At 60.0% G+C, this 57,671-nt stretch carries 47 protein-coding genes (2 of these 47 only partly in view); 29 read left to right on the top strand and 18 right to left on the bottom strand.

Features of this window, described 5'->3' with window-relative positions:
* Positions 1–181: the 3' end of an arginyltransferase gene (locus tag HKK53_RS31845; protein WP_169374037.1), read on the top strand. 527 nt of this gene lie to the left of the window's left edge; only the last 181 of its 708 coding nucleotides appear in the window; its start codon lies off the left edge, out of view; its stop codon occupies positions 179–181.
* Positions 182–292: 111 nt separating this feature from the next.
* Entirely contained in the window at positions 293–511 is a 219-nt protein-coding gene (gene infA / locus HKK53_RS31840) for a translation initiation factor IF-1 (RefSeq protein WP_002553999.1), read from the top strand.
* 157 nt (positions 512–668) lie between these two features.
* Here infA and clpA read toward each other — a convergent pair whose 3' ends face one another.
* Entirely contained in the window at positions 669–2,939 is a 2,271-nt protein-coding gene (gene clpA / locus HKK53_RS31835) for an ATP-dependent Clp protease ATP-binding subunit ClpA (RefSeq protein WP_054053653.1), read from the bottom strand.
* Between the two features lie 30 nt (positions 2,940–2,969).
* Positions 2,970–3,353 (bottom strand): ATP-dependent Clp protease adapter ClpS, encoded by a 384-nt coding sequence (gene clpS / locus HKK53_RS31830; protein ID WP_020799529.1) that lies wholly within the window; start codon positions 3,351–3,353, stop codon positions 2,970–2,972.
* Positions 3,354–3,578: 225 nt separating this feature from the next.
* Here clpS and HKK53_RS31825 point away from each other — a divergent pair, with 225 nt between their 5' ends.
* Positions 3,579–3,860 carry a cold shock domain-containing protein gene (locus HKK53_RS31825; protein ID WP_169374036.1) on the top strand — a complete coding sequence of 94 codons (282 nt, stop codon included), beginning with the start codon at positions 3,579–3,581 and terminating at the stop codon, positions 3,858–3,860.
* A gap of 65 nt (positions 3,861–3,925) precedes the next feature.
* Here the strand turns inward: HKK53_RS31825 and icd are convergent, their stop codons facing one another.
* Positions 3,926–5,182, bottom strand: coding sequence for an NADP-dependent isocitrate dehydrogenase (gene icd / locus HKK53_RS31820; RefSeq protein ID WP_010458895.1), 1,257 nt, complete (start codon positions 5,180–5,182; stop codon positions 3,926–3,928).
* 493 nt (positions 5,183–5,675) lie between these two features.
* On the opposite strand from icd, the gene HKK53_RS31815 reads away from it, so the two are divergent.
* From HKK53_RS31815 to nuoN, 22 genes are all read left to right on the top strand, one after another.
* On the top strand, positions 5,676–7,901 hold the full coding sequence (locus tag HKK53_RS31815) for an NADP-dependent isocitrate dehydrogenase (protein WP_169374035.1): 2,226 nt from the start codon (positions 5,676–5,678) through the stop codon (positions 7,899–7,901).
* A 231-nt stretch (positions 7,902–8,132) separates the two neighbouring features.
* Entirely contained in the window at positions 8,133–8,579 is a 447-nt protein-coding gene (locus HKK53_RS31810) for an NUDIX hydrolase (RefSeq protein WP_169374034.1), read from the top strand.
* Between the two features lie 59 nt (positions 8,580–8,638).
* The gene (gene mnmA / locus HKK53_RS31805) at positions 8,639–9,784 is read left to right on the top strand and encodes a tRNA 2-thiouridine(34) synthase MnmA (RefSeq protein ID WP_169374033.1); all 1,146 of its coding nucleotides are present in this window, start codon (positions 8,639–8,641) and stop codon (positions 9,782–9,784) included.
* Positions 9,781–10,404, top strand: a complete 624-nt coding sequence (gene hflD / locus HKK53_RS31800; protein WP_169374032.1) for a high frequency lysogenization protein HflD — start codon at positions 9,781–9,783, stop codon at positions 10,402–10,404. The genes mnmA and hflD overlap by 4 nt, the downstream gene beginning before the upstream one ends.
* 126 nt (positions 10,405–10,530) lie before the next feature.
* Positions 10,531–11,901 (top strand): adenylosuccinate lyase, encoded by a 1,371-nt coding sequence (gene purB / locus HKK53_RS31795; RefSeq protein WP_054614119.1) that lies wholly within the window; start codon positions 10,531–10,533, stop codon positions 11,899–11,901.
* An 86-nt stretch (positions 11,902–11,987) separates the two neighbouring features.
* Positions 11,988–13,157 (top strand): ribosomal protein uL16 3-hydroxylase, encoded by a 1,170-nt coding sequence (locus tag HKK53_RS31790; RefSeq protein WP_095128996.1) that lies wholly within the window; start codon positions 11,988–11,990, stop codon positions 13,155–13,157.
* Positions 13,150–13,575, top strand: coding sequence for a GNAT family N-acetyltransferase (locus HKK53_RS31785; protein WP_169374031.1), 426 nt, complete (start codon positions 13,150–13,152; stop codon positions 13,573–13,575). Before HKK53_RS31790 ends, HKK53_RS31785 begins: the two co-directional genes overlap by 8 nt.
* Before the next feature lie 160 nt (positions 13,576–13,735).
* Positions 13,736–14,497, top strand: a complete 762-nt coding sequence (locus HKK53_RS31780) for a secretin N-terminal domain-containing protein (protein ID WP_169374030.1) — start codon at positions 13,736–13,738, stop codon at positions 14,495–14,497.
* Positions 14,498–14,993: 496 nt separating this feature from the next.
* Positions 14,994–16,319, top strand: coding sequence for an isocitrate lyase (gene aceA, locus HKK53_RS31775; protein WP_008032724.1), 1,326 nt, complete (start codon positions 14,994–14,996; stop codon positions 16,317–16,319).
* A 706-nt stretch (positions 16,320–17,025) separates the two neighbouring features.
* On the top strand, positions 17,026–17,439 hold the full coding sequence (locus HKK53_RS31770; protein ID WP_003223812.1) for an NADH-quinone oxidoreductase subunit A: 414 nt from the start codon (positions 17,026–17,028) through the stop codon (positions 17,437–17,439).
* Between the two features lie 10 nt (positions 17,440–17,449).
* Positions 17,450–18,124, top strand: coding sequence for a NuoB/complex I 20 kDa subunit family protein (locus HKK53_RS31765; RefSeq protein WP_008146035.1), 675 nt, complete (start codon positions 17,450–17,452; stop codon positions 18,122–18,124).
* A 72-nt stretch (positions 18,125–18,196) separates the two neighbouring features.
* Positions 18,197–19,981 (top strand): NADH-quinone oxidoreductase subunit C/D, encoded by a 1,785-nt coding sequence (gene nuoC, locus HKK53_RS31760; RefSeq protein ID WP_054053672.1) that lies wholly within the window; start codon positions 18,197–18,199, stop codon positions 19,979–19,981.
* 2 nt (positions 19,982–19,983) lie between these two features.
* Positions 19,984–20,481, top strand: a complete 498-nt coding sequence (nuoE, locus tag HKK53_RS31755; RefSeq protein WP_046037843.1) for an NADH-quinone oxidoreductase subunit NuoE — start codon at positions 19,984–19,986, stop codon at positions 20,479–20,481.
* Positions 20,478–21,833, top strand: a complete 1,356-nt coding sequence (gene nuoF / locus HKK53_RS31750) for an NADH-quinone oxidoreductase subunit NuoF (protein ID WP_169374029.1) — start codon at positions 20,478–20,480, stop codon at positions 21,831–21,833. Before nuoE ends, nuoF begins: the two co-directional genes overlap by 4 nt.
* Before the next feature lie 137 nt (positions 21,834–21,970).
* Entirely contained in the window at positions 21,971–24,685 is a 2,715-nt protein-coding gene (nuoG, locus tag HKK53_RS31745) for an NADH-quinone oxidoreductase subunit NuoG (protein ID WP_169374028.1), read from the top strand.
* A complete protein-coding gene (gene nuoH, locus HKK53_RS31740) occupies positions 24,682–25,689 on the top strand; it encodes an NADH-quinone oxidoreductase subunit NuoH (protein ID WP_028623953.1) in 1,008 nt (335 codons plus the stop codon). Before nuoG ends, nuoH begins: the two co-directional genes overlap by 4 nt.
* 12 nt (positions 25,690–25,701) lie before the next feature.
* Positions 25,702–26,247: an NADH-quinone oxidoreductase subunit NuoI gene (nuoI, locus tag HKK53_RS31735; protein ID WP_177331423.1), complete on the top strand. Its 546-nt coding sequence runs from the start codon at positions 25,702–25,704 to the stop codon at positions 26,245–26,247.
* A 9-nt stretch (positions 26,248–26,256) separates the two neighbouring features.
* The gene (nuoJ, locus tag HKK53_RS31730; RefSeq protein WP_169374027.1) at positions 26,257–26,757 is read left to right on the top strand and encodes an NADH-quinone oxidoreductase subunit J; all 501 of its coding nucleotides are present in this window, start codon (positions 26,257–26,259) and stop codon (positions 26,755–26,757) included.
* 3 nt (positions 26,758–26,760) lie between these two features.
* Positions 26,761–27,069, top strand: a complete 309-nt coding sequence (gene nuoK, locus HKK53_RS31725; RefSeq protein WP_133838688.1) for an NADH-quinone oxidoreductase subunit NuoK — start codon at positions 26,761–26,763, stop codon at positions 27,067–27,069.
* Entirely contained in the window at positions 27,066–28,919 is a 1,854-nt protein-coding gene (gene nuoL / locus HKK53_RS31720; RefSeq protein WP_149659923.1) for an NADH-quinone oxidoreductase subunit L, read from the top strand. The genes nuoK and nuoL overlap by 4 nt, the downstream gene beginning before the upstream one ends.
* Before the next feature lie 40 nt (positions 28,920–28,959).
* Positions 28,960–30,492, top strand: a complete 1,533-nt coding sequence (gene nuoM, locus HKK53_RS31715) for an NADH-quinone oxidoreductase subunit M (RefSeq protein ID WP_123403083.1) — start codon at positions 28,960–28,962, stop codon at positions 30,490–30,492.
* A 7-nt stretch (positions 30,493–30,499) separates the two neighbouring features.
* Positions 30,500–31,963, top strand: coding sequence for an NADH-quinone oxidoreductase subunit NuoN (gene nuoN, locus HKK53_RS31710; protein ID WP_123403085.1), 1,464 nt, complete (start codon positions 30,500–30,502; stop codon positions 31,961–31,963).
* 561 nt (positions 31,964–32,524) lie between these two features.
* Here nuoN and HKK53_RS31705 read toward each other — a convergent pair.
* The 6 genes from HKK53_RS31705 to HKK53_RS31680 are packed head-to-tail and all read right to left on the bottom strand — an operon-like array spanning position 32,525 to position 38,461.
* Positions 32,525–34,267 (bottom strand): ABC transporter substrate-binding protein, encoded by a 1,743-nt coding sequence (locus tag HKK53_RS31705; protein WP_169374026.1) that lies wholly within the window; start codon positions 34,265–34,267, stop codon positions 32,525–32,527.
* A 47-nt stretch (positions 34,268–34,314) separates the two neighbouring features.
* Positions 34,315–34,587, bottom strand: coding sequence for a DUF2160 domain-containing protein (locus HKK53_RS31700; RefSeq protein ID WP_033049407.1), 273 nt, complete (start codon positions 34,585–34,587; stop codon positions 34,315–34,317).
* A 10-nt stretch (positions 34,588–34,597) separates the two neighbouring features.
* Positions 34,598–35,398: a carbohydrate ABC transporter permease gene (locus tag HKK53_RS31695; protein ID WP_169374025.1), complete on the bottom strand. Its 801-nt coding sequence runs from the start codon at positions 35,396–35,398 to the stop codon at positions 34,598–34,600.
* Between the two features lie 8 nt (positions 35,399–35,406).
* On the bottom strand, positions 35,407–36,273 hold the full coding sequence (locus HKK53_RS31690; RefSeq protein WP_169374024.1) for a carbohydrate ABC transporter permease: 867 nt from the start codon (positions 36,271–36,273) through the stop codon (positions 35,407–35,409).
* Positions 36,270–37,367 carry an ABC transporter ATP-binding protein gene (locus HKK53_RS31685; protein ID WP_169374023.1) on the bottom strand — a complete coding sequence of 366 codons (1,098 nt, stop codon included), beginning with the start codon at positions 37,365–37,367 and terminating at the stop codon, positions 36,270–36,272. The genes HKK53_RS31690 and HKK53_RS31685 overlap by 4 nt, the downstream gene beginning before the upstream one ends.
* Positions 37,367–38,461, bottom strand: a complete 1,095-nt coding sequence (locus HKK53_RS31680) for an ABC transporter ATP-binding protein (RefSeq protein ID WP_169374022.1) — start codon at positions 38,459–38,461, stop codon at positions 37,367–37,369. The genes HKK53_RS31685 and HKK53_RS31680 overlap by 1 nt, the downstream gene beginning before the upstream one ends.
* Before the next feature lie 470 nt (positions 38,462–38,931).
* Between HKK53_RS31680 and HKK53_RS31675 the strand changes: the two genes are divergently transcribed.
* Positions 38,932–40,758 (top strand): sigma-54-dependent Fis family transcriptional regulator, encoded by a 1,827-nt coding sequence (locus HKK53_RS31675; RefSeq protein ID WP_169374021.1) that lies wholly within the window; start codon positions 38,932–38,934, stop codon positions 40,756–40,758.
* Positions 40,759–40,886: 128 nt separating this feature from the next.
* On the opposite strand, the gene cysS is transcribed toward HKK53_RS31675, so the two are convergent.
* Positions 40,887–42,269, bottom strand: coding sequence for a cysteine--tRNA ligase (gene cysS, locus HKK53_RS31670; RefSeq protein WP_169374020.1), 1,383 nt, complete (start codon positions 42,267–42,269; stop codon positions 40,887–40,889).
* Between the two features lie 18 nt (positions 42,270–42,287).
* The gene (locus HKK53_RS31665; RefSeq protein WP_123508903.1) at positions 42,288–43,988 is read right to left on the bottom strand and encodes a glutamine--tRNA ligase/YqeY domain fusion protein; all 1,701 of its coding nucleotides are present in this window, start codon (positions 43,986–43,988) and stop codon (positions 42,288–42,290) included.
* Between the two features lie 251 nt (positions 43,989–44,239).
* Between HKK53_RS31665 and HKK53_RS31660 the strand changes: the two genes are divergently transcribed.
* Positions 44,240–44,746: a peptidylprolyl isomerase gene (locus HKK53_RS31660; protein WP_169374019.1), complete on the top strand. Its 507-nt coding sequence runs from the start codon at positions 44,240–44,242 to the stop codon at positions 44,744–44,746.
* Positions 44,743–45,495 (top strand): UDP-2,3-diacylglucosamine diphosphatase, encoded by a 753-nt coding sequence (lpxH, locus tag HKK53_RS31655; RefSeq protein ID WP_169374018.1) that lies wholly within the window; start codon positions 44,743–44,745, stop codon positions 45,493–45,495. Before HKK53_RS31660 ends, lpxH begins: the two co-directional genes overlap by 4 nt.
* A gap of 126 nt (positions 45,496–45,621) precedes the next feature.
* Here lpxH and HKK53_RS31650 read toward each other — a convergent pair whose 3' ends face one another.
* From HKK53_RS31650 to HKK53_RS31620, 7 genes are all read right to left on the bottom strand, one after another.
* On the bottom strand, positions 45,622–47,151 hold the full coding sequence (locus HKK53_RS31650; protein WP_169374017.1) for a DHA2 family efflux MFS transporter permease subunit: 1,530 nt from the start codon (positions 47,149–47,151) through the stop codon (positions 45,622–45,624).
* 201 nt (positions 47,152–47,352) lie between these two features.
* Positions 47,353–48,555: an HlyD family secretion protein gene (locus HKK53_RS31645; protein ID WP_169374016.1), complete on the bottom strand. Its 1,203-nt coding sequence runs from the start codon at positions 48,553–48,555 to the stop codon at positions 47,353–47,355.
* A gap of 15 nt (positions 48,556–48,570) precedes the next feature.
* Entirely contained in the window at positions 48,571–50,040 is a 1,470-nt protein-coding gene (locus tag HKK53_RS31640; RefSeq protein WP_169374015.1) for an efflux transporter outer membrane subunit, read from the bottom strand.
* Entirely contained in the window at positions 50,037–50,510 is a 474-nt protein-coding gene (locus tag HKK53_RS31635; RefSeq protein ID WP_169374014.1) for a MarR family winged helix-turn-helix transcriptional regulator, read from the bottom strand. The genes HKK53_RS31640 and HKK53_RS31635 overlap by 4 nt, the downstream gene beginning before the upstream one ends.
* A gap of 243 nt (positions 50,511–50,753) precedes the next feature.
* Positions 50,754–54,422 carry a translocation/assembly module TamB domain-containing protein gene (locus HKK53_RS31630; protein WP_169374013.1) on the bottom strand — a complete coding sequence of 1,223 codons (3,669 nt, stop codon included), beginning with the start codon at positions 54,420–54,422 and terminating at the stop codon, positions 50,754–50,756.
* Positions 54,419–56,146: an autotransporter assembly complex protein TamA gene (locus HKK53_RS31625; RefSeq protein WP_169374012.1), complete on the bottom strand. Its 1,728-nt coding sequence runs from the start codon at positions 56,144–56,146 to the stop codon at positions 54,419–54,421. Before HKK53_RS31625 ends, HKK53_RS31630 begins: the two co-directional genes overlap by 4 nt.
* Before the next feature lie 65 nt (positions 56,147–56,211).
* Entirely contained in the window at positions 56,212–56,862 is a 651-nt protein-coding gene (locus HKK53_RS31620; protein WP_169374011.1) for a GNAT family N-acetyltransferase, read from the bottom strand.
* A gap of 229 nt (positions 56,863–57,091) precedes the next feature.
* Between HKK53_RS31620 and xthA the strand changes: the two genes are divergently transcribed.
* Positions 57,092–57,671, top strand: the 5' portion of a protein-coding gene (xthA, locus tag HKK53_RS31615) for an exodeoxyribonuclease III (RefSeq protein WP_169374010.1). The gene runs 233 nt beyond the window's last position; only the first 580 of its 813 coding nucleotides appear in the window; its start codon is at positions 57,092–57,094; its stop codon lies beyond the right edge, outside the window.

Raw genomic sequence — 57,671 nt, 5'->3', positions numbered from 1 at the left:
CGAGGACCATCGCAGCCTCGGGCGCTACGCCATCCTCTGGCAAATCGCCGAGGCCCAGCGGTTGGGACTGGAAGCGGTTTACCTCGGCTACTGGATAAAAAACTGCAAAAAGATGAACTACAAGACCCAGTATCGCCCCATCGAACTGCTGATTAATCAGCGCTGGGTTGTCTTGAACTAAGGCAATCCGTAAACCGCTTGGCGTAAACCCCATTTTTCGGGCACAATGCACGCCGCTTTTGCCTGGCGCAGTTGCACCGGGCCATTCATTGGATACCGAGGGCTTTACTGCATGTCGAAAGAAGACAGCTTCGAAATGGAAGGCACTGTCGTCGACACCCTGCCCAACACCATGTTTCGTGTGGAGTTGGAAAATGGGCACGTCGTAACCGCGCATATTTCCGGCAAGATGCGCAAGAACTACATTCGTATTCTTACCGGCGACAAAGTGCGCGTCGAGCTGACGCCCTATGACTTGAGCAAAGGGCGCATCACTTACCGCGCTCGTTAATCAAGTCAATACAAAACGCCCGGTTATGCCGGGCGTTTTTGTGTGCGCGGGATTTACCATCCGCCGCGATTGATCGTTCCCACGCTCTGCGTGGGAACGATCACACCAGACAGCAAAAAGGCGCCTTTCGGCGCCTTTTGCTTTGTTACGATTAACGTCAGGCCATTTCTGCCGTGGTCTCGAACTCGAAGGTCAGCTCGCCGTCCTTCAGGTCGATGTGAACCACACCACCATGGTCGGCCAGTTCGCCAAAGAGGATCTCTTCGGCCAGTGGACGCTTGATCTTGTCCTGGATCAAACGCGCCATTGGTCGAGCGCCCATGGCCGAGTCGTAGCCACCCGCCGCCAGCCAGCTGCGCGCGGCGTCGGTCACTTCCAGCTGCACGCGCTTGTCTTCCAGCTGCGCCTGAAGCTCGGTAAGGAACTTGTCCACCACGCTTTTGATGACCTCATGACTGAGGCGACCAAACTGGATAATGGTGTCCAGACGGTTGCGGAACTCGGGCGTGAAGCTCTTCTTGATCACTTCCATCGCATCGGACGAGTGGTCCTGATGGGTGAAACCGATCGAAGCGCGGGCTGCGGTTTCGGCACCGGCGTTGGTCGTCATGATGACGATCACGTTACGGAAGTCCGCCTTGCGCCCGTTGTTATCGGTCAGCGTACCGTGGTCCATGACCTGCAGCAGCAGGTTGAAGACTTCCGGATGCGCCTTCTCGATTTCATCGAGCAACAGCACGCAGTGAGGCTGCTTGGTGATGGCTTCGGTCAGCAGACCGCCCTGATCGAACCCGACGTAGCCTGGAGGCGCACCGATCAGACGCGATACGGTGTGGCGCTCCATGTACTCGGACATGTCGAAACGAACCAGCTCGATGCCCAACGCCTTCGCCAACTGACGCGCCGCTTCGGTTTTACCGACACCGGTAGGACCGGCGAACAGGAACGAACCGACAGGCTTGTCAGGCGACTTGAGGCCGGCACGGGACAGTTTGATCGCAGTCGACAACGAGTCGATTGCGGCATCCTGGCCAAATACCGTCAGCTTCAGGTCGCGCTCAAGGTTACGCAGCAGCTCCTTGTCGGAACTGGTGACGTGCTTAGGCGGAATCCGCGCGATTTTCGCCACGATGTCCTCGACCTGAGGCACTTCGATGCGTTTCACGCGTTTCTCGATCGGTTGCAGGCGCTGGTAGGCACCCGCCTCGTCGATAACGTCGATGGCCTTGTCCGGCATGTGCCGGTCATTGATGTAGCGTGAGGCCAGCTCAGCCGCCGCACGCAACGCTTCATCGCTGTACTCGATGCCGTGGTGGGTCTCGAAACGCCCTTTCAGGCCGCGCAGGATGCTGATGGTGTCTTCGACCGAAGGCTCGGACACATCGACCTTCTGGAAGCGCCGTGCCAGGGCACGATCCTTCTCGAAGATTCCGCGGAACTCCTGGAACGTGGTCGAGCCGATGCAGCGGATATCGCCGGACGACAGCAATGGCTTGAGCAGGTTCGAGGCATCCATGACGCCACCGGACGCGGCACCCGCACCAATGATGGTGTGGATTTCGTCGATGAACAGGATCGCCTGCGGACGTTTTTTCAGTTCATTGAGCAACGCCTTGAAGCGCTTCTCGAAATCACCACGGTATTTGGTCCCGGCCAGCAAGGCGCCGAGGTCAAGGGAGTAAACGACACTATTGGCCAACAGGTCCGGCACCTGGTTGTCGACAATGCGCTTGGCCAGGCCTTCGGCAATCGCGGTTTTACCCACGCCCGCCTCGCCCACCAGCAGCGGATTGTTTTTGCGACGACGCGCCAGGATCTGCGCGACACGCTCGACTTCCATCTCACGGCCTACCAGCGGATCGATGCGACCCTGGCGCGCGAGTTCGTTGAGGTTGCTGGCATAAGCATCCAGAGGATTGCCTGAAGAAGAAGACTCACCGCCCTCGTCGTCCTGCATATCTTGCTCACCTTCAGAGTGATCGCCGTGCCCCGGTACTTTGGAAATGCCATGGGCGATGTAGTTGACGACATCAATGCGTGCAACGCTCTGCTGTTTCAGCAGGAACACTGCCTGGCTTTCTTGCTCACTGAAGATGGCGACCAGCACGTTAGCGCCAGTCACTTCGCGTTTGCCCGAGCTCTGTACGTGAAAGACAGCACGCTGCAGAACACGCTGGAAGCCCAGGGTGGGTTGGGTCTCGCGATCCTCGTCATGCACGGGGATCAGCGGCGTGGTGGAGTCGATGAACTCCTGCAGGTCATGCTTGAGTTTGTCGAGGTTTGCGCCGCAGGCACGCAAAACGGTGGCGGCAGCCTCATTGTCCAATAGGGCCAACAGGAGATGTTCGACGGTCATGAATTCATGACGTTTCGAACGAGCCTCCTTGAAGGCTAAATTGAGGGTGACTTCGAGCTCGCGGTTTAACATAGCTTCACCTCATACCCAAGTGGTCGGCGATTAACCGTCCTTCTCGATTTCACAGAGTAGCGGATGCTGGCTTTCCCTGGCGTACTGGTTGACCTGCATGGCCTTCGTCTCGGCGATGTCGCGGGTAAACACTCCACATACTGCCCGTCCTTCTGTGTGGACGGCCAGCATGACCTTGGTCGCCAGCTCGCGATTCAGGTTAAAAAACACCTCGAGCACTTCGACGACGAAATCCATCGGTGTGTAGTCATCATTAAACAAAACCACCTTGTACATCGGCGGCGCCTGTAAAGCAGGCTTGGCCTCCTGAACAGCAATGCCTGCGGAATCGTCGTCGTGTTCCTCCGGGCGATCCTTTTGGAGAGTCGGGCGATCCTGATTGAATGTTAGTCGAATCTGGCTGATTGCATGCATGGAAAGAAAGGTTCGTCAGTTGTGCAAATACAGTGGTGGGGGCGGCTATCAACGATTTCAACTCCGACTGCCCGGTCACCTTGACTATCGGGAAAACGGTGTTACAACCAATAGAGCCCACAGTGGGTAAAAAAGGTCCGCGGAGTCAATCTTATTTGTGAGATCCGACTGCGGATGTACTGGATGATACTCCAGTGATGGAGTCTGTTGCAGAGGGATATGAGCATGGCAGTCGGCAAGGTCAAGTGGTTCAACAATGCCAAGGGGTTCGGCTTCATCAACACCGACGCCCGTGAAGGCAAGGACGAGGACGGCAAATTTATCGACTTTTTTGCCCACTATTCGGCCATCGAAATGGACGGATACAAGACCCTCAAGGCCGGGCAAGCCGTCAACTTCGATATCGTCCAGGGCCCCAAAGGCCTGCACGCGGTGAAGATTACGTCTGCAGCTGTTGAGACCGCACCGGCCACGCCCACTGCTCAATCAGAAACGGTTTCGAGCTGACGAAACCGGTCATCCAGTTATTAAAAAACCGCCCGAAGGCGGTTTTTTTAATGCTGGCTCGCTTCTTACATATGCGAGATCAGCGCATCACCAAACGCCGAAGAAGACAGCAGTTTCGCGCCTTCCATCAAGCGGTGGAAGTCATAGGTGACGGTCTTGGCGGAAATCGCGCCGTTGGTGCCCTTGATGATCAGGTCAGCCGCTTCGGTCCAGCCCATGTGACGCAGCATCATCTCGGCGGACAGAATCAAGGAACCCGGATTGACCTGGTCCTTGCCGGCGTATTTCGGCGCAGTCCCGTGGGTCGCTTCAAACATGGCGATGGTGTCGGACAGGTTGGCACCCGGCGCGATACCGATACCGCCCACTTCGGCCGCCAGGGCGTCGGAGAGGTAGTCGCCGTTCAGGTTAAGGGTCGCGATCACATCGTACTCGGCCGGACGCAGCAGGATCTGCTGGAGCATGGCGTCGGCGATGGCATCCTTGACGATGACGTTCTTGCCGGTTTTCGGGTTCTTGAACTGCATCCACGGACCGCCGTCGAGCAGGGTCGCGCCGAACTCTTCAGCCGCCACTTCGTAGGCCCATTCCTTGAAGGCACCTTCGGTGAACTTCATGATGTTGCCTTTGTGCACGATGGTCAGCGAATCGCGATCGTTGTCGACCACATACTGCAGAGCCTTGCGTGCCAGACGCTTGGTGCCTTGCAGCGAAACCGGCTTGATGCCGATACCGCAGTTTTCGTCGAAACGGATCTTGGTAACGCCCATTTCATCTTTAAGGAACTTGATGACCTTGGTCGCTTCCGGCGAACCGGCCTTCCACTCGATGCCGGCGTAGATGTCTTCCGAGTTCTCACGGAAGATCGTCATGTCGACGTCGCCTGGCTTCTTGACCGGGCTCGGCACGCCTTCGAACCAGCGCACCGGGCGCAGGCAGACGTAAAGATCGAGTTGTTGACGCAGGGCCACGTTCAGCGAACGGATGCCGCCGCCGACCGGGGTGGTCAGAGGGCCCTTGATGGAAACCACGTAATCCTTGACTGCGTCCAGGGTTTCCTGAGGTAGCCAGGTGTCCTGGTCGTAAACCTGAGTCGCTTTTTCCCCGGCGTAGACTTCCATCCAGGAAATTTTGCGCTCGCCGCCGTAAGCCTTCTTAACAGCAGCATCGACAACCTTGATCATGACCGGGCTGATATCAACGCCAATACCATCGCCTTCGATGAAGGGGATGATCGGGTTGTTAGGAACATTGAGAGAATGGTCCGCGTTGACGGTGATTTTGTCGCCGACTGCTGGAACCTGAATCTTCTTGTATCCCATGCTGAACTCCATTGTTTGGATTGAACATCTGGCTTCGTTCGAGCGTACCCCAGTTAAATCGGCGCGCAAACCCTATGTTCCACCCATCTGCCGCAAAGCTGTGCAGTTCGCGATCTACAAGCCTGAAAGCAAAGGGAAAAGCGCCAAACTCAAGCACGGTGCAAGACTCTACGCCGCCCACTGCCCTGCGACCTTTAGACCAATGGACGAGAATCGTTGCATATGAACCATCGGCAGATTGCCAGCTACCTATGTATAATGCCGCCGCTGACCGAAGGGTCACAAAGGCCAAGCTCTCTATTACGAGACTTTCAGCCAGATTGAAGCCGGGCTGTTACCGCAGCCCACCCGCTTGACGCTCGACTGATGCACCCAACATCACCGCGAAGAAACCTCGACATTCGGCTCATGGATGACTTTGAACGAACGCGCTTACCCGGCGCCCCTCGAGTTTTCTGCGCACGCTTTAGCAAAGAAGAGAGTTAATCCGAATATGCCCACCCGCTCGAAGATCATCTATACCTTCACCGACGAAGCCCCAGCCCTCGCCACCTATTCACTGTTGCCTATCGTAGAGGCCTTCACCGCCTCCGCTGATATCGCCGTGGAAACCCGCGATATCTCTCTTGCAGGGCGCATCCTGGCCAGCTTCCCCGAGCAATTGGGTGACAAAGCCGTAGCCGACCACCTCGCCGAACTGGGCGACCTGGCCGTTACGCCTGAAGCCAACATCATCAAGCTGCCGAACATCAGCGCCTCGGTTCCTCAGTTGCAAGCAGCCATCAAAGAGCTGCAAGCCCAGGGCTTCGCGCTGCCGGACTACCCGGAAACCGTGACCACTGACGCCGACAAAGAAGCCAAGTCGCGTTACGACAAGATCAAGGGCAGCGCCGTGAACCCGGTCCTGCGCGAAGGCAACTCCGATCGCCGCGCCCCGCTGTCGGTCAAGAACTACGCACGCAAGCACCCGCACAAAATGGGCGCCTGGGCTGCGGACTCCAAGTCCCACGTCGCGCACATGAGCACCGGCGATTTCTACGGCAGCGAAAAAGCTGCCCTGATCGACGCCGCTGACGCCGTTAAAATCGAACTGATCGCCCAAGACGGCACCACCACCGTCCTGAAAGCAAAGACCACCGTGCAAGCCGGTGAGATCCTCGATTGCGCGGTACTGAGCAAAAACGCCCTGCGCAGCTTCATCGCTGCCGAGATCGAAGACGCCAAAGCCAAAGGCGTGCTGCTGTCGGTTCACTTGAAAGCCACCATGATGAAGGTCTCCGACCCGATCATGTTCGGCCAGATCGTTGCCGAGTTCTATAAAGACGCACTGGCCAAGCACGCTGACGTGCTGGCGCAGATCGGCTTCAACCTGAACAACGGCATCGGCGACCTGTACGCTCGCATCAAGGCTTTGCCGGCCGAGCAACAAGCGCAGATCGAAGCGGACATCCAGGCGGTCTACGCCGTTCGTCCGTCGTTGGCCATGGTCAACTCCGACAAAGGCATCACCAACCTGCACGTGCCGAGCGACGTTATCGTCGACGCCTCGATGCCGGCGATGATCCGTGACTCCGGCAAGATGTGGGGCACTGACGGTCAGTTGCACGACACCAAGGCTGTGATCCCGGATCGCTGCTACGCCACCATCTACCAAGCGGTCATCGAAGACTGCAAGGTCAACGGCGCTTTCGATCCAACCACCATGGGCAGCGTGCCAAACGTTGGCCTGATGGCGAAGAAAGCCGAAGAGTACGGCTCCCACGACAAGACCTTCCAGATCAAGAGCAACGGCGTGGTTCGGGTTTCCGATGGCGCAGGTCGCACCCTGCTGGAACAGAACGTTGAAGCCGGCGACATCTTCCGCATGTGCCAGACCAAAGACGCGCCGATCCAGGACTGGGTCAAACTGGCCGTCAACCGTGCTCGCGCAAGCGCCACGCCAGCGATCTTCTGGCTGGACCCGATGCGCGCCCACGACGGCGTAGTGATCGAGAAAGTTCAGGCTTACCTGAAGGATCACGACACGTCCGGCCTGGATATCCGCATCATGTCGCCTGTCGACGCGATGAAGTTCACCCTGGACCGCACTCGCGAAGGCAAGGACACCATCTCGGTGACCGGCAACGTACTGCGCGACTACCTGACCGACCTGTTCCCGATCATGGAACTGGGTACCAGCGCCAAGATGCTGTCGATCGTGCCGCTGATGAATGGCGGTGGTCTGTTCGAAACCGGCGCCGGCGGTTCGGCACCGAAGCACGTTCAGCAGTTGCTGGAAGAAAACTTCCTGCGCTGGGATTCCCTGGGCGAATTCCTGGCCCTGGCCGCCTCCCTTGAGCATCTGGGTGTTACTTACAACAACCCTAAAGCGCTGGTTCTGGCCAAGACCCTGGACCAGGCCACCGGCCAGTTCCTGGACAACAACAAATCGCCATCGCGTAAAGTCGGCAACATCGACAACCGCGGCAGCCACTTCTACCTGGCGCTGTACTGGGCTCAAGCCCTGGCCGCCCAGAGCGAAGATACTGCACTGCAAGCGCAGTTTGGCCAGTTGGCAAAAACCCTGACCGAGAACGAAGCAACCATCGTTGCCGAGCTCAACGCCGTTCAGGGCAAGCCAGTGGACATCGGCGGTTACTACCACGCCAATGCCGAGCTGATCAGCAAGGCCATGCGCCCGAGCAACACCTTCAACGCGGCGATTGCTGCGTTGGTTTAAGGTTGTAAGGATGCAAAGAAGCCCCGGCCTTGCGCCGGGGTTTCTGTTTGTGCCATGCGCACTCTCGTAGCAGCTGCCGAGCCTGCGAGGCTGCGTTCGGCGGCGAAGCCGTCGTAGAATCAGGCCCTGCGGTGTTTCAGACTGACCGCGAGCATAGGGTTTACGACTGCTTCGCAGCCGAACGCAGCCTCGCAGGTTCGGCAGCTGCTACAGACCACACGAGGTATTTTCATGACCTGGCTACCCCACATCACCGTCGCCACCATCGTCGAAGACAATGGCCGCTTCCTGATGGTCGAAGAATCCAAGGGCGGACGAGCGGTGCTCAATCAGCCCGCCGGTCATCTCGACCCGGATGAAACCCTGATCGAAGCCGCCGTGCGCGAAACCCTCGAGGAGACCGGCTGGGACGTCGAGCCGACCGGCGTGGTGGGGATTTACCTCTACACCGCCCCGAGCAACGGCGTGACCTATCAACGGGTCTGCTTCATCGCCAAGGCAATCAAACACCACCCCGGCTATCAACTGGACGACGGCATCCTCGGCGCCAAATGGCTGACCCGTGGCGAACTCATGGAACAGCGCGCAAACTGGCGCAGTGAGCTGATCATCCGCTGCATCGATGATTATCTGGACGGTAAACACTTCGGTCTCGAACTGATCCGCCCTTCTCTTTAGCCTTGCGGGCTTCGGCCTGTTAGAATCGCGTCCTTTTTCAAGACACACATTGAATCCCTATGCGTGATCCAGCCCCTTCTGACATACAAAAGAAGCGCGTCATTGTCGGCATGTCCGGCGGCGTGGACTCTTCCGTTTCCGCTCTCCTGCTGATCGAGCAGGGTTATGAGGTGGAAGGCCTGTTCATGAAGAACTGGGAAGAAGACGATGGAACGGAATATTGCACCGCCATGGATGACTTGGCGGATGCGCAGGCCGTGTGCGACAAAATTGGCATCAAGTTGCACACCGCCAACTTCGCCGCCGAGTACTGGGACAACGTGTTCGAGCACTTCCTGGCCGAATACAAGGCCGGTCGCACGCCGAACCCGGACATCCTGTGCAACCGCGAGATCAAGTTCAAGGCCTTCCTCGACTACGCGATGATGCTCGGTGCCGACCTGATCGCCACCGGCCACTACGTGCGTCGTCGCGACGTCGATGGTCGTACCGAACTGCTCAAGGGCCTGGACCCGAACAAGGACCAGAGCTACTTCCTGCACGCCGTCGGCGGTGAACAGATCGCCAAGACCCTGTTCCCGGTCGGCGAGCTGGAAAAGCCCGAAGTGCGCGCGATTGCCGAGAAACACGAACTGGCGACCGCGAAGAAAAAGGATTCCACCGGGATCTGCTTTATCGGCGAGCGCCGCTTCAGCGACTTCCTCAAGCAATACCTGCCAGCGCAACCGGGCGAGATCAAGACCACCGAAGGCGAAGTCATTGGCCGTCACCACGGCTTGATGTACCACACCATCGGCCAGCGCCAGGGCCTGGGCATCGGCGGTTTGAAAGACGCCAGTGACGAGCCGTGGTACGTGCTGATCAAGGATCTGGTCAACAACGAGCTGATCGTTGGCCAGGGCAATGACCACCCTTACCTGTTCTCCCGCGCCCTGCTCGCTTCGGACATCTATTGGGTCAACCCGATTGACCTGAGCCAGCCGCGCCGCTTGACCGCCAAGGTCCGTTATCGCCAAGGCGACCAGCCGTGCACGCTGGAGAAAACCGCCACCGGCTACCGCGCTACCTTCGATGACCCGCAACGCGCGGTCACCCCAGGCCAATCCGTGGTGTTTTATGACGGTGAAATCTGCCTCGGCGGCGGCGTGATCGAAATCGCCGAGCCATGGACCAGCAAAGGCACTGCTCAAGGCGAGCCACAATGAGCCCGACTCAGGAGCAACTGACGGCACTGGGCGGCGTGTTTCTCGCCGCGGTGCTGGTGGACAAGATTGCCAAGAGCGGCCAGACCAGCGAAGCCGGCCTGACCTGCATGCTCGGCAGCCTGCTGATCCGCGATCCCAAGGACACCCTGGAAGTCTACGGCGGCGACGACATCAACCTGCGCGAAGGCTATCGCGCATTGATCGGCGCCCTGGAACGCGATCCGAGCACTTTGCAGCGCGAACCGTTGCGTTATGCCCTGGCGATGCTGGGTCTGGAACGGCAACTGGCCAAGCGCGACGACATGCTCGACGTGATCGGCAAGCGCCTGCCGCAGATTCAGTCCCAGGTCGAGCACTTTGGCCCGGCCCACGAAAACGTGATCGCCGCTTGCGGTGCGCTATATCAGGACACCCTGAGCACCCTGCGCCAACGGATTCAGGTCCACGGCGACATGCGCAACCTGCAGCAACCGAGCAACGCTTCGAAGATCCGCGCGCTGCTGCTGGCCGGGATTCGTTCGGCGCGGCTGTGGCGGCAGTTGGGCGGTCATCGCTGGCAGTTGGTGATCAGTCGTCGCAAATTGCTGAAAGAGCTTTACCCGCTGATGCGCAGCAGCTGAACCGCGCCCGCAACACTGTTTTAGATCTGTAACGCGTAATACGCCGGTCAGTTGGCAACGGACCGGCGGATTTTTTCATGTATGATACGCGCCCCATTTCGTTGCCCGACTGTCCGAGAACACCCCATGCAGCTTTCTTCGCTCACTGCGGTTTCCCCTGTTGACGGCCGCTACGCCGGCAAAACCCAGGCCCTGCGCCCAATTTTCAGCGAATACGGCCTTATCCGTGCTCGCGTTCTGGTTGAAGTGCGCTGGCTCCAGCGCCTGGCCGCTCACCCAGGCATCAGCGAAGTGCCGGCGTTCTCCGCCGAAGCCAACGCGGTGCTCAACACCCTGGCGGACAACTTCGCTCTGGAGCACGCCGAGCGTGTCAAAGAGATCGAGCGCACCACCAACCACGACGTCAAAGCCATTGAGTACCTGCTCAAAGAGCAGGCGGCCAAGCTGCCGGAGCTGGCCAAGGTCAGCGAGTTCATCCACTTTGCCTGCACCAGCGAGGACATCAACAACCTGTCCCACGCCCTGATGCTGCGTGAAGGCCGTGATGATGTGATGCTGCCGCTGATGCGCCAGACTGCCGAAGCTATTCGTGAACTGGCGATCCGTTTCGCTGACGTGCCAATGCTGTCGCGCACCCACGGTCAACCGGCCTCCCCGACCACCCTAGGCAAAGAGCTGGCGAACGTGGTTTACCGTCTGGAGCGTCAAATCGCCCAGGTCGCTGCCGTGCCGCTGCTGGGCAAGATCAACGGTGCCGTCGGCAACTACAACGCGCACATCTCTGCCTACCCGGAAATCGACTGGGAAGAAAACGCCCGCGCCTTCATCGAAGACGAACTGGGCCTGGGCTTCAACCCGTACACCACGCAGATCGAACCGCACGACTACATTGCCGAGCTGTTCGACGCGATCGCGCGTTTCAACACCATCCTGATCGACTTCGACCGTGACATCTGGGGCTACATCTCCCTGGGTTATTTCAAGCAGCGCACCATCGCTGGCGAAATCGGCTCGTCGACCATGCCGCACAAGGTCAACCCGATCGACTTCGAAAACTCCGAAGGCAACCTGGGCATCGCCAACGCATTGTTCCAGCACCTGGCGAGCAAACTGCCGATCTCCCGCTGGCAGCGCGACCTGACCGACTCCACCGTTCTGCGTAACCTCGGTGTCGGCTTTGCCCACAGCGTGATCGCGTACGAAGCCAGCCTCAAAGGCATCAGCAAGCTTGAGCTCAACGCGCAGAAGATCGCTGCTGACCTCGACGCGTGCTGGGAAGTGTTGGCCGAGCCAATCCAGACCGTGATGCGCCGCTACAACATCGAAAACCCGTACGAAAAGCTGAAAGAGTTGACCCGTGGCAAGGGCATCAGCCCTGAAGCACTGCAAACTTTCATCGACGGCCTGGACATGCCAGCCGCGGCCAAGGCCGAGCTGAAATTGCTCACCCCGGCGAACTACATCGGCAACGCTGTAGAGCAAGCCAAACGCATCTGATCGATCGCTTGACCCTTTTGAGACGCCCGGCAGCGCCGGGCGTTTTTATTCCCGTCTGAAAAGTGCATTTTTTCAATAGGTTACACATGAATCCTGATATTCCTCTTCAACTTCTGGGTGGCATCACGGCGCGCGAATTCCTGCGTGACTACTGGCAGAAAAAACCGCTGCTGATCCGCCAGGCGATCCCTGATTTCGAAAGCCCGATCGATCCAGACGAACTGGCCGGCCTGGCGCTGGAAGAAGAAGTTGAATCGCGCCTGGTGATCGAACATGGCGAGCGTCCTTGGGAAATGCGCCGTGGCCCGTTCGCCGAAGACGAATTCAGCAAGCTGCCGGAAACCGAGTGGACCCTGCTGGTGCAAGCGGTTGACCAGTTCGTGCCAGAAGTCAGCGAACTGCTGGAGAACTTCCGTTTCCTGCCGAGCTGGCGCGTCGACGACGTGATGATCAGCTTCGCCGCCCCGGGTGGCAGCGTTGGTCCGCATTTCGATAACTACGATGTGTTCCTGCTGCAAGGCCACGGTAAGCGCAACTGGAAGATCGGCCAGATGTGCGACTCCGAGAGCAAGCTGCTGCCGCACGCGGACCTGCGCATCCTCGCCGACTTCGAAGCCACCGACGAGTGGGTCCTGGAGCCGGGCGACATGCTCTACCTGCCGCCACGCCTGGCCCACTGCGGCGTTGCGGTGGATGACTGCATGACCTACTCGGTCGGCTTCCGCGCGCCAAGCGCCTCTGAAGTGCTGACTCACTTCACTGACTTCCTCAGCCAGTTCCTGACCGATGAAGAGCGCTACACCGATGCCGATGCCCTGCCGGCCGTCGATCCGCACCAGATTCAGCACGACGCCCTTGATCGCCTGAAAGCCTTGCTGGCCGAGCACATGAGCGACGAGCGCCTGCTACTGACCTGGTTCGGCCAGTACATGACCGAGCCGCGCTACCCGGAACTGGTGGTCGGCCCGGAAGAAGTCGAAGAAGAAGACTTCCTCGCCAGCCTGGAACAAGGCGCAGTACTGATCCGCAACCCGAGCGCGCGCATGGCCTGGTCCGAAGTCGATGACGACCTGCTGCTGTTCGCCAGCGGCCAGAGCCGTTACCTGCCGGGCAAACTGCGCGAACTGCTGAAATTGATCTGCGCCGCCGACGCCCTGCACACCGATAACCTCGGTGACTGGCTGAACGACGAAGACGGCCGCGGTCTGCTGTGCGAGCTGGTCAAGCAAGGCAGCCTGGGGTTTGCTGATGAATAAAATCCACGTTCGTGTCGCAGACTGGCAGAAGGACATCGCCGAGATCCGGCGCATTCGTGAGACGGTGTTCATTGCCGAGCAATGCGTTCCACCTGAACTGGAATGGGATGCTGATGACGCGACCGCCGTGCATTTCCTTGCTTTCGAAGGCGACTTTCCGATTGGCACCGCCCGCCTGCTGCCTGATGGGCACATCGGCCGGGTGTCAGTGCTCAAGGACTGGCGTGGCTTGAAAGTTGGCGATGCGCTGATGCAAGCGGTGATCGGTGAAGCCGAGAAGCGCGGGCTGAAGCAGCAGAAGCTGAGCGCGCAGGTGCAGGCCACGGCGTTCTATGAGCGCTTGGGTTTCAGCCTGGTCAGTGAGGAGTTCCTGGAAGCCGGGATTCCGCATGTGGACATGGTGCGGCACTCCGCCTGAGACACTGCACTGATCATTCCCACGCTCCGCGTGGGAATACCTCTCGGGACGCCCCGCCCTCTTCGGATGCCGGGGCGTTTTGCTGTCTACGATTCAACTTGCCCCACCCCGGGCCGACAAACTGGCAATATCAAGCCTTTAGAAAGCGGAGATAACGGACATGTCCCTACGCACCCTGCTCACCACGCTGCTGCTGACCTGCAGTTTTTCGGTCATGGCGGCCACCGAGATCGTGCCCCTGAATTACCGCACCGGCGCTGACATGCTGCCGGTGGCGCAGAATTTCATCGGCAAGGATGGCCAGGTCAGCGCCTATGGCAATCAGCTGATCGTCAATGCAGAACCCGACAAGATCGACGAACTTAAGACATTTCTTGCCCAACTCGACACCGCACCCAAGCGCCTGTTGATCACTGTCGACACCAACGAAAACAACTTCCAGGGCGACCAGGGTTACTCGGTAAACGGTGCCAAGCCGAGCCAGACCCGCATCATCAATCGCAGCACCGACAGCCGTGACGGCGGCATCCAGCAAGTGCAGGCAAGCGAAGGCGCACCGGCGCTGATCCAGGTCGGCCAGAGCGTGCCGCTGACCAGCACGCAGACCGACACTTACGGCCGACTGCAAAGCCAGACCGAGTATCGCAACGTCACCCAGGGGTTCTACGTCACCGCCAGCGTCACCGGCGACATCGTTCACCTGGCGATCAGTACCAATCGTGACCGCATGAGCCAGGAACGTCCCGATGTAGTGAATGTGCAAAGTACCGACACAACTGTCACGGGGCGCTTGGGCGAATGGATCACCCTGGCCGGCGTGAATCGCCAGACTCAGGCCGATAAACAAGGCGTAACCCGCAGCTACTCTACTCAGGGCCGGGATGACATGACCTTGCGGGTGAAAGTCGATACGCTGGACTAAAGCACCAAAAACTGACTGATGAGTCGTATTAGACTAAAGATGTAGTGCTTGAAAAAAAGCACTACAAAACGTTTGACGAGGCAAAAAAGCAAGGGCATGATGGCCTCGCTCCCGCTAATCAGGGGCCCTGGCAAGGGCCTTCGAGGCGCCGCTCGCATCTATCCCGCGAGACGCTTCGTGTCTGTACCGCCCACAAGGTGTGTTTGACGAGGTTGCCGACTGGAACGAAGTTGTCCCGAGGGACGGAAGCGTAATTAGGTAACCCGGCACCACTCTGATGTTCGCACCAAGGCCCACGATGCCCGAATGCGCCCGCCAGTCCGCCCTTACCTGCTCACTTCCCCTCGAGCCCATCGTTCATCCCGTCGCCATCCCCGCCGAAACCGACTTGACCGCCTAAGCTTCTGGTCAGCGAGCAGCCTTTTACGCCTCTTTGGACGTATCTGGCAGGAGCAGGAATTTTCCACCCCAGACCTATGCGACGAGGTTTATCTCCATGGCACTGACACGCGAACAGCAAATTGCAGCCCTCGAAAAAGATTGGGCTGAAAACCCACGCTGGAAAGGCGTGACACGCGCTTACTCCGCTGCTGACGTCGTCCGCCTGCGCGGCTCGGTTCAACCTGAGCACACCTTTGCAAAACTGGGCGCCGAGAAGCTGTGGAACCTGGTTACCCAGGGCGCCAAGCCGTCCTTCCGCCCTGAGAAAGATTTCGTCAACTGCATGGGCGCCCTGACCGGCGGCCAGGCTGTGCAACAAGTCAAAGCCGGTATCCAGGCGATTTACCTGTCGGGCTGGCAAGTGGCTGCGGACAACAACTCCGCCGAATCGATGTACCCGGACCAATCGCTGTACCCGGTGGACTCGGTTCCAACCGTGGTCAAGCGCATCAACAACTCGTTCCGTCGTGCTGACCAGATCCAGTGGAAAGCCGGTAAAGGTCCGGGCGACGAAGGCTACATCGACTACTTCGCGCCGATCGTGGCTGACGCCGAAGCCGGTTTCGGCGGCGTACTGAACGCTTACGAGCTGATGAAAAGCATGATCGAAGCAGGCGCCGCCGGCGTTCACTTCGAAGACCAGCTGGCTTCCGTGAAAAAATGCGGCCACATGGGCGGCAAGGTACTGGTTCCAACCCAGGAAGCCGTGCAGAAGCTGACCGCTGCTCGCCTGGCTGCTGACGTTGCCGGTACTCCGACCATCATCCTGGCCCGTACCGACGCTAACGCTGCTGACCTGCTGACGTCCGATTGCGACCCGTACGACCAGCCATTCGTGACTGGCGAACGTACTCAGGAAGGCTTCTACAAAGTGCGCGCCGGTCTCGACCAGGCCATCGCTCGCGGCCTGGCCTACGCGCCGTACGCCGACCTGATCTGGTGCGAAACCGCCAAGCCGGATCTGGACGAAGCTCGTCGCTTCGCCGAAGCGATCAAAAAGGAATACCCGGACCAACTGCTGTCGTACAACTGCTCGCCTTCCTTCAACTGGAAGAAAAACCTGGACGACGCGACCATCGCCAAGTTCCAGCGCGAACTGTCCGCCATGGGCTACAAGCACCAGTTCATCACCCTGGCCGGCATTCACAACATGTGGCACAGCATGTTCAACCTGGCGCACGACTACGCCCGCAACGACATGACTGCCTACGTGAAGCTGCAAGAGCAAGAGTTCGCTGACGCTGCCAAGGGTTACACCTTCGTGGCTCACCAGCAGGAAGTGGGCACCGGCTACTTCGACGACATGACCACCGTGATCCAGGGTGGCTCGTCTTCGGTGACCGCACTGACCGGTTCGACTGAAGAAGAACAGTTCCACTGATCTGCTTCACCTGAGCAAACGGCCGTTGCGGACCGAATAGAAAGCTAACCGCAACGTCGCACATCTGACGCCCCGACTGGTTCGGGGCGTTTTTTTTGCCTGCGATTTCTTGAACACCACGTCCCCCTGTAGCAGCTGCCGAAGGCTGCGTTCGGTTCGGGCCGCGTTCGGACGCAGCAGTCGTGAATCATGCGGTGATGTCTTTCGGGTGGATTGTACTCGCGGGATTGGCGAGGACTTCGTCCTCGAACGCAGCCTTCGGCAGCTGCTACAGGGATCGCGCGCTTGTCAGGTTCTGCGCTCAAAATCATTGATTCAAAGCAGTTTCCTGATCTGGAAAACACGGTAAAACGACCCCGCTCGCTACTTGCAGTAACGCGCATATAAGACAACTTCCCACTCACTCACCCGTTAAACAGTTTAAAAACCAACCCAAACAATATTGATTATCATTTAGCCGCAACTATGTTCGTTACATTCCTTACAAAACATAATTGGTGAAATGGCGGCTAATGCCCGACCCGCATGGCCTGCAGGGCTTTGGAGGTACGCTATGTCCTTATTCCTGTAAATAATTTCGCTATAGGAATTTTACTTGCACGGTGTTGTGCCATAAAATCACCGCGATTGATTGCTGCGACATATCGTCACTGCTTTGTTTCTTTTCAAGCTCAGAGACCTTTGCTCTCTGTTAAGGATTACCAGCATGCCCGAAGCGACAGGACTCATGGCCCACAACTGGGGCTTTGCCATTTTCCTTCTGGGCGTTGTCGGCCTTTGCGCCTTCATGCTCGGCGTCTCCAGCCTCCTCGGGTCAAAAGCCTGGGGCCGCAGCAAAAACGAACCGTTCGAGTCCGGCATGCTACCTACAGGTGGCGCCCGCTTGCGGCTCTCAGCCAAATTCTATCTGGTCGCGATGCTCTTCGTGATCTTCGATATCGAAGCCCTCTTTCTCTTTGCCTGGTCTGTGTCCGTCCGCGAAAGCGGCTGGACCGGATTCGTCGAAGCTCTCGTTTTCATAGCAATTCTGTTGGCAGGTCTTGTCTACCTGTTCCGAGTGGGCGCCCTTGACTGGGCTCCAGAAGCTCGTCGCAAGCGGCAGGCGAAGCTGAAACAATGAGGCTTTGGCAATGCAATACAATCTCACCAGGATCGACCCCGATGCTCCTAACGAGCAGTATCCGATTGGCGAGCGGGAAACCGTTTCCGATCCGTTAGAAGATCAAGTCCACAAAAACATCTTCATGGGCAAGCTCGAAGACGTGCTTAACGGCACGATCAACTGGGGGCGCAAGAACTCCCTGTGGCCGTATAACTTCGGTCTTTCGTGCTGCTACGTGGAAATGACCACCGCCTTCACGGCGCCCCACGACATCGCGCGCTTTGGCGCCGAGGTTATCCGGGCATCGCCGCGTCAGGCGGACTTCATGGTTATCGCCGGTACCTGCTTCATCAAGATGGCGCCGATCATTCAGCGTCTCTACGAGCAAATGCTCGAACCGAAATGGGTTATCTCCATGGGTTCGTGCGCCAACTCCGGTGGCATGTACGACATCTACTCCGTCGTTCAAGGGGTGGACAAGTTCCTGCCCGTGGACGTCTACGTGCCTGGCTGCCCGCCCCGTCCTGAAGCTTTCCTGCAAGGCTTGATGCTCTTGCAAGAGTCGATTGGACAGGAGCGTCGTCCGCTTTCCTGGGTCGTCGGCGATCAAGGCGTTTATCGCGCCGAGATGCCTTCGCAAAAGGAACAGCGCCGCGAACAGCGAATCGCAGTCACCAACCTGCGCAGCCCCGACGAAGTCTGATCCAGCTCTGCTTCTTTTATAGAACGAGACACTGGCTTCATTCTTTACGTTGACCGAAAGCGATAAATAACCATGACTACAGGCAGTGCTCTGTACATCCCGCCTTATAAGGCAGACGACCAGGATGTGGTCGTCGAACTGAACAACCGTTTTGGCCCCGAGGCGTTCACCGCTCAGCCTACCCGCACCGGCATGCCGGTGCTTTGGGTTGCCCGCGCCAAACTCGTCGAAGTCCTGACCTTCCTGCGCAACCTGCCCAAGCCGTACGTCATGCTCTATGACCTGCACGGCGTGGACGAGCGACTGCGCACCAAGCGTCAAGGGCTGCCAAGCGGCGCCGACTTCACTGTGTTCTATCACTTGATGTCGATCGAACGTAATAGTGACGTAATGATCAAGGTCGCCTTGTCCGAGAGCGACCTCAGCCTGCCGACCGTCACCAGCATCTGGCCGAACGCCAACTGGTACGAGCGGGAAGTCTGGGACATGTACGGCATCGACTTCAAAGGTCACCCGCACCTGACCCGCATCATGATGCCGCCGACCTGGGAAGGTCACCCGCTGCGCAAGGACTTCCCGGCCCGGGCCACCGAGTTCGACCCGTTCACCCTGAACCTGGCCAAGCAACAGCTTGAGGAAGAAGCCGCGCGCTTCAAGCCTGAAGACTGGGGCATGAAGCGTTCCGGGGCGAACGAGGACTACATGTTCCTCAACCTCGGCCCGAACCACCCTTCCGCGCACGGCGCGTTCCGCATCATCCTGCAGCTGGACGGTGAAGAGATCGTCGATTGCGTGCCGGACGTTGGCTACCACCACCGTGGTGCCGAGAAGATGGCCGAGCGTCAGTCCTGGCACAGCTTCATCCCGTACACCGACCGTATCGACTACCTCGGCGGCGTGATGAACAACCTGCCGTACGTGCTCTCGGTCGAGAAACTGGCCGGCATCAAGGTGCCCGAGAAGGTCGACGTCATCCGCATCATGATGGCCGAATTCTTCCGGATCACCAGCCACCTGCTGTTCCTGGGGACGTACATCCAGGACGTCGGCGCGATGACTCCGGTGTTCTTCACCTTCACCGACCGCCAGAAGGCGTACACGGTGATCGAAGCCATCACCGGTTTCCGTCTGCACCCGGCCTGGTACCGCATCGGTGGCGTCGCCCACGACCTGCCGCGCGGCTGGGAAAAACTGGTTAAAGACTTCGTCGAGTGGATGCCAAAGCGTCTGGACGAATACCAGAAAGCCGCGCTGGACAACAGCATCCTCAAGGGCCGGACCATCGGCGTTGCCGCCTACAACACCAAAGAGGCCCTGGAATGGGGCGTCACCGGTGCCGGCCTGCGTTCGACCGGTTGCGACTTCGACCTGCGTAAAGCGCGTCCGTACTCCGGCTACGAGAACTTCGAATTCGAAGTGCCGCTGGCGGCCAATGGCGATGCCTACGACCGTTGCATCGTGCGCGTCGAAGAAATGCGCCAGAGCCTGAAGATCATCGAGCAGTGCATGCGCAACATGCCGGAAGGCCCGTACAAGGCGGATCACCCGCTGACCACGCCGCCGCCGAAAGAACGCACGCTGCAGCACATCGAGACCTTGATCACGCACTTCCTGCAAGTTTCGTGGGGCCCGGTCATGCCGGCCAACGAATCCTTCCAGATGATCGAAGCGACCAAGGGCATCAACAGTTATTACCTGACGAGCGATGGCGGCACCATGAGCTACCGCACCCGGATTCGTACCCCAAGCTTCCCGCACTTGCAGCAGATCCCTTCGGTGATCAAAGGCAGCATGGTCGCGGACTTGATCGCGTACCTGGGTAGTATCGATTTCGTTATGGCCGACGTGGACCGCTAAGCATGAACAGCACGCTTATCCAGACAGACCGTTTCACCTTGAGTGAAACCGAGCGCTCGGCCATCGAGCACGAGCTGCATCACTACGAAGACCCGCGCGCGGCGTCGATCGAAGCCCTGAAGATCGTTCAGAAGGAACGTGGCTGGGTGCCTGACGGCGCGCTCTACGCCATCGGCGAGATCCTCGGCATCCCGGCCAGCGACGTTGAAGGGGTGGCGACGTTCTATAGCCAGATCTTCCGTCAGCCGGTCGGCCGCCACATCATTCGCGTCTGCGACAGCATGGTCTGCTACATCGGCGGCCACGAGTCGGTGGTCAGCGAAATCCAGAGCAAGCTCGGCATCGGCCTGGGTCAAACCACCGCCGACGGTCGTTTCACCCTGCTGCCGGTCTGCTGCCTCGGCAACTGCGACAAGGCGCCGGCGTTGATGATCGACGACGACACTTTCGGTGATGTGCAGCCTGCTGGCGTCGCCAACTTGCTCGAGGGCTACGTATGACCCTGACTTCCTTCGGTCCTGCCAACCGCATCAAGCGTTCGGCCGAGACTCACCCGCTGACCTGGCGCCTGCGTGACGACGGCGAGGCCGTGTGGCTCGACGAGTACCAGGCCAAGAACGGTTACGCGGCGGCGCGCAAAGCCTTCGCCGACATGGCCCAGGACGACATCGTCCAGACCGTGAAAGACGCCGGCCTGAAAGGTCGCGGCGGTGCAGGCTTCCCCACTGGCGTGAAGTGGGGCCTGATGCCGAAAGACGAATCCATCAACATCCGCTACCTGCTGTGCAACGCGGACGAGATGGAACCGAACACCTGGAAAGACCGCATGCTGATGGAGCAACTGCCCCATCTGCTGATCGAAGGCATGCTGATCAGTGCCCGCGCGCTGAAAACCTACCGTGGCTACATCTTCCTGCGTGGCGAATACACCACCGCCGCCAAGCACCTGAACCGTGCCGTGGAAGAAGCCAAGGCAGCCGGCCTGCTGGGCAAGAATATTCTGGGCAGCGGCTTCGATTTCGAGCTGTTCGTCCACACCGGCGCCGGGCGTTACATCTGCGGTGAAGAAACCGCACTGATCAACTCCCTCGAAGGCCGCCGCGCCAACCCGCGCTCCAAGCCGCCCTTCCCTGCCGCCGTTGGCGTGTGGGGCAAGCCGACTTGCGTGAACAACGTTGAAACCCTGTGCAACGTGCCGGCGATCATTGCCGACGGCGTGGACTGGTACAAATCGTTGGCTCGCGAAGGCAGTGAAGACATGGGCACCAAGCTCATGGGCTTCTCCGGCAAGGTCAAGAACCCGGGCCTGTGGGAATTGCCGTTCGGCATCACCGGTCGCGAGTTGTTCGAAGACTACGCCGGCGGCATGCGCGACGGCTTCACGCTCAAGGCCTGGCAGCCAGGCGGCGCCGGTACCGGTTTCCTGTTGCCGGAACACCTGGATGCACAAATGTACGCCGGCGGCATCGCCAAGGTGGGAACCCGGATGGGTACCGGCCTGGCCATGGCGGTGGACGACAGCGTCAACATGGTGTCCCTGCTGCGCAACATGGAAGAGTTCTTCTCCCGCGAGTCGTGCGGCTTCTGCACCCCGTGCCGTGACGGTTTGCCGTGGAGCGTCAAGCTACTGCGTGCAATCGAGAACGGTGAAGGGCAAGCCGGCGATATCGAGACCCTGCTGGGTCTGGTCGGTTTCCTCGGCCCTGGCAAGACCTTCTGTGCTCACGCACCGGGCGCCGTGGAGCCATTGGGCAGCGCAATCAAATACTTCCGTCCAGAGTTCGAAGCCGGCATAGCGCCTGTCAGCGCCGCCGTCCCGCCTCTGGCAAGGCCGATCGTAGTCGGCGCGTAAACGCTTAAAAAGGCGAAGGGTCCGTGCCCTTCGCCTTCTCGTGTGATGACGCCTTCATCGGCTGTGTTGATTCACGCGAATAACAAGATTCCATTAGCCACGCCCGCTGACACCGGGCCAACGAAGAACTTTGAACCATGGCCACTATCCACGTAGACGGCAAAGAGCTCGAAGTCGATGGGGCAGACAACCTGTTACAGGCATGTCTGTCGCTAGGCCTCGATATCCCTTATTTCTGCTGGCACCCCGCCCTTGGCAGCGTTGGCGCTTGCCGCCAGTGCGCGGTCAAGCAGTACACCGACGCCAACGACACCCGTGGTCGGATCGTCATGTCCTGCATGACCCCCGCCACCGACGGCAGCTGGATCTCCATCGAAGACGAAGAGGCGAAAGTGTTTCGCGCCAGCGTCGTCGAATGGCTGATGACCAACCACCCTCACGACTGCCCGGTCTGTGAAGAAGGCGGTCATTGCCACCTGCAAGACATGACGGTAATGACCGGCCACAACGAGCGCCGTTACCGCTTCACCAAGCGTACTCACCAGAACCAGGATCTCGGCCCGTTCATCGGTCACGAGATGAACCGCTGCATCGCCTGCTACCGCTGCGTGCGCTTCTATAAGGACTACGCCGGCGGCACCGACCTCGGTGTGTTCGGCGCCCACGACAACGTGTACTTCGGTCGCGTTGAAGACGGCACCCTGGAAAGCGAGTTCTCCGGCAACCTCACCGAGGTCTGCCCGACCGGTGTGTTCACCGACAAGACTCACTCCGAGCGCTACAACCGCAAGTGGGACATGCAGTTCTCGCCGAGCATCTGCCATGGCTGCTCCAGCGGCTGCAACATCTCCCCGGGCGAACGCTACGGTGAACTGCGTCGGATCGAAAACCGCTTCAACGGTTCGGTCAACCAGTACTTCCTGTGCGACCGCGGCCGTTTCGGCTACGGCTACGTCAACCGCGAAGACCGCCCGCGTCAGCCATTGCTGGCCAATGGTGCCAAGCTGACCCTCGACGAAGCGCTGGATAAAGCCGCCGACCTGCTGCGCGGTCGCAACATCGTCGGTATCGGTTCGCCCCGCGCCAGTCTCGAAAGCAACTTCGCGTTGCGCGAACTGGTCGGTGCCGAGCACTTCTACTCCGGTATCGAAGCCGCCGAGCTGGAGCGCATTCGTCTGGTCATGCAAGTTCTGAAAGACAGCCCGCTGCCGATCCCGAACATGCGCGACATCGAAAACCACGACGCGATCTTCGTCCTCGGTGAAGACCTGACCCAGACCGCTGCGCGCATGGCCCTGTCCCTGCGTCAATCGGTCAAAGGCAAAGCCGAAGACATGGCCGACGCCATGCGCGTTCAGCCGTGGCTCGACGCCGCCGTGAAGAACATCGGTCAGAAAGAACTGAACCCGCTGTTCATCGCCAGCCTGGCTGAAACCAAGCTCGACGACATCGCTGAAGAATGCGTACACGCCGCTCCAGACGACCTGGCCCGCATCGGTTTCGCCGTGGCTCACGCCCTCGACGCCAGCGCTCCAGCGGTTGAAGGCCTCGATACTGAAGCCCTCGACCTGGCCAAGCGCATTGCCGACGCCCTGCTCGCTGCCAAGCGTCCGCTGATCATCGCCGGTACTTCCCTGGGCTCCAAAGCCTTGATCGAAGCCGCGGCGAACATCGCCAAGGCCCTGAAGCTGCGCGAGAAGAACGGTTCCATCAGCCTGATCGTGCCAGAGGCCAACAGCCTTGGCCTGGCCATGCTCGGTGGCAACTCGGTCGACGACGCGCTGCAAGCGGTAATCGACGGTAAGGCCGACGCCATCGTCGTGCTGGAAAACGATCTGTACACCCGCACCGACAAAGCCAAGGTCGATGCTGCCCTGAACGCCGCGAAAGTGGTGATCGTGGCGGACCATCAGAAGACTGCTACCAGCGATCGCGCGCACCTGGTTCTGCCAGCCGCCAGCTTCGCGGAAGGCGACGGTACGCTGGTCAGCCAGGAAGGCCGCGCCCAGCGCTTCTTCCAGGTGTTCGACCCGAAATACATGGACGCGAGCATCCTGGTTCACGAAGGCTGGCGCTGGCTGCATGCCCTGCGCGCAACCTTGTTGAACCAGCCAATCGACTGGACCCAACTGGACCACGTCACCGCTGCCGTCGCTTCGAGCACGCCGCAACTGGCGCGCATCGTTGATGCCGCACCGTCCGCCGCGTTCCGCATCAAGGGCATGAAGCTGGCCCGCGAACCGCTGCGTTACTCCGGTCGTACCGCCATGCGCGCTGACATCAGCGTCCATGAACCGCGTACCCCGCAAGACAACGACACCGCGTTCAACTTCTCGATGGAAGGTTACTCGGGCTCGGTCGAACCGCGTCAGCAAGTGCCATTCGCCTGGTCCCCGGGCTGGAACTCGCCGCAAGCCTGGAACAAGTTTCAGGACGAAGTCGGTGGTCACATCCGCGCTGGCGACCCAGGCACCCGCCTGATCGAAAGCACCGGTGACTCGCTGAACTGGTTCGCCAGTGTTCCGCGCGCGTTCAACCCGGCTCCAGGCACCTGGCAAGTCGTGCCGTTCTTCCACCTGCTCGGCAGCGAAGAAAACTCTTCGAAAGCCGCACCGGTTCAGGAACGCATCCCGGCCGCCTACGTCGCTCTGGCCAAATCCGAAGCCGATCGTCTTGGCGTCAACGACGGTGCCCTGCTCAGCGTGAACGTGGATGGCCAGACCCTGCGTCTGCCGCTGCGTATCAATGAAGAGCTGGGCGCTGGCCTGGTGGCATTGCCTGCGGGTATCGCCGGCATTCCAGCGGCGATCTTTGGCAAAACCGTTGACGGACTGCAGGAGGCAGCTCAATGACCTGGTTCACTCCTGAAGTGATTGACGTGATCATCGCGGTCCTCAAGGCCATCGTGATTCTGCTCGCCGTAGTGGTGTGCGGCGCGCTGCTGAGCTGGGTCGAGCGTCGTCTGCTCGCCCTCTGGCAGGACCGTTACGGTCCGAACCGCGTCGGCCCGTTCGGTGCGTTCCAGATCGCGGCCGACATGATCAAGATGTTCTTCAAGGAAGACTGGACCCCGCCGTTCGCCGACAAGATGATCTTCACCCTGGCACCAGTAGTCGCCATGAGCGCCCTGCTGATTGCCTTCGCGATCATCCCGATCACCCCAACGTGGGGCGTGGCGGACATCAACATCGGCATTCTGTTCTTCTTCGCCATGGCCGGTCTGTCGGTCTACGCGGTGTTGTTCGCCGGCTGGTCGAGTAACAACAAGTTCGCCCTGCTGGGCAGCTTGCGGGCCTCGGCACAAACCGTGTCGTACGAAGTGTTCATGGGCCTGTCACTGATGGGCATCGTGATCCAGGTCGGCTCGTTCAACATGCGCGACATCGTTGAATATCAAGCGCAGAACCTGTGGTTCATCATTCCGCAGATCTTCGGTTTCCTGACCTTCTTCATCGCTGGCGTCGCCGTGACTCACCGTCACCCGTTCGACCAGCCGGAAGCGGAACAGGAACTGGCCGACGGTTACCACATTGAATACGCCGGCATGAAATGGGGCATGTTCTTCGTCGGTGAGTACATCGGCATCGTGTTGATTTCGGCGCTGCTGGTGACCCTGTTCTTCGGTGGCTGGCACGGTCCGTTCGGCATTCTGCCGCAGATCCCGTTCATCTGGTTCGCGCTGAAAACCGCGTTCTTCATCATGATCTTCATCCTGTTGCGCGCCTCGATTCCGCGCCCACGGTATGACCAAGTGATGGATTTCAGCTGGAAGTTCTGCCTGCCGCTGACCCTCGTCAACATGCTGGTGACCGCTGCGATCGTGTTGCTCAACACGCCCGCCGTCGCGGCTCAGTGAGGATAGAGAATCATGAAGTACATATTTGACATCGTGCATGGCTTCTTCACCCAGCTTCGCAGCCTGGTGATGATCTTCGGCCATGCCTTCCGCAAGCGCGACACGCTGCAGTACCCGGAAGAAGCCGTGTACCTGCCGCCGCGCTACCGTGGCCGTATCGTCCTGACCCGCGACCCTGATGGCGAAGAGCGTTGTGTAGCCTGCAACCTGTGCGCCGTGGCATGCCCAGTCGGTTGCATCTCGCTGCAGAAAGCCGAAACCGAAGACGGTCGCTGGTACCCGGACTTCTTCCGCATCAACTTCTCGCGCTGCATCTTTTGCGGCCTCTGCGAGGAAGCCTGCCCGACCACCGCGATCCAGCTGACACCGGATTTCGAGATGGCCGAGTTCAAACGTCAGGACCTGGTTTACGAGAAAGAAGATCTGCTGATCTCCGGCCCCGGCAAAAACCCTGATTACAACTTCTATCGTGTTGCAGGTATGGCGATTGCCGGGAAGCCGAAAGGCGCCGCGCAGAATGAAGCCGAACCGATCAACGTGAAGAGCTTGCTGCCTTAAGGAAGAAAGATGGAATTCGCTTTCTATTTCGCATCGGGTATCGCGGTTGTGGCCACGCTTCGCGTGATCACCAACACCAACCCTGTGCACGCCCTGCTCTACCTGATCATTTCGCTGATTGCCGTGGCGATGACCTTTTTCGCCCTCGGCGCACCGTTCGCCGGTGTGCTGGAAGTGATCGCCTATGCTGGCGCCATCATGGTGCTGTTCGTGTTCGTGGTGATGATGCTCAACCTTGGCCCGGCCTCGGTTCAGCAAGAGCGCGTCTGGCTCAAGCCCGGCATCTGGCTCGGCCCGGTGGTTCTCGGCGCCCTGCTGCTGGCTGAACTGCTGTACGTCCTGTTCAGCCATTCCAGCGGCCAGGCCGTCGGCCACACCACCGTAGATGCAAAAGCCGTGGGCATCAGCCTGTTCGGTCCGTATCTGCTGGTGGTCGAACTCGCCTCGATGTTGCTGCTCGCCGCAGCCGTCACGGCGTTCCATCTCGGCCGTAACGAGGCGAAGGAGTAAGTCATGCCTGCTATCCCAATGGAACATGGCCTGGCGGTTGCCGGCATCCTGTTCTGCCTCGGTCTGGTCGGCCTGATGGTCCGCCGCAACATTCTCTTCGTGCTGATGAGCCTGGAGGTCATGATGAATGCCTCCGCGTTGGCGTTCATCGTCGCCGGTAGCCGCTGGGGCCAGCCGGATGGACAGATCATGTTCATCCTGGTGATCAGCCTGGCAGCCGCCGAGGCCAGTATTGGCCTGGCGATTCTGTTGCAGCTGTATCGCCGCTTCCACACTCTCGATATCGACGCTGCCAGCGAGATGCGCGGATGAATCTTCTCTATCTGACTTTCGTATTCCCTCTCATAGGTTTCCTGCTGCTGTCGTTCTCACGCGGCCGCTTCTCGGAAAACCTGTCGGCGCTGATTGGCGTCGGTTCCATCGGCCTGTCGGCGATCGTCGCCGCTTATGTGATCTGGCAATTCAACGTCGCCCCGCCGGAAGGCGGTCACTACACGCAAGTGTTGTGGCAGTGGATGGCCGTTGAAGGCTTCACGCCTAACTTCGCCCTGTACCTGGATGGCCTGTCGGTCACCATGCTCGGTGTGGTGGTCGGCGTCGGCTTCCTGATCCACTTGTTCGCGTCCTGGTACATGCGCGGTGAAGACGGTTACTCGCGCTTCTTCGCCTACACCAACCTGTTTATCGCCAGCATGCTGTTCCTGATCCTGGGCGATAACCTGTTGTTCCTGTACTTCGGCTGGGAAGGCGTGGGCCTGTGCTCGTACCTGTTGATCGGTTTCTACTACAGCAACCGCAACAACGGTAACGCGGCACTCAAAGCCTTTATCGTGACCCGGATCGGCGACGTGTTCATGGCCATCGGCCTGTTCATCCTGTTCCAACAGTTGGGCACGCTGAACGTCCAGGAACTGTTGGTGCTGGCACCGCAGAAGTTCCAGGTCGGCGACTTCTGGATCGTCCTGGCGACCCTGATGCTGCTGGGCGGCGCTGTCGGTAAATCCGCGCAACTGCCGCTGCAAACCTGGCTGGCGGATGCGATGGCCGGTCCTACCCCGGTTTCGGCACTGATCCACGCCGCGACCATGGTGACCGCAGGTGTTTACCTGATCGCTCGTACTCACGGCTTGTTCGCCCTGGCGCCGGATATCCTGCACCTGGTCGGCGTCGTCGGCGGTGTGACGCTGGTTCTGGCGGGTTTCGCGGCACTGGTACAAACCGACATCAAACGTATCCTCGCCTACTCGACCATGAGCCAGATCGGCTACATGTTCCTGGCCCTGGGCGTTGGTGCATGGGATGGCGCGATTTTCCACCTGATGACCCACGCCTTCTTCAAGGCGCTGCTGTTCCTTGCCTCCGGTGCGGTGATCGTTGCCTGCCACCACGAGCAGAACATCTTCAAGATGGGCGGCCTGTGGAAGAAACTGCCGCTGGCCTACACCAGCTTCATCGTCGGCGGCGCGGCACTGTCGGCCCTGCCACTGGTGACCGCAGGCTTCTACTCCAAGGACGAAATCCTCTGGGAAGCGTTCGCCAGCGGCAACCACGGTCTGTTGTACGCAGGTCTGGTCGGCGCGTTCATGACTTCGCTGTACACCTTCCGCCTGATCTTCATCGCGTTCCACGGTGAAGCGAAGACCGAAGCCCACGCCGGTCACGGCATCGCTCACTGGCTGCCACTGTCGGTGCTGATCGTGTTGTCGACTTTCGTCGGCGCGATGATCGTGCCACCGCTGCACGGCGTGTTGCCAGAGAGCGTCGGCCATGCCGGCGGCGAAGCCAAGCACAGTCTGGAAATCGCTTCGGGCGCCATTGCCCTGGCCGGTATCCTGCTGGCCGCGCTGCTGTTCCTCGGCAAGCGTCGTTTCGTCACTGCAATCGCCAACAGCGGCATCGGCCGCTTCCTTTCGGCCTGGTGGTTCGCTGCCTGGGGCTTCGACTGGATCTACGACAAACTGTTCGTCAAGCCATACCTTGCGATCAGCCACGCACTGCGCAAAGACCCGCTCGATCAGACCATCGGTTTGATCCCGCGTATGGCCAAAGGCGGCCACACCGCCCTGAGCCGTACCGAAACCGGTCAACTGCGTTGGTACGCGGCCTCGATGGCAGCCGGCTCCGTGCTGGTCATCGGCGCCATCGTGCTGGTAGCGGTCTGAATATGAACCTTGCGAACTTGCGAAAGGAATTGAGCCCGTCATGATTCTGCCTTGGCTAATCCTGATCCCCTTCATCGGCGGCCTGCTGTGCTGGATGGGTGAGCGCTTCGGCGCTACCCTCCCCCGCTGGATTGCGCTGTTGACCATGACCCTGGAACTCGCTCTCGGCCTCTGGCTGTGGGCCCACGGTAACTATTCATTTGCTCCGGCGCCTGGCGCCGATCCGGTCTGGGCGCTTGAGTTCAAGCACATCTGGATCCAGCGCTTCGGCATCAGCGTGCACCTGGCCCTCGACGGCCTGTCGCTGCTGATGATCCTGCTGACCGGTTTGCTGGGTATCCTCTCGGTACTCTGCTCGTGGAAAGAGATCCAGCGTCACGTCGGTTTCTTCCACTTGAACCTGATGTGGATCCTGGGCGGTGTCGTCGGCGTGTTCCTCGCCCTCGACCTGTTCATGTTCTTCTTCTTCTGGGAAATGATGCTGGTGCCGATGTACTTCCTCATCGCGCTCTGGGGTCACAGTTCTTCGGACGGCAAGAAAACCCGGATCTACGCGGCGACCAAGTTCTTCATCTTCACCCAGGCTTCCGGCCTGATCATGTTGGTGGCGATCCTGGGTCTGGTGCTGGTCAACTTCAACAGCACCGGCGTGATCACGTTCAACTACGCCGACCTGCTGAAAACCAAGATGTCGCTCACCACCGAGTACATCCTGATGCTCGGCTTCTTCATCGCCTTCGCGGTGAAGCTGCCGGTCGTGCCGTTCCACTCCTGGTTGCCTGATGCTCACGCCCAGGCGCCAACCGCAGGTTCGGTCGACCTGGCCGGTATCCTGTTGAAGACGGCGGCTTACGGTCTGCTGCGTTTCGCCCTGCCGCTGTTCCCGAATGCCTCGGCCGAGTTCGCGCCGATCGCCATGACCCTCGGTCTGGTCGGGATCTTCTACGGTGCGTTCCTGGCCTTCGCCCAAACCGACATCAAGCGTCTGATCGCCTACTCCTCCGTTTCCCACATGGGTTTCGTGTTGATCGGCATCTACTCCGGCAGCCAACTGGCGCTGCAGGGCGCAGTGATGCAGATGCTGGCGCACGGTGTGTCGGCCGCTGCACTCTTTATCCTGAGTGGTCAGTTGTACGAACGCACCCACACCCGCGACATGCGTGAAATGGGTGGCCTGTGGTCGAAGATCGCTTACCTGCCGGCCATCAGCCTGTTCTTCGCCGCTGCTTCCCTGGGCTTGCCGGGTACCGGTAACTTCGTCGGTGAGTTCCTGATCCTGATCGGCACCTTCGCCGCTGCGCCGTGGATCACTGCGATCGCGACGTCGGGCCTGGTGTTCGGTTCGGTCTACTCGCTGATCATGATCCATCGTGCCTACTTCGGCCCGTCCAAGTCGGACGCGGTGCTGCATGGCATGGATGGTCGCGAACTGATCATGGTGGTCGGTCTGGCGGTACTGCTGATTTATATCGGCGTGTACCCGCAACCGTTCCTCGACACTTCTGCCGCGACGATGCATGGCGTGCAGCAGTGGCTCGGTACCGCCTTCACTCAACTCGCTTCGGCCCGGTAAGAGCGCTATGGAATTCACGACTCAACACTTTATCGCGCTCGCGCCGTTGTTGATCACCACCGCCACGATCATCGTGGTGATGCTGGCCATCGCCTGGCGCCGCAACCACTCGCAGACCTTCCTGATTTCCGTGGCGGGTTTGAACCTGGCGTTGCTGTCGATCCTGCCAGCCTTGAAAGTCGCGCCCCTGGCCGTGACACCGCTGCTGCAGATCGATAACTTCGCTTGCTTGTATATGGCGCTGATCCTGGTCGCCACCCTCGCTTGTGTGACCCTCGCCCACGCCTACCTCGGCGATGGCGGCACGGGTTACCCGGGCAACCGCGAAGAACTGTACCTGCTGATCCTGATGGCCGCCGCCGGTGGCCTGGTTCTGGTCAGCGCGCAACACCTGGCCGGGTTGTTCATCGGTCTGGAACTGTTGTCGGTGCCGGTCTACGGTCTGGTGGCTTATGCCTTCTTCAACAAGCGTTCGCTGGAAGCCGGTATCAAGTACATGGTGCTGTCGGCCGCCGGTTCGGCGTTCCTGTTGTTCGGTATGGCGCTGCTGTATGCCGACTCCGGCAGCCTGAGCTTCGTCGGTATCGGTCAAGCATTGGCCGCTACTGGCCTGCCAAGTTCCCTGGCGCAAATGGGCCTGGGCATGATGCTGATCGGCCTGGCGTTCAAGCTGTCGCTGGTACCGTTCCACCTCTGGACCCCGGACGTTTACGAAGGGGCTCCTGCGCCGGTTGCCGCGTTCCTCGCCACGGCTTCGAAAGTCGCCGTGTTTGCGGTGATGGTGCGTCTGTTCCAGATCTCCCCTGCTGCCAGCAGCGGTGTTCTGAGCGACGTGCTGACCATCATCGCCATCGCGTCGATCCTGTTCGGTAACCTGCTGGCACTGACCCAGAGCAACCTCAAGCGTCTGCTGGGTTACTCGTCCATCGCCCACTTCGGTTACCTGCTGATCGCCCTGGTGGCGAGCAAGGGTCTGGCCGTGGAAGCCATCGGCGTGTACCTGGTCACCTACGTGATCACCAGCCTCGGCGCGTTCGGCGTGATCACCCTGATGTCCTCGCCGTACAAAGGCCGGGACGCCGACGCCCTGTACGAATACCGCGGCCTGTTCTGGCGCCGTCCGTACCTGACCGCCGTACTGACCGTGATGATGCTGTCCCTGGCCGGTATCCCGCTGACCGCGGGCTTCATCGGCAAGTTCTACATCATCGCTACCGGCGTCGAGTCGCATCAATGGTGGCTGGTCGGTTCCCTGGTACTGGGCAGCGCCATCGGCGTCTTCTACTACCTGCGCGTGATGGTCACCCTGTACCTGATCGAGCCGAACCTGCGTCGCCACGATGCGCAACTGCACTGGGAACAAAAGGCAGGCGGCGTGATGCTGCTGGCCATCGCCGCACTGGCGTTCTTCCTTGGGCTGTATCCGCAGCCGTTGCTGGTCCTGGTTCAACAGGCCGGGTTGGCGGGTTGATCGCTTAAGCGATACGCGGTAGAAAACAGAAACGGCACCTTCGGGTGCCGTTTTTGCGTTTTAGGGTTTCAAGATCAAAAGATCGCAGCCTTTGGCAGCTCCTACAGAACGCACGCCGTCCCTATGTAGGAGCTGCCGCAGGCTGCGATCTTTTGATCTTATTGCTTTCCCCTCTTTCGGAAAATGCCTGCGTGGCAGTAGGCATCGGCTGACATCCGACTCAAGGCATTTGCCATTAACTTCGTTGATTGGATATCGACAGAGATCAAACAATGAAGCGTGATATTTTTGCCGAACTCATGGACGGTTTGGAGTTTCTTGCAAAGAATCGGCAACAACAGGTGATCAGTGTTTTTGAGGATAGGGTTCGAGCAGGAGAAGTCTGTTGCCTGTGCCGCAGCCTTCGCGAGCAAGCCCGCTCCAACAGTGGTTCGGGGTTGCTCACAAATAATGTGTTTGCCACGGATCCCTGTGGGAGCGGGCTTGCTCGCGAAGGCGGTCCATCAGCCACAAATAAAAACGGCACCTTTCGGTGCCGTTCGCCTTTCTCAGTACAGAAGCTTACTTACGCGCATCCGCCCACGATTTCAACAGTTCGGTGTAGCTAACCGTTTCACCTTTAGGCTTCTCATTCGCCAATTTAGGTTTCGGCGCCCCCGGTTGATCAAACCAATACTGCGCATCCCGTTCCGGGTTCATTTTCGGTCCGCACACCGGTTGCACCTTGGAGCGTTCGAGCCGCGTCATGATCGCGTCCTGGTCCTTGGCCAGGCCATCGAGCGCCTGTTGTGGGGTTTTCTCGCCGCTGGCGGCTTCGGCGATGTGGCTCCACCACAGTTGTGCCAGACGTGGATAGTCCGGCACGTTGGTCCCGGTCGGGGTCCATTGCACGCGGGCCGGGCTGCGGTAGAACTCGACCAGGCCACCCAGTTTCGGCGCCAGGTCGGTCATGGCTTGGGAGTTGATGTCCGACTCGCGAATCGGTGTCAGGCCGACAATGGTTTTCTTCAGGGACACGGTTTTCGAGGTCACGAACTGCGCGTACAGCCAGGCCGCGAGTTTTTGTTTTTCAGGCGTGGATTTGAGGAAGGTCCAGGAACCCACGTCCTGATAGCCCAGCTTCATGCCCTCTTCCCAATACGGGCCACGCGGCGATGGCGCCATGCGCCATTTCGGCGTGCCGTCGGTGTTCATCACCGGCAGGCCAGGCTTGGTCATGTCGGCGGTAAACGCGGTGTACCAGAAGATCTGCTGGGCGATGTTGCCTTGGGATGGCACCGGGCCGGATTCGGAGAAGGTCATGCCTGCCGCTTCCGGCGGCGCGTAGGCCTTGAGCCAGTCGACGTATTTCTGCGTGGCGAAGACCGCCGCCGGGCCGTTGGTGTCGCCGCCGCGAGTCACGCTGGAACCGACCGGGTGACAGTCCTCCACGCGAATCCCCCACTCGTCCACCGGCAAGCCATTGGGAATGCCCTTGTCGCCGCCACCGGCCATGGAGAACCAGGCATCGGTGAAACGCCAACCCAGGGACGGGTCTTTCTTGCCGTAGTCCATGTGCCCGTAGATGCGCTTGCCGTCGATTTCCTTGACGTCTTCGCTGAAGAACTTGGCGATGTCTTCATAAGCCGACCAGTTCACCGGTACGCCCAATTCGTAGCCGTATTTTTCCTTGAACTTGGCTTTGAGCTCCGGCCGTTCGAACCAGTCGGCGCGGAACCAGTAGAGGTTGGCGAACTGCTGGTCGGGCAGTTGATAGATCTTGCCGTCGGGCGCGGTGGTGAAGGAAATGCCGATGAAGTCCTTGATGTCCAGGGTCGGCGAGGTGAAATCCTTGCCTTCATTGGCCATCAGGTCGGTGATCGACTCGGTCTTGCCATAACGAAAGTGCGTACCGATCAGGTCCGAGTCGTTGACCCAGCCGTCGTAGATGCTCTTGTCCGACTGCATCACGGTCTGCAGCTTTTCCACCACGTCGCCTTCTTGCAGCAGGTCGTGGGTCAGCTTGATCCCGGTGATTTCAGTGAAGGCCTTGGCCAGCACCTTGGACTCGTATTCGTGAGTGGTCAGGGTTTCCGAGACGACCTTGATGTTCATCCCGCGAAACGGCTCAGCCGCCTTGATGAACCATTTCAATTCCGCGAGCTGTTGATCGGCCGTCAGGGTGGACGGCTTGAATTCGCTGCCGATCCACTTTTTCGCCGCGTCTTCGTAAGCATCGGCCCAGGCCGTCGCGCTCAAACCGCTGAGTGCCAGCAGGGCTGCCAATGAAATGCTATGTCGCAGCTTATTGTTTTTGTCGAACATAGAGACCTCCTGTTTAAGTTTCGGAGCAACTTTGCCGAGCGATTCGACTAGCCCCAACGCATCACAGCCAACAGCCACACCAGGGACAACGCGGACGCGACCCAGATGCTCCAGTCGGTGACGCCGATTACCAGCAGATGCAGGTAGGCGCTGCCGAGAAGACCGATAAATAAGCGATCGCCACGGGTGGTGGCAATCGGCAACAAACCCCGCCGCAGGATGCTCGGCGAACGCAATTCCCAAGTCGTCATGCCCACCAGAATCAGGCCTATGACGATGAAAAACACCGCTGTCGGGACCGTCCAGCTCATCCATTCCATCATCAGCTCCTCAGACCCGGCCCAGGGCAAAGCCCTTGGCCACGTGGTTGCGAACAAACCAGATCACCAGCATGCCCGGCAGGATGGTCAACACCCCCGCCGCCGCCAGCACGCCCCAGTCGATACCGGACGCAGAGACCGTGCGGGTCATTACCGCCGCGATCGGTTTGGCGTTGACCGAGGTCAGCGTGCGCGCCAGCAGCAGTTCGACCCAGGAAAACATGAAGCAGAAGAACGCCGTCACACCGATGCCCGAGCCAATCAACGGCACGAAAATCTTCACGAAGAACTTCGGAAAGCTGTAGCCATCAATGTAGGCGGTTTCGTCGATTTCCTTGGGAACCCCGGACATGAAGCCTTCCAGAATCCACACCGCCAGCGGCACGTTAAACAGGCAATGGGCCAAAGCCACGGCGATGTGGGTATCGAACAGGCCGATCGAGGAATACAGCTGGAAGAACGGCAGCAGGAACACCGCCGGCGGCGCCATGCGGTTGGTCAGCAGCCAGAAGAACAAGTGCTTGTCGCCGAGAAAGCGATACCGCGAGAACGCGTACGCCGCTGGCAACGCCACACTCAGCGAAATCACCGTGTTCAGACTCACGTAATACAGCGAGTTGAGGTAACCGGTGTACCAGGCCGGGTCGGTGAAGATCACCTTGTAGTTGGCCAGGGTGAAATCCTGCGGAAACAGCGTCAGCCCGCCGAGGATTTCGGTGTTGCTCTTGAAGGACATGTTCAGCAGCCAGTAGATCGGCACCAGCAGGAACAGGATGTAGATCAGCAGCGGAATGAGCTTTCTTTTACTCATGGCAGACCTCAGCGGTTGGCGTCAGAGTGAGTCATGGCCGTGTAGAACAGCCAGGACACCAACAGGATGATCAGGAAGTACACCAGCGAGAAAGCCGCCGCCGGGCCGAGGTCGAATTGCCCTACAGCCATCTGGGTCAAGGTCTGACTCAAGAAGGTCGTGGCATTCCCCGGACCACCGCCGGTGAGCACGAATGGCTCGGTGTAGATCATGAAGCTGTCCATGAAGCGCAACATCACGGCGATCAGCAGCACGCTCTTGAGTTTGGGCAACTGGATATGGCGGAACACCGCCCAGGCCGACGCCCGATCAATCCGCGCCGCCTGGTAGTACACGTCCGGAATCGCCCGCAGACCGGAGAAGCACAGCAGCGCCACCAGCGAGGTCCAGTGCCAGACGTCCATCACCAACACGGTGACCCAGGCGTCCATGGTGTTGGACGCATAGTTGTAGTTCATGCCCATCGCATTGAGGCTGGAACCGAGCAAACCGATGTCCGCGCGGCCGAAGATCTGCCAAATGGTGCCGACCACGTTCCACGGGATCAGCAGCGGAATCGCCAGGATGATCAGTACCAGCGACGACCAGCGGCCCTTGGTCGGCATGGTCAGGGCGATGCCGATGCCCAGGGGGATTTCGATCAGCAGCACGCAGCCGGAATAGATGAACTGCCGCAGCAGCGAGTCGTGCAGCCGTGGATCGAGCAGCACCTGTTTGTACCAGTCGGCGCCGACGAAGTAGCGGCTGGACTGGTCGAAGATGTCCTGCACCGAGTAATTGACCACGGTCATCATCGGGATCACCGCACTGAATGCCACCAGCAGGAACACCGGCAACACCAGCCACCAGGCCTTGTTGTTCTGCACCTTGTTCATGGCTGCACCTCCAGTAGGTAATCGTCGGCATAGACCATCAACCACTGCGCCGGAAAACTGATATACGCCGTGCCTTCGGGCACCGGTTTGTCTTCGGCCAGGCGCACTTTCAGCGGTGCACCGTCGAGGTTGAGGGTCATGATCTTGTAGGTGCCGAGGTCTTCGATGTGTACGACCTGTGCCTGCATCGCGTCATCAAATGGCTCGTCCCACACGTGGACGAACTCCGGGCGGATGCCGACCTTCAGGGTTTTCCACGGTTTGTCGGCGATTTGTTGCTGCATCGCGTCGGAAAGCGGCAAGTGCGTCGAAGCGAACCCGACACCGCCGGGCTGCGGCTGCACATCGATCAGGTTCATCCCCGGGCTGCCGATGAAATAGCCGACAAAGGTGTGGCTCGGCCGTTCGAACAGTTCCCGTGGCGTGCCGAACTGCACGATCTGCCCGCCGTACATCACCGCGATCTTGTCGGCAAAGGTCGAGGCTTCGAGCTGATCGTGGGTGACGTAGACCATGGTGATGTTGAACTGCTCGTGGATCTGCTTGAGCTTGCGTCGCAGCTTCCACTTCAGGTGCGGGTCGATCACCGTCAGCGGCTCATCGAACAGGATCGCCGACACGTCATCGCGCACCAGGCCACGGCCCATGGAGACTTTCTGTTTTTCGTCGGCGGTGAGGTTACGGGCCTTTTTGCTCAGCAGCGCCTGGAGGTCGAGGACCTCGGCAATTTCCTGCACCTTGCTGTGAATTTTCGCCTCGTTCATGCCCTGGTTTCGCAGCGGAAACGCCAGGTTATCGAACACGGTCATGGTGTCGTAGACCACCGGAAACTGGAACACCTGGGCGATGTTGCGCTTCTCCGGGGTCAGGTCGTTCACGACTTTGCCGTCAAACAGCACCTGGCCCTGGGACGGGCTGAGCAACCCGGAAATGATGTTAAGCAAGGTCGACTTGCCGCAGCCCGACGGTCCGAGCAAGGCGTAGGCCCCACCCTGTTCCCAGACGTGGTCCATCTCGCGAATCGCGTAATCCTCGGGGCCGCTTGGCGTGCGGGTGTAGCTGTGGGCGAGGTTCTGCAAACGGATTTCGGCCATCAGGCAACCCTCGCGATACGGCGACCGGGCGCCTGGACCAGCCGCCCCTGCATATCGAACACAAACAGTTTATGGGTCGGGATATAGATGCGAATCGGCGCATCGACGTCGTATTCGTGGACGCCCGGCAAGTGCAGCACCAACAGGAAATGCTCGTTGCGCACATGCAGGAAAGTTTCCGAACCGCTGATCTCGGCCACCTCGACGGTCACCGCCAGTTCCAGGTCGTCGTCGTTACTCGGCACCAGCGAGATATGGCTCGGGCGCACGCCAAACCGGAACTCGCCCTCGCCCACCGGGCGCAGATCGACGTTCAACGGGAAGTGCACGAAATTGGCGAAACTGACTTCGTTGCCGGCAATACACCCCGGCATCAGGTTGATCGGCGGCTCGGAAAACAACTCCGCCGCCAGCACCGTTTGCGGCTGGTGATAGACCTCGGAGGACTTGCCGCTCTGGATCACCCGGCCTTCGTGGAGAATGGTGGTGGTGCCGCCCAGCGCCAGGGCTTCGTTGGGTTCGGTGGTGGCGTAGATGGCGATGGTGTGCCGCGCCTTGAACAGCTCGCGCATTTCCTGGCGCAGTTCTTCGCGCAGTTTGTAGTCGAGGTTGACCAGCGGTTCGTCGAACAGGATCAGCTCGGCATCCTTGACCAGCGCCCGGGCCATGGCCGTACGTTGTTGCTGGCCGCCGGACAGTTCCAGCGGATGGCGCTGGAGAAACTTCTCGATGCGCAGCATCTTCGCGGTTTCCAGCACTTTGCTCTGGATCAGTTCGTTGGAAACCCCGCCCTGACGCAACGGCGAGGCGATGTTCTCGAACACCGTCATGGTCGGGTAGTTGATGAACTGCTGATAAACCATCGATACGTTGCGCAGCCGCACCGGGCGCTGGGTGACGTCGACGCCGTTCATCAGGATGCGCCCGCTGTCGGGCTTGTCCAGGCCGGCCATCAGGCGCATCAGGCTGGTTTTGCCGGACAGGGTGCGGCCGAGCAAAACGTTGAAGGATCCGGGTTCGAAAACAAGGCACGCATCGTCGATCCAGGTCTGGCCCTCGACGGTACGGCTGACGTGCTCCAGGGTGAGTGACATGGCTCGGCCTTTTTTATTATTTGGAGTCAAGCGACCGTAGCGATAGAGCGACATTCGTGCCAGAAAACACAAGTCTTTGATCGGGCTTGAAAAACCTGCGAAAGCGCGGAAAACCGCGTTCGTTGCTGAACAGAAATGAACAATCGCGACTGAACAATTGAACAGTTCGACGGTTGACAATGAACAATAGTGAACAACAATCTACGGATGCTTTTACTGCGAGAAATCCCGAATTGCGCACGTCCTTGTAGCAGCTGCCGAAGGCTGCGTTCGGCGACGCAGTCGTCGTAAAGTCAGGCGCCACTGTGTGTCAGGATGACCGCGAATACAGGTTTTACGACGACTTCGTCGCCGAACGCAGGCTTCGCCAGCTGCTACAGGATCGCCTCAAGCCGTAGCAACCTGTAAAAAAGCACAATGCGTTTACCCATAACAAAAACAATAAAAGCTTTGCTCAGAGATCGACTGCCATGGCCGTACCTGCCTCGCCGCTCTCCCACGACGCCATCATCCAGGACTCCTGGTCCCGTTGCCGCGCGTTCGGTCTCAACCATCACAGCGTGCCGACCTTCGACCAGCTGCCGGCCGACGGCATCGCACAATTGCTGGAGAGCCAGCATTCCCTGGTGCAGACCACCCATCAGGAAGTTCTGCCGTATTACGAGAACATCCTGAGCAACTCCAATTGCCTGATCATGCTCGCCGACAACCAGGGCCAGGTGCTCACCTCCTGGGGCACCCAGCGCTTTATCGAACCGAGCCTGACCCGTGGCTTCAGCGCCGGCGCCAGTTGGATGGAGCGTTGCAGCGGCACCAATGCCATCGGCACCGCCCTGGCCTGCGAGCAGGCGGTGCATATCGAGCACGATGAACACTTTCTGAAAGCCAACCGCTTTATGACGGGGTCTGCCGCGCCGATTTTCGATGCCGAGCGCAAGGTCATCGCCGTGCTCGATGTGTCCAGCGACAGCTACCTGCCGCCGTCCCACACGCTCGGCATGGTCAAGATGATGAGCCAGACCGTGGAAAACCGGCTGATCCTCAACCTGTTCCATGGCCAGCATTTTCAACTGACCTTCAACACCGGGCTGAACAACCTCGACAGCCAATGGGCCGGGTTGCTGATTTTCGATGAGACCGGGCAAGTGCTGTCGGCCAATCGCCGGGCTGATAATTTGCTGGGGATCAGTCTGTCCCGGGTCAGTGTCGAGAGCTTGTTCAAGGTGTCGCTGCTGGAGTTGCTGAACCAACCCGATGGCTTGCCATTTGCCCTGCAAGCCTCCGGGCGTAACCGTTTCCAGTGTTTGTTGAAGCGGCCGAAGCAGGCGCCGATTCAGGCGCGGGTGTTTGCAGAACCCCGCGTTGCAACGCCAACAGCGATCAGCCTGAACACCCTGCACTTCGGCGACAGTCGCGTGGAAAAAGCCGTACGCCAGGCCGAGCGCTTGCTGGAGAAAGACATTCCGCTGCTGATCCACGGCGAAACCGGAGTCGGCAAGGAAGTCTTCGTCAAAGCCCTGCACCAGGCCAGCTCCCGCAACAAACAACCCTTCATCGCCGTCAACTGTGCAGCGATCCCCGCCGAACTGGTCGAGTCGGAGCTGTTTGGCTACGAGAAAGGCGCATTCACCGGCGCGAACCAGAAAGGCAGCATCGGCCTGATTCGCAAGGCTGATAAAGGCACCCTGTTCCTCGATGAAATCGGCGACATGCCGCTGCCGACTCAGGCGCGGTTGTTAAGGGTTTTGCAGGAACGTTGCGTGCAGCCGGTGGGCAGCAGCGAGTTGTTCCCGGTCGACATTCGCATTATTTCGGCGACCAACCGTTCGTTGCGCGAACAGGTGCAGCTCGGACGGTTCAGGGAAGATCTGTATTACCGGATCGGCGGTTTAACGCTAGAGCTGCCGCCATTACGGGAACGCAGCGACAAACAGGCACTGTTCAAACGGTTGTGGGAGCAACACCGCGAGCCGTCGCAATGGGCCGGGTTGAGCCGTGAAGTCATGGAATTGTTCGGCCGTCATCCATGGCCGGGGAATCTGAGGCAGGTCAGCAGCGTGATGCAGGTCGCGTTGGCCATGGCCGAGGAGCAACCGGTGCGGCCCGAGCATTTGCCGGATGATTTTTTTGTCGATCTGGAGATGGAGCCGGTGGAGACGCCGGAGCCATTGGCGGTGGATTTGAATGATGCCGAAGATTTAAATCGGTTGTTGCAGGCGGCCGGGGGGAATATCTCGCATTTGGCCCGTAGGTTAGGCGTTAGCCGAAACACTTTGTACAAACGTCTGCGGCAGTGATCGTTCCCACGCTCCGCGTGGGAATGCAGCCCGGGACGCTCCGCGTCCCTTCCAAAGCCGAACGCGGAGCGTCCGTGGAGGCATTCCCACGCAGAGCGTGGGAACGATCAGTGAGGCAAGCGCAGCGATCAGTCAGCCAAACGCCAGGTCGTGCCGCCCTTGCCGTCTTCCAGCACCACGCCCATGGCGGTGAGCTGGTCGCGGATGCGGTCGGATTCGGCCCAGTCTTTGCCGGCACGAGCCGCCAGACGCGCAGCAATCAGCGCATCGACTTGCGCCGCATCAACCCGCCCTTCAGCGCCGGCCTGCAGGAAGTCATCCGCCTCAAGCTGCAACACACCCAAAACGCTGGCCAGTTCTTTCAAGCGAGCCGCCAGACCCGCCGCCGCATTGAGATCGCTCTCACGCAGACGGTTGATCTCGCGAACCATCTCGAACAGCACCGCGCACGCTTCCGGCGTGCCGAAGTCGTCGTTCATCACCTGGGTGAAGCGCTCGACAAAGGCATCACCGCCAGCAGGCGCGACGTTCGGCAGGCCTTTCAACGCGTGGTAGAAACGCTCGAGTGCGCCCTTGGCGTCCTTGAGGTTGTCTTCCGAGTAGTTGATCGCGCTGCGGTAGTGGCTCGACACCAGCAGGTAACGCACGACTTCCGGGTGGTACTTTTCCAGCACGTCGCGAATGGTGAAGAAGTTGTTCAAGGACTTGGACATCTTCTCGCCATTGATGCGAATCATGCCGCAATGCATCCACGCGTTGGCGTAGGTCTTGCCGGTGGCCGCTTCGCTCTGGGCGATTTCGTTTTCATGGTGCGGGAACTCAAGGTCGCTGCCGCCGCCATGAATGTCGAAGGTCTCGCCCAGGCAGCAAGTCGACATCACCGAGCATTCGATGTGCCAGCCCGGACGACCGTCGCCCCACGGCGATGGCCAGCTCGGCTCGCCCGGCTTGGCGCCTTTCCACAGCACGAAGTCCAGCGGGTCCTGTTTCGACTCGTCGACTTCGATCCGCGCGCCGATGCGCAGGTCTTCGATCTTCTTGCGCGACAACTTGCCGTAGCCCATGAACTTGGCTACGCGGTAGTACACGTCGCCATTGCCCGGGGCGTAGGCGTAACCCTTGTCGATCAGGGTCTGGATCATGGTCTGCATGCCAGCGATGTGGTCGGTGGCCCGCGGTTCCATATCCGGCTTGAGAATGTTGAGGCGCGCCTCGTCCTCGTGCATCGCGGTGATCATGCGCTCGGTCAGCACGTCGAACGGCTCGCCGTTCTCCTTGGCCCGATTGATGATCTTGTCTTCAATGTCGGTGATGTTGCGCACATAGGTCAGGTTATAACCGCTGAAACGCAACCAACGGGTGATCAGGTCAAACGCGACCATGCTGCGGCCGTGGCCAATGTGGCAGTAGTCGTACACGGTCATCCCGCAGACGTACATGCGCACATTGTTGCCATCCAGCGGCTTGAACACTTCTTTGCTCTTGGTGAGCGTGTTGTAGATCGTTAGCACTTTAGTTGTTTCCTTGAATCACTGGCCCCACGAATCACGCAAGGTCACGGTACGGTTGAAGACCGGAGCGCCCGGTTTCGAGTCCTTGATATCCGCGCAGAAGTAACCTTCGCGCTCGAACTGGAAACGGTCTTCCGGCTGTGCATTGCCCAGCGAAGGCTCCGCACGACAACCCGTGAGAACTTGCAGCGATTGAGGGTTGATGTTGTCCAGGAAACTGGCGCTGTCTTCCGCCTTTTCAGGGTTCGGCGAGCGGAACAGGCGATCGTACAAACGCACTTCGCACTCGACGCTGGCCGCTGCCGGCACCCAATGCACCACGCCTTTGACCTTGCGGCCTTCAGGGTTCTTGCCCAAGGTTTCCGGATCGTAGGAGCAACGCAGTTCGACGATGTTGCCATCGGCGTCCTTGATTGCTTCGTCGGCGCGGATCACGTAGCTGCCACGCAGGCGCACTTCGCCGTTCGGCTCCAGGCGCTTGTAGCCTTTTGGCGGCTCTTCCATGAAGTCATCGTGGTCGATGTAGATTTCACGGGCGAACGGCAGTTGGCGCACGCCCAGTTCTTCTTTCTGCGGATGACGCGGCAGTTCGAGGTTCTCGACCTGATCTTCCGGGTAGTTGGTGATCACCACTTTCAACGGACGCAGCACGCACATGGCGCGCGGAGCGTTCTGGTCCAGATCCTGACGGATGCTGAACTCGAGCATGCCGAAATCGACCACGCCGTCGGAACGGTTGGTGCCGACCATGTCGCAGAAATTGCGGATCGACGCAGGGGTGTAGCCACGGCGGCGGAAGCCCGACAGCGTGGACATGCGCGGATCGTCCCAGCCGAACACGTGCTTTTCATCGACCAGTTGCTTGAGCTTGCGCTTGCTGGTGATGGTGTAGTTCAGGTTCAGGCGGCTGAATTCGTACTGACGCGGGTGCGCCGGCACTGGCAAAGCGTCCAGGAACCAGTCGTACAGCGGACGGTGGCTTTCGAACTCGAGGGTGCAGATCGAGTGGGTGATGCCTTCGATGGCGTCCGACTGACCGTGGGTGAAGTCGTAGTTCGGGTAGATGCACCACTTGTCACCGGTCTGGTGGTGATGGGCGTGGCGGATGCGATACATGATCGGGTCGCGCAGGTTCATGTTCGGCGAGGCCATGTCGATCTTGGCCCGCAGCACACGTGCGCCGTCCTGGAATTCGCCGGCCTTCATGCGGGCGAACCAGTCGAGGTTTTCTTCCACGGAACGGTCACGGAACGGGCTGTTCTTGCCCGGCTCGGTCAGGGTGCCGCGGTATTCCTTGGCTTGCTCCGGGCTCAGGTCATCGACGTAGGCCTTGCCGGCCTTGATCAGCTCGACGGCCCAGTCGTGCAACTGGTCGAAATACTGCGAGGCGTAGCGCACTTCACCGGACCATTCGAAGCCCAGCCATTTGATGTCGCTTTCGATCGCGTCGATGTATTCCTGGTCTTCCTTGGCCGGGTTGGTGTCGTCGAAACGCAGGTGCGTGACGCCGCCAAATTCCTGGGCCAGGCCGAAGTTCACGCAAATCGACTTGGCGTGACCGATGTGCAGGTAGCCGTTGGGCTCAGGCGGGAAACGGGTGACGATCTGCGTGTGCTTACCCGAGTCCAGGTCCGCCTGGATGATCGGGCGCAGGAAATTGACCGGCACAGCAGGGCCGGTCTTGGAATTCGAGGTAGGGTCGACAGTGGGCTTGCTCATAGGATCCTTGAACGTACGAGTGCGCGGCCGGAACTAAAGGCCTGACAAAACAAAGCCGCTATCATAGCCGATGCTGTCAAGCCGCTGACAGCGGCAGGCCTGAAAACGGCTGCATTTAATCGGCTGCAAATGAAAAACAGCCTCGAAATTCGCGCCTGTCGCGCTAAACTGCGCACCTTGGTTGAGACAGACCAGACCGGTTGCGGGCTCTGATGCCCCGAAACCCACGAATTCATAGAAAGAGTACGATCATGACCCAAGTCAAATTGACCACCAACCATGGCGACATCGTCCTGGAACTGAACGCTGAAAAGGCACCGGTGACCGTTGCCAACTTCATCGAATACGTCAAGGCCGGCCACTACGAAAACACCGTTTTCCACCGCGTGATCGGTAACTTCATGATCCAGGGCGGCGGTTTCGAGCCAGGCATGAAAGAAAAGAAAGACAAGCGCCCAAGCATCCAGAACGAAGCCGACAACGGCCTGCCGAACGAGAAGTACACCGTGGCCATGGCTCGCACCATGGAGCCGCATTCGGCTTCCGCGCAGTTCTTCATCAACGTGGCTGACAACAGCTTCCTGAACCACAGCGCCAAAACCACCCAGGGCTGGGGCTACGCTGTCTTCGCCAAAGTGGTTTCCGGCACTGAAGTCGTGGACAAGATCAAAGGTGTTTCCACCACCATGAAGTCCGGCCACCAGGACGTACCAGCAGAAGACGTGATCATCGAGAAAGCCGAGATCATCGAAGCGTGATACTGCTGATTTCAGACTTGCATCTGGAAGAGGAGCGCCCGGACATTACCCGGGCGTTTCTGGATTTACTCGCCGGACGCGCCCGCTCGGCGAGTGCGCTGTACATCCTGGGCGACTTTTTCGAGGCGTGGATTGGCGACGATGCCATGACACCCTTCCAGCGTTCCATCTGCCAGGCCCTGCGCGATCTCAGCGACAGCGGCACGGCCATTTTTCTGATGCACGGCAATCGTGACTTCATGCTCGGCAAGGCCTTTTGCAAACAGGCCGGCTGCACATTATTGAAGGACCCGAGTGTCGTGCAGCTCGCGGGCGAGCCGGTGCTCTTGATGCACGGCGACAGCCTCTGCACCCGCGATGTCGGCTATATGAAGCTGCGTCGCTACCTGCGTAATCCCGTCACCCTGTTCATCCTGCGACACCTGCCATTGAGCACCCGGCACAAACTGGCGCGCAAACTGCGCAGTGAAAGCCGGGCGCAGACGCGGATGAAGGCCAATGACATTGTCGATGTCACGCCCGAGGAAGTGCCGCGGATCATGCAGGAATATGGCGTGAAGACGCTGATCCATGGGCATACCCATCGCCCCGCAATCCACAAGTTGCAGATTGGCGAGCAGGCGGCCAAGCGCATTGTGTTGGGGGATTGGGATCGTCAGGGGTGGGCGTTGCAGGTGGATGAGCAAGGGTTTGCCCTCGCCCCGTTCAACTTCGCTCCGCCACCGCAATTGGCCGCCCCTTCTGCCTGATCGTGGCCTGATCATTCCCACGCTCCGCGTGGGAATGCAGCCCGGGACGCTCCGCGTTCCCTCCAAAGCCGAACACGGAGCGTCCGTTGAGGCATTCCCACGCAGAGCGTGGGAACGATCAGCCCTCTAGTGGCCGGAGGCCGCAGGCCCGGCCTTCGCCGCAAACGGCGGTTTCGCCAGCCACACAATCAGCATCAACCCCAGGAACCCCCACCCGAGCAACGTGAAGTAATCCACGGTGGAGAGCATGTACGCCTGGCTGGTCAGCACCTGATCGAGCTGTGCATACGCCGGGGTACTCGCGCCGCCCAGGGTGTTCAACGCATCCCGGGTCGGTTGGTCGTAGGTGGTGATGCTTTCGCTCAAGTACGCGTGATGCTGATCGGCCCGGCGAATCCAGATCCAAGTGGTCAGCGACGCCGCAAAACTACCGCCCAAGGTCCGCAGGAACGTCGCCAGGCCCGCGCCATCGGCGATCTGGCTCGGCGGCAGGTCCGACATCAGGATGCTCAAGGTCGGCATAAAGAACAGCGCCACGCCAATCCCCATGAACAGCTGCACCAGGGCGATGTGCTGGAAGTCCACCTCGTTGGTGAACCCGGCGCGCATAAAGCAGCTCAAGCCAATCGCCAGGAACGCCAGGCCGGCCAGCAGACGCAGGTCGAACTTGTGCGCGTACTTGCCGACAAACGGCGACATCAGCACCGGCAGAATCCCGATCGGCGCCACCGCCAGCCCGGCCCAGGTGGCGGTGTAGCCCATCTGGGTTTGCAGCCATTGCGGCAGGATCAGGTTGATGCCAAAGAACCCGGCATAACCCAGCACTAACACGATGGTGCCGATGCGGAAGTTGCGGTAAGCGAACAGTCGCAGGTTCACCACCGGGTGCTTGTCTGTCATCTCCCAGATGATGAACACCGCCAGGGCAATCACCGAAATCGCTGCGCCAATGATGATGAAATTCGACTCGAACCAATCCAGGTCGTTGCCTTTATCGAGGATCACCTGCAACGCCCCCACGCCAATGATCAGCGTGATCAAACCGACGTAATCCATCGGCTGGCGGCTGGTTTCCACCGGACGCGCCTTGAGCTGCGAGCGCACCACCATCACCGCGAAAATCCCGATGGGCACGTTGATAAAGAAGATCCACGGCCAGCTATAGCTGTCGGTAATCCAGCCACCGAGGATCGGTCCGGCAATCGGCGCCACCACCGTGACCATCGCCAGCAACGCCAGGGCCATGCCGCGCCTGGCGGGCGGATAGACCGCGATCAGCAGCGTCTGGGTCATCGGGTACAACGGCCCGGCCACCAGGCCTTGCAGCACACGGAAGCCGATCAGTTCCGGCATCGATGTGGAGATGCCGCAGAGAAACGAGGCCAGCACAAACAGAATCGTCGCCCAGAGAAACAGCTTCACTTCACCGAAACGCCGACTCAGCCAACCGGTCAGCGGCAACGCGATGGCGTTACTCACGGCGAACGAAGTGATCACCCAAGTGCCCTGCTCTGAACTCACGCCCAGGTTGCCGGAAATCGTCGGCAAGGCCACGTTGGCGATGGTGGTGTCGAGCACTTGCATGAAGGTCGCCAGCGACAGGCCGATGGTGCTGAGCACCAGGCTGGGCGGCGTGAAAGACGCGTTATTGCTCATCGCTAATCCTTTGAAACTTGGCTGGCGCGCCGCCTGTTACAGACGCAGCTGACCTTGTGGGAGCGGGCCTTTGTGGCGAGGGAGCTTGCTCCCGCCCGACTGCGAAGCAGTCGTAAAGCTTTTGGGGCCGCTTCGCGACCCAGCGGGAGCAAGCTCCCTCGCCACAAAGGCTTGCTCCCACAGGGTTGGTGTGATGGCGAATCAGCGTTGCGCGGTCTTGCTGACCGCAGCGCTGTTGTCATGGATCAACTGCGTGATCATCGCGTCGGCCTCGGCCAACTGACGGTCATAGACGTTGGTGCTGAACGACGCCTTTTGTGGTGGCTGTTGCGCCAGCACCGGGCCGCTCTGGTCTTGCAGGTTCACGTCCACCTGAGTCGACAGGCCAACCCGCAATGGGTGCTTGGCCAGTTCTTCGGCGTTGACGTGAATCCGCACCGGCACACGCTGCACGATCTTGATCCAGTTACCGGTGGCGTTCTGCGCCGGCAACAGGGCAAACGCGCTACCGGTACCGGCGCCGAGGCTGTCGATGGTGCCGCTGAACTTCACGTCGCTGCCGTACAGGTCGGCTTCGATGTCCACTGGCTGGCCAATGCGCATGTCGCGCAGCTGGGTTTCCTTGAAGTTGGCGTCGATCCACAGTTGATCCAGCGGAATTACCGCCATCAGCGCGGTGCCTGGCTGAACCCGTTGGCCCAGTTGCACGGAACGTTTGGCGACGTAACCGGTGACCGGCGCAATCAAGGTGCTGCGGGAATTGTTCAGATAAGCCTGACGCAAGTTCGCGGCGGCAGACATCACGTCCGGGTGCGACGACACAACCGTGTCATCGACCAACGCGCTGGTGGTTTTCAGCTGTTGTTGCGCATTGGCCAGGGCGTTTTGTGCCGAGGTCAGGTCGTCGCGAGCGTGGGACAGTTCTTCCTGGGAAATCGCGCCGCCGGCGGCGAGGTTTTTCCGGCGGTTGAAGTTGTCCTGGGCTTTTTGCACGTTGGCCTGCTGGGCATTGACCTGGGCGCGCATGCCGTCGACGTTGCTGTACAAGCCACGGACCTGGCGCACGGTGCGGGCCAGATTGGCCTGAGCACTTTGCAGCCCGACTTCGGCGTCGTTCGGGTCGAAGTTGACCAGCACCTGGCCTTCATGGACCAGGTCGCCATCGTCAGCGCCGATGCTGACCACGGTGCCGGTGACCAGCGGGGTGATTTCCACCACGTTGCCGTTCACGTAGGCATCGTCGGTGCTTTCGTTCCAGCGCCCGTAGAGTTCGTGATAGGCCCAGACGCCGAGGCTGGCGAGGATTACCAGAATTGCCAGCACGGTCAGCATGACTTTGCGTTTACGCGGGTTGCTCGTGTCTTGAGCGTTTTCAGGAGCTTTTGCAGTTTCGGCAGTGGCCATGACAAGTACCTTGAATTAGTTGTTCAGCTTGGCTGGGGCTGGATTGGCCGAGGCGATGGTTTCGGCTTGAAAGCCGCCACCCAGCGCCTGCATCAGTTGGATCGACAGGTCGATCTGCTCGGCATTCAGGTCCGCCAGTTGACGCTGGGCCTGGAGCAATTGCTGTTCGATGCTGAGCACGTCCAGGTAATTGCCGATGCCGGAACCGTAGCGCTGGACCACGGTGTTGTAAGAGTCCTGGGCAATCTCGGTGGCGTGCTGCTGGGCACCGATCTGCCGACCGATATCGCGCAACTGGTTGATGGTGTCGCTGACATCCCCCAGGGCCTTGACCAGGCTCTTGTTGTACTGCGCCACCGCCAGGTCATAGTCGGCGTCGCGGGCATCGAGGTTGGCGCGCAAACGGCCACCGTCGAAGATCGGCACCGAGATGGTCGGCGCGATATTGAAGAAGCGACTGGCCGAACCGAACATCGCGTCACCCAACAAGGATTCGGCACCGGCCGCGGCGGTAAGGTTCAGGTTGGGATAGAACTGGGTCTTGCTCGCGGCGATGTCCTTGCTCGCGGCCTCGACCCGCCAGCGCGCGGCCACCAGGTCCGGGCGACGACCGAGCAATTCGGCCGGCAGCACCGACGGCAACGCCACGGCGCCAGGCTGGAGAATGTTCGGCCGGGCGATTTCGTTGCCGCGATCCGGGCCTTTACCGAGCAACACAGCCAGAGCGATTTTCGCGCTGTTCAGGCGTTTTTCGGCATCGATCAGGCTGGCTTCGGAACTGGCTTCCAGGCTTTCGGTTTGCTGGAACTGGTACTGGCTGTCGATCCCTGAACTCAAGCGACGCTGGCTCAGATCGAGCATTTGCTTGGTGCGCTTGAGGTCTTCGTTGGCCAGGTCATAAACAATGTGCGCCTGGCCCAGATCGCTGTAGGCGCGAGCGACGTCGGCGGACAAGGTCAGTTGCGCGGCTTGCTGATCGACTTCGGCGGCGCGGGCCTGGCCCAACGCGGCTTCCCAGGCGTCACGCTGACCGCCCCAGAGATCGAAGTTGTAATTGAAACTGGCGCTGATATTACGCACGGTGGCGTAGGCATCGCCCTGCCCGCGTGGATCCTGATCCTTGGCCAGGCGCGAACGGCTGATGCCGGCGCTGGCATCGAGGGTCGGCATCCGCGCGGCGTCGGCAGCATACGCAGCGGCGCTGGCCTGATGGGCGCGGGCTTCGGCGATTTGCATGTCCGGGCTGTCGTGCAGGGCTTCGCGGATCAGGCCGTCGAGTTGTGGGTCGCCGAGGCTTTTCCACCAATCGCTTTTCGGCCAGGCAGCGGGCGACAGGGTCACACCGCTCAGGGATTGCCCGGCCTTGAGGGTTTTCGCATCGACGCTTTTGCCTTCGGTGGTCAGGCCGCTGTAGCTGGCGCAGCCGGCCAAAATCATCGACACCAGCACCAGGCTCAGGCCGCTACGCAAGGTTTTACTGCTCATTTGTCACCTACCCGCAGCAAGGTGATCGAGTCACCGGCTGCCACCAAGATTTTCTTCAGGATCTGTTCCAGGGTTTGCAACTCGTCCGGGGTGATGGCGCCGGCCAGTTCGTTCATGGCATCGGCGCCGATGTCCGGCAGGCGATCAGCCAGTTGCTGGCCCAGTTCGGTCAGCACCAGTTGCACTTGTCGGCGGTCGGCTTCGGAGCGTTGGCGGGCGAGGAAACCTTTCTGCTCCAGACGATCGAGCATGCGCGTCATCGAACCGCTGTCCAGGGACAGGTGGCGGCAGAGTTCGGCCGGGGTATCGACACCGAACTGGGCCATGATGATCAGCACTTTGAACTGCGCGGCGGTGATGCCGTGGGGTTCCATGTGCGTGTCGATGATCCGGTCCTTGAGCAGCGCGGCGCGGCCGAGCAAAAGGCCGAGATGGCAATGCTTGAATTGTTCCGGGGTGAAATGCTTCATCTGACCACCAATTAGCTGCCTAGGCAGAGAATGTATGTCGAGATGTTACTGCCTAGGCAGCGAATGTCAACGTAATAGTTAGGATGCTTTGTATTTAGCTGATAAATGGCGGCGTGACTGATCGTTCCCACGCTCTGCGTGGGAATGCAGCCAGTGACGCTCTGCGTCACGATCCAGGAGCGGAACGCGGAGCGTCCCGGGAGGCATTCCCACGCGGAGCGTGGGAACGATCAGGCGTGAGGGTTAGAAATCCCGTTTGTAGAAGATGTCCAGTGAACTAGCCACGCCGCTGGCCACTTCCACGTAAACCTTTTTGCTCAGCTTGTAGCGCAACGCAATGGTACTCGCCGGCTCGAACACGCCAACGCCATAACGCAAACTGAGTTTCTCGGAGATGTTGCCGCTGGCCACCACGCTGGTAGCGTCGCCGCTGCCCTGGGTGTCGAGCTGGAAGTCTTGAATGCCCAAATCCTTGGCCAAACCGCTGGTCACCCCGGAACTGCCCATCAAGCCCAACCCAAGCGCCGCTTGAGCGAGCATGTTGTTGTCTTCGCCGGTGGTGCTCAACGGACGCCCGAGCACCAGATAGGACAGCGCCTGCTCCTGGCTCATGGCTGGTTCGGAGAAGATTTGCGTGGTTGGCTGCTCGGCGCTGCCGCTCAAGCGAATGCCGGCGATCACGTCGTCAGTCTGACGAATCGCTTCGATGTCCAGGTACGGCTGATCCAGCGGCCCGGCAAAAAGCAAACGCGCACGTCGCACCGTCAGGCGCTGACCGTAGGCGCGATAACGACCATCGTTGAGCCACAGTTCGCCGCGGGTGTCCATGTTGTCGCCGATGTGCACATGACCTTGCAGGTTCGCCGTCAGGCCAAACCCGGCAAAGCTGAGTTTGTCCTCACCGACCACCACATCGATGTCCATCTTCATGGCGATGGGCGGTTTGCCTTGTTCGGTCTGCGCGCCGACGATGATCGTGTCGTCGGAAACCTTGACCGTCGATGGCGGCAATTCACGCACGGTGATTTCACCCTTGGGCACCAGCACTTTGCCGGCGATGGCCAGTTCGTCGCCCTTCATCGAGATTTTCAGATCCGGCGCCACTTCGAGCTTGGCGTAGGGCTCGACGGTGACCGGTAATTGCGTGCCTTTGAGCGCCAGATCGACGACCAGCGCCTGACCCCAGGCGATGTTGCCGTTCAAACTGCCCTGCCCGCTCTTGCCGCTTTTCCAGCCGCCGTTCAATTGCACGGATTCACCGGCAATCACTGCTTGCAGCTGCAAGGCTTGCAGCTCCATCGGCAATTCAGCCCCGGACACTTCGCCATCGCTGAGCACCAGGTTGCCGTTGACCAGCGGCGCCAGCAGCCCGCCGGACAAGGTGCCGCTGCCATTCAAGCGACCGGTAAGCTTCTCGACCATCGGCACAAACGGCCGCGCCACCGACAGGTCCAGGCCATTGAGGCGAAATGAGCCAGTCAGTGGTTTGTTCTTCGCCAGCGGGTTGATCTGCGCCTGCACCATCAACTCGCCGAGCTTGCCACCGACGAAGTTGAGGTCGGTGTCGATGCGCTTGGGCGTGAGTTTGCTGGTGAGTTTCAGGGTCTGGTACGGGAAGTCCAGCCACTGATCTTTGTCTTTCATGCGCAAGGTGCCGCCGCTGGCATCGATGCTGATCTGGCCGTTGGGGCCGCTGGCCGGCAGATCGAGTTGCAGGTCGGCGTTGAGCTTGCCCTTCCAGGCAAAGTCCTTGGGTAACCACTGGGCGAGGCTGTCGATCGGGAATTGCTTGAGGTGATAACGCAGCTTCGGTTCAGGCATCAGGCGCTGGTCTTCGCCGCACAAACTGGCTGGGCCGGACATCCAGCAATGGGCGCCGAAATTGATCTTGCCGTCGGCCAATCGCTCAAGCTTGGCCGGGCCTTGCAGCTTCCAGTCCTGACCACCGGCCTGAATATCGCCGCTGGCCAAACGTCCGCGCCAGTTGCCCTTGTCCAATGCACCGTCGAGGCCCAGCGCCAGTTTCAGCTGCGGGCCTTGCAGGTCGAGGCTGAGTTTCTGGTTCTTGATATCGCCCTGGCCGCTGGCGGTCAACGTGCCCAGCGCGGTTTCACCGGCCTGAATGCCGCTGCCTTTGAGGTCGATCTTCGCCCGTTGGGCACTGTCGAGGGTGGCGTCGAGGTTCAGGCTTTGCAGGCGATTGTCTTCGAAGGCCAGTTGCGAACCTTGCAACCCGAGCTTGCCTTGCGGCGCTTTAAGCGTGCCGGCGACATCGACCCGACCATTGAGCTGACCGCGCAGTTGCGGCCAGAGCTGGGCCAGGCGCGGCATTTTGATGTCGATCTGCCCGGCGAGTTTCTGTTGCAGGCTGCCCTTGCCGTTGATGCTGTTGTCGCCGAGGCGGATCTGCAAGGCGTTGAGGTTCCATTGCTCGCCGGCACCCTCGGCCTTGGCCTGGATCACCGCCGGTTGGCCGCGCAGTTTGCCTTTCAAATCGAGGTCGGCGCTCAGGCTGAGCTGGTCGTTTTTCATTTCGCCTTTGCTGCGCAACGGCCCGGCCAACGTGCCCGGCAATTCCGCCATCCAGTACGCCGGGTTGAGCGCCGACAGGTCCAGCGCGGTGTCCCAGGCAATGCCATCGGCGAATTGCAGGTTCAGGTGACCTTCGGCCTTGCCCTGCCCGGCTTCGAGCTGGAGTTGTTGCAGGTAGATTTTCGTCAGGTCGCCGGCGAACGGGCTGCTCAGGCTGAACGCGCCAGCCGGGCCGTCGAGTGCTGCTTTAAAGTTGCCGAGGTATTTGCCGTCGGTGTAGGAGACTTCGCCGTTGAAGCTGCGCAACGCCACTTGCGGCTCGTCGATCAGCGGATAGAGGCGGTGCCACGGGAAGTCCAGCCAGTCGATCTTCGCTTGGGCGCTGAGGCCTTGGCTCCAGTCGAGGTTGCCGGTGAGCTTGAGGCTTTGCTTGTCGTTGGCGGTCAGGTCGAGGCCGGCGATCTGCGCGCCCTTGGCGTCGACCTTGCCTTGCAGCAACAGCGCGACCGGGCCTTGTTCGGCAGGCAACGTGGCTTTACCCAGCAATTGATAACCGTTTTTCAGGTCGCCTTCGCCGGTGAGTTCAAGCTGATTGAGTTGCAGGGTGTCCGGCAGATCGGCGGCAGGCTTGAAGCCGTCAGCGGTGATCCGCACCTTGGCCGGCAGGTTTTCCGCCAGCGGTTGCAGCTCGCCAGTCAGCTGCCCGTCGAGGTAACCGCTGCTGTCGGCCTTGAGGTTCAGGGTTTTCAGCAGGTCGCCATCGATTTTCAAGGCCAGGGTCCACGGCGCGGGGGTGGCCAGGGTCAGTTTGCCTTCGGCACTCAACGGCCAGTTACCGCCGGGTTGCAGCGAGCCGGAGAGGTTCAGGCTCAGGTCGTCACGCTGCAATTGCACCGAATCAATCTGCATCCCCTTTTCGCTCCAGTGCGCCGCCAGTTGCAGGCCCTTGAGTTCTTCGCTGCCGTTGAACAGCAGGCTGCCGACCTTGACGTCGCCCAGCTCGATCGCCAGCGGCAGTTTCAGGTCCGGAAGTTTAATCGGGCCGCTGCCTTCCTCCTCGGCACCCGGCGGGAATTGCAGGCTGACCTGATCGGCCTGCAATTGCTCGATGCACAGGGTCATGCGCATCAGGCACAGCGGCGACCAGGCGAAAATCACCTTGTTCAGCTCAACCCGGCTGCTGTCCTGCTGCCACAACAGATGATCGGCGCTCCACTGCCCGCCCAAGCGACCCTGGAAATTATCCACCGTCAGACCCGGTACAAACCCCAGCGCCCAGCGACTGCCGGTCGCCGTGCCCAGCACCGTGGCCACTGCCAATACGATCAGCATCAGCAACGACAAAATCGCCAACAGCGATATTTTCAAACCACGCTTCACAGCTCAGGCCCCATGGAAAAGTGCAGTCGAATGCCGCCGTCGTCATCCATCGCATGGGCCAGGTCGAGGCGGATCGGCCCCACCGGCGAGACCCAGCGCACGCCGATACCGACGCCGGTCTTGAGGTTCGGCAGTTCGAGTGTGTTGAAGGAGTTGCCCTGGTCGATGAACGTCGCGACTCGCCATTTTTCGGCGATGGAATATTGATATTCGACGCTGCCGGCAATCATGTAGCGGCCGCCGATGCGGTCGCCCTCGGAGTTTTCCGGGGACAGGCTCTGGTAGTCGTAACCGCGCACGCTCTGATCGCCGCCAGCGAAGAAGCGCAGGGACGGCGGCACCGATTTGTAGCCGTTGGTGGCGCTGCCGCCGACCTGCACCCGCCCGAGGAAACGGTGTTTATCGAACACCGTGGTCAGGCCTTTGACCAGCGCGGTGCCGTAAAGCAGGTTGGTGTCCGACCCCAGTCCTTCCTTGGCGACTTTGGTTTCGAAAGTCAGGCGATAGCCGTTGTGCGGGTCGATGCGGTTGTCGCTTTTCAGATAGGAATAACTGACGCCCGGCATCAGCAACGTGCTCAGGCCCGAGTCATCGCCGAGGGTGTATTCCTCGCGTTGCCATTTCAGCGACACCACCCGTTGCCAGCCGCTGGGCAACTTGCTGTGCCACTCGGGGCCGAGGGTCAGCAGCTTGCTCAGGCTGTCGGTGTCGGCGATTTCTTCATATTGATAGCCGGCGGCCCAGCGCAGTTTGTCGGTGAGCGGCGGGTCCAGAGGAATGTCGTAGAACACCCCGACGTTCTGCCGTGGCGCCGACAGTTCGGCTTCCCAGCCATAGCTGTCGCCTTGCGGGTTGACCCAGTGCCGGGTCCAGTTGGCCTTGATGCGCGGGCCGACGTCGGTGGAATAGCCCAGACCGAGGCCCATGGTGCGCGGCTTGCGGGTGTCGAGTTTGACCGCGACCGGAATCACGTCGTCCTTGGACGCGGTCGGTGCCGCGTCCACGCGCACGCCTTCGAAATAGCCGCTCGATTGCAGCGCCTGATTGAGTTCGGCGATCAGTTCCGAGTCGTATGGCGCGCCAGCCTTGAATGGGACCATGCGTTGCAGCAGGTCTTCGTCGAACGGCGTGTCGCCTTCGAACGTGACTTTGCCCAGGGCGTAGCGCGGGCCGCTGTCGTAGCTCAGTTCGACGTCGGCGACGCCGGCACGCGGGTCCACCAATAGTTTCTGGCTGGTGAAGCGTCCGCTGAAAAAGCCGAAGCGCGAGGCCTGGTTCTGGATCAGGCGCTTGGCGTCTTCGTAGTGACCGTGATTGAGCACCGCGCCCGGCTTGAGCAATTCCGGCGGCGGCTTGCGAAAGGATTTGAGTGAGGCGGCGGGCCCGTCGATGCGCACGGTGACGTTGCGCAAATGGATCGGTTCGCCGGGGTCGATGTTCAGGGTCAGGCGCGGGGTCTTGCCGCCCTTCACTTCGCTGTCGATCTGCGGCTGGTAATAACCCAAGGCCTGGGCGGCCTTGCGCGCCTGTTCTTCGGCGCCGCGACTGAAGCGCAGCAAAGCTTCTTCGTCACGATCGCCGAGGCTGCCGATATAGCCCTCTATATTGGCTTTCAGTTCATCGTTGGACGGTTTGATCCGCACAGCCAATTCACTTTGCGCCAGTGCCGTGCAGCTGGATAACAGCATGAGCACGCCACTGGTAAATCTTCCTGGAAACTTCATAGGCGCGGATGCTATCACGAGCTTGGGAGCGTGATAGAGCCTGGCGTGCGGTGAAAGTTCTACCTTTATGCCGTTGCGGTTTGTAACACCTGCGGATTGGCGTGAAAAAACACATGCTCGCGGATCGGTCCTACCGCCACTTCGCCGATTTCCTCATAGCCCTGACGCTTATAGAACTCCAGATAACGAGGATTCCCGGTGTCGAGGATCACGCCTTGAGAGTTTTCATCCACGGCGCACCAGTTGTGGACGGCTTGCAGCAGTTGTTCGCCGAAGTGTTTGCCCTGGAATTGCGGGTGAATCCCCAGCAATGGCAGTACGTGCACCGCATCGGAAGGCGCGCAGGCGCTGACGGCTTCGTGGTATTCGAGGTAGCGCCGGGTGCAGCGAAAACCGGTGCTGAGCACCATGCGCAGGCGCCAGGCCCAGCTTTCGGTGATGCCCAAACGGCGTTGCGGCGGCGCGATCAGGGCGATGCCGATCAAGCGGTCGTTGACCAGCAGGCCAATGGCCGGCAAATCCTGGAGAAAATGTTGTTTGACCAGTTCGCGCACGGTGGCGCGCACCCGTTGTTCGTATCCGGGGCGCTCGGCTTCGAACAGGTAGCCGAAGGTCGGCTCGTGGCGGTAAGCCTGATACAGCAAGGAGCGCGCTTCGCGGGAGTAGCCGCTGTCGAGCATGTGGATATCGGCGATGGCGGTCGAGGTTTCAGGCATATCGGTAATTCTCCCCGGGGCACCGTTCAAATGACGGCACTCTTCTGGTTACGAGCCTATAGCGCTGGCACAGTTCCTTTCTGATCCGAATCAGTGTTGCGGCGTGGAGCAGACCGATCCCACACAGGTATAGACCATAACCGACCGCCAAACACGAATCCCCTCACCCCAACACTGGCCCCATTCCTACATGTCAGCTAGCATCGCCCTTTTGCCAGGACTGCCGACCATGAAGATCGTCTCCTTCAACATCAACGGGCTGCGCGCTCGCCCGCATCAGCTGGCGGCGCTGATTGAAAAGCATCAACCGGACGTCATCGGCCTGCAGGAAACCAAGGTCCACGACGACCAGTTCCCGCTGGCCGAGGTCCAGGCCCTGGGCTACCACGTGTATTTTCACGGGCAAAAGGGTCATTACGGCGTTGCCCTGCTCTCGCGCCAGGAACCGATTGCCCTGCATAAAGGCTTTGCCACCGATGAAGAAGACGCTCAACGGCGCTTCATCTGGGGCACGTTCGCCGACGCCAATGGCGTGCCGGTGACGATCATGAACGGCTATTTCCCCCAGGGCGAAAGCCGCGATCACCCGACTAAATTCCCGGCCAAGCAGCGTTTCTACAACGATTTACAGCAGCTGCTGGAAAGCCAGTTCACCAACGAGCAGCCGCTGGTGGTGATGGGCGACGTGAACATTTCCCCGGAAGACTGCGACATCGGCATCGGCCCGGACAACATGAAACGCTGGCTGAAAACCGGCAAGTGCAGCTTCCTGCCGGAAGAACGCGAGTGGATGGCGCGCCTGAAGAACT

The sequence above is a fragment of the Pseudomonas sp. ADAK7 genome (genome assembly GCF_012935675.1).
Lineage (GTDB): Bacteria > Pseudomonadota > Gammaproteobacteria > Pseudomonadales > Pseudomonadaceae > Aquipseudomonas.
The sequence above is the reverse complement of the archived record's forward strand: the minus strand, read 5'-3'. Positions and strand labels throughout refer to the sequence as shown.

Bases quoted from the DNA above. Each gene is read 5' to 3' on its own strand.
- infA (WP_002553999.1), top strand. From the start codon at position 293: ATGTCGAAAGAAGACAGCTTCGAAATGGAAGGCACTGTCGTCGACACC.
- clpA (WP_054053653.1), bottom strand. From the start codon at position 2,939: ATGTTAAACCGCGAGCTCGAAGTCACCCTCAATTTAGCCTTCAAGGAG.
- clpS (WP_020799529.1), bottom strand. From the start codon at position 3,353: ATGCATGCAATCAGCCAGATTCGACTAACATTCAATCAGGATCGCCCG.
- HKK53_RS31825 (WP_169374036.1), top strand. From the start codon at position 3,579: ATGGCAGTCGGCAAGGTCAAGTGGTTCAACAATGCCAAGGGGTTCGGC.
- icd (WP_010458895.1), bottom strand. From the start codon at position 5,182: ATGGGATACAAGAAGATTCAGGTTCCAGCAGTCGGCGACAAAATCACC.
- HKK53_RS31815 (WP_169374035.1), top strand. From the start codon at position 5,676: ATGCCCACCCGCTCGAAGATCATCTATACCTTCACCGACGAAGCCCCA.
- HKK53_RS31810 (WP_169374034.1), top strand. From the start codon at position 8,133: ATGACCTGGCTACCCCACATCACCGTCGCCACCATCGTCGAAGACAAT.
- mnmA (WP_169374033.1), top strand. From the start codon at position 8,639: ATGCGTGATCCAGCCCCTTCTGACATACAAAAGAAGCGCGTCATTGTC.
- hflD (WP_169374032.1), top strand. From the start codon at position 9,781: ATGAGCCCGACTCAGGAGCAACTGACGGCACTGGGCGGCGTGTTTCTC.
- purB (WP_054614119.1), top strand. From the start codon at position 10,531: ATGCAGCTTTCTTCGCTCACTGCGGTTTCCCCTGTTGACGGCCGCTAC.
- HKK53_RS31790 (WP_095128996.1), top strand. From the start codon at position 11,988: ATGAATCCTGATATTCCTCTTCAACTTCTGGGTGGCATCACGGCGCGC.
- HKK53_RS31785 (WP_169374031.1), top strand. From the start codon at position 13,150: ATGAATAAAATCCACGTTCGTGTCGCAGACTGGCAGAAGGACATCGCC.
- HKK53_RS31780 (WP_169374030.1), top strand. From the start codon at position 13,736: ATGTCCCTACGCACCCTGCTCACCACGCTGCTGCTGACCTGCAGTTTT.
- aceA (WP_008032724.1), top strand. From the start codon at position 14,994: ATGGCACTGACACGCGAACAGCAAATTGCAGCCCTCGAAAAAGATTGG.
- HKK53_RS31770 (WP_003223812.1), top strand. From the start codon at position 17,026: ATGCCCGAAGCGACAGGACTCATGGCCCACAACTGGGGCTTTGCCATT.
- HKK53_RS31765 (WP_008146035.1), top strand. From the start codon at position 17,450: ATGCAATACAATCTCACCAGGATCGACCCCGATGCTCCTAACGAGCAG.
- nuoC (WP_054053672.1), top strand. From the start codon at position 18,197: ATGACTACAGGCAGTGCTCTGTACATCCCGCCTTATAAGGCAGACGAC.
- nuoE (WP_046037843.1), top strand. From the start codon at position 19,984: ATGAACAGCACGCTTATCCAGACAGACCGTTTCACCTTGAGTGAAACC.
- nuoF (WP_169374029.1), top strand. From the start codon at position 20,478: ATGACCCTGACTTCCTTCGGTCCTGCCAACCGCATCAAGCGTTCGGCC.
- nuoG (WP_169374028.1), top strand. From the start codon at position 21,971: ATGGCCACTATCCACGTAGACGGCAAAGAGCTCGAAGTCGATGGGGCA.
- nuoH (WP_028623953.1), top strand. From the start codon at position 24,682: ATGACCTGGTTCACTCCTGAAGTGATTGACGTGATCATCGCGGTCCTC.
- nuoI (WP_177331423.1), top strand. From the start codon at position 25,702: ATGAAGTACATATTTGACATCGTGCATGGCTTCTTCACCCAGCTTCGC.
- nuoJ (WP_169374027.1), top strand. From the start codon at position 26,257: ATGGAATTCGCTTTCTATTTCGCATCGGGTATCGCGGTTGTGGCCACG.
- nuoK (WP_133838688.1), top strand. From the start codon at position 26,761: ATGCCTGCTATCCCAATGGAACATGGCCTGGCGGTTGCCGGCATCCTG.
- nuoL (WP_149659923.1), top strand. From the start codon at position 27,066: ATGAATCTTCTCTATCTGACTTTCGTATTCCCTCTCATAGGTTTCCTG.
- nuoM (WP_123403083.1), top strand. From the start codon at position 28,960: ATGATTCTGCCTTGGCTAATCCTGATCCCCTTCATCGGCGGCCTGCTG.
- nuoN (WP_123403085.1), top strand. From the start codon at position 30,500: ATGGAATTCACGACTCAACACTTTATCGCGCTCGCGCCGTTGTTGATC.
- HKK53_RS31705 (WP_169374026.1), bottom strand. From the start codon at position 34,267: ATGTTCGACAAAAACAATAAGCTGCGACATAGCATTTCATTGGCAGCC.
- HKK53_RS31700 (WP_033049407.1), bottom strand. From the start codon at position 34,587: ATGGAATGGATGAGCTGGACGGTCCCGACAGCGGTGTTTTTCATCGTC.
- HKK53_RS31695 (WP_169374025.1), bottom strand. From the start codon at position 35,398: ATGAGTAAAAGAAAGCTCATTCCGCTGCTGATCTACATCCTGTTCCTG.
- HKK53_RS31690 (WP_169374024.1), bottom strand. From the start codon at position 36,273: ATGAACAAGGTGCAGAACAACAAGGCCTGGTGGCTGGTGTTGCCGGTG.
- HKK53_RS31685 (WP_169374023.1), bottom strand. From the start codon at position 37,367: ATGGCCGAAATCCGTTTGCAGAACCTCGCCCACAGCTACACCCGCACG.
- HKK53_RS31680 (WP_169374022.1), bottom strand. From the start codon at position 38,461: ATGTCACTCACCCTGGAGCACGTCAGCCGTACCGTCGAGGGCCAGACC.
- HKK53_RS31675 (WP_169374021.1), top strand. From the start codon at position 38,932: ATGGCCGTACCTGCCTCGCCGCTCTCCCACGACGCCATCATCCAGGAC.
- HKK53_RS31665 (WP_123508903.1), bottom strand. From the start codon at position 43,988: ATGAGCAAGCCCACTGTCGACCCTACCTCGAATTCCAAGACCGGCCCT.
- HKK53_RS31660 (WP_169374019.1), top strand. From the start codon at position 44,240: ATGACCCAAGTCAAATTGACCACCAACCATGGCGACATCGTCCTGGAA.
- HKK53_RS31650 (WP_169374017.1), bottom strand. From the start codon at position 47,151: ATGAGCAATAACGCGTCTTTCACGCCGCCCAGCCTGGTGCTCAGCACC.
- HKK53_RS31645 (WP_169374016.1), bottom strand. From the start codon at position 48,555: ATGGCCACTGCCGAAACTGCAAAAGCTCCTGAAAACGCTCAAGACACG.
- HKK53_RS31640 (WP_169374015.1), bottom strand. From the start codon at position 50,040: ATGAGCAGTAAAACCTTGCGTAGCGGCCTGAGCCTGGTGCTGGTGTCG.
- HKK53_RS31635 (WP_169374014.1), bottom strand. From the start codon at position 50,510: ATGAAGCATTTCACCCCGGAACAATTCAAGCATTGCCATCTCGGCCTT.
- HKK53_RS31625 (WP_169374012.1), bottom strand. From the start codon at position 56,146: ATGAAGTTTCCAGGAAGATTTACCAGTGGCGTGCTCATGCTGTTATCC.
- HKK53_RS31620 (WP_169374011.1), bottom strand. From the start codon at position 56,862: ATGCCTGAAACCTCGACCGCCATCGCCGATATCCACATGCTCGACAGC.